At 62.8% G+C, this 53,254-nt stretch carries 59 protein-coding genes (2 of these 59 running past the window's edge); 33 read left to right on the plus strand and 26 right to left on the minus strand.

Going from position 1 to position 53,254, the window contains the following annotated elements:
• A protein-coding gene (locus ACIPZ5_RS05790) for an MFS transporter (RefSeq protein WP_313711007.1) crosses the window boundary here: on the plus strand, positions 1-282 show its end. It extends 1,338 nt beyond the left edge of the window; 282 of the gene's 1,620 nt are visible here — the last part of the coding sequence; its start codon lies beyond the left edge, outside the window; the stop codon is at positions 280-282.
• A gap of 298 nt (positions 283-580) precedes the next feature.
• Here ACIPZ5_RS05790 and ACIPZ5_RS05795 read toward each other — a convergent pair whose 3' ends face one another.
• From ACIPZ5_RS05795 to glyQ, 4 genes are all read right to left on the minus strand, one after another.
• Positions 581-1,351 (minus strand): 1-acyl-sn-glycerol-3-phosphate acyltransferase, encoded by a 771-nt coding sequence (locus ACIPZ5_RS05795; RefSeq protein WP_060507778.1) that lies wholly within the window; start codon positions 1,349-1,351, stop codon positions 581-583.
• A 64-nt stretch (positions 1,352-1,415) separates the two neighbouring features.
• Positions 1,416-1,943, minus strand: coding sequence for a D-glycero-beta-D-manno-heptose 1,7-bisphosphate 7-phosphatase (gene gmhB / locus ACIPZ5_RS05800; RefSeq protein ID WP_085676570.1), 528 nt, complete (start codon positions 1,941-1,943; stop codon positions 1,416-1,418).
• A gap of 3 nt (positions 1,944-1,946) precedes the next feature.
• Positions 1,947-3,998, minus strand: coding sequence for a glycine--tRNA ligase subunit beta (glyS, locus tag ACIPZ5_RS05805; protein WP_343594644.1), 2,052 nt, complete (start codon positions 3,996-3,998; stop codon positions 1,947-1,949).
• Entirely contained in the window at positions 3,995-4,942 is a 948-nt protein-coding gene (gene glyQ, locus ACIPZ5_RS05810) for a glycine--tRNA ligase subunit alpha (RefSeq protein ID WP_027592054.1), read from the minus strand. Before glyQ ends, glyS begins: the two co-directional genes overlap by 4 nt.
• Positions 4,943-5,025: 83 nt before the next feature.
• Here glyQ and ACIPZ5_RS05815 point away from each other — a divergent pair, with 83 nt between their 5' ends.
• The gene (locus ACIPZ5_RS05815; RefSeq protein ID WP_261942135.1) at positions 5,026-5,577 is read left to right on the plus strand and encodes a DNA-3-methyladenine glycosylase I; all 552 of its coding nucleotides are present in this window, start codon (positions 5,026-5,028) and stop codon (positions 5,575-5,577) included.
• Between the two features lie 40 nt (positions 5,578-5,617).
• Positions 5,618-6,505, plus strand: a complete 888-nt coding sequence (locus ACIPZ5_RS05820) for a lysophospholipid acyltransferase (protein WP_054884420.1) — start codon at positions 5,618-5,620, stop codon at positions 6,503-6,505.
• Between the two features lie 299 nt (positions 6,506-6,804).
• Here the strand turns inward: ACIPZ5_RS05820 and ACIPZ5_RS05825 are convergent, their stop codons facing one another.
• Genes ACIPZ5_RS05825 through def form a run of 5 tightly spaced genes read right to left on the minus strand, consistent with a single transcriptional unit; the run spans position 6,805 to position 11,328 of the window.
• Positions 6,805-7,113: a tetratricopeptide repeat protein gene (locus ACIPZ5_RS05825; RefSeq protein WP_400807207.1), complete on the minus strand. Its 309-nt coding sequence runs from the start codon at positions 7,111-7,113 to the stop codon at positions 6,805-6,807.
• Between the two features lie 11 nt (positions 7,114-7,124).
• Complete coding sequence (gene trkA, locus ACIPZ5_RS05830; RefSeq protein ID WP_261942137.1) at positions 7,125-8,498, minus strand: Trk system potassium transporter TrkA; 1,374 nt, start codon at positions 8,496-8,498, stop codon at positions 7,125-7,127.
• Between the two features lie 23 nt (positions 8,499-8,521).
• Positions 8,522-9,832 carry a 16S rRNA (cytosine(967)-C(5))-methyltransferase RsmB gene (gene rsmB, locus ACIPZ5_RS05835; protein WP_400807209.1) on the minus strand — a complete coding sequence of 437 codons (1,311 nt, stop codon included), beginning with the start codon at positions 9,830-9,832 and terminating at the stop codon, positions 8,522-8,524.
• The gene (gene fmt / locus ACIPZ5_RS05840; protein ID WP_400807211.1) at positions 9,829-10,761 is read right to left on the minus strand and encodes a methionyl-tRNA formyltransferase; all 933 of its coding nucleotides are present in this window, start codon (positions 10,759-10,761) and stop codon (positions 9,829-9,831) included. The genes rsmB and fmt overlap by 4 nt, the downstream gene beginning before the upstream one ends.
• Before the next feature lie 60 nt (positions 10,762-10,821).
• Entirely contained in the window at positions 10,822-11,328 is a 507-nt protein-coding gene (gene def, locus ACIPZ5_RS05845) for a peptide deformylase (protein WP_016712797.1), read from the minus strand.
• A 206-nt stretch (positions 11,329-11,534) separates the two neighbouring features.
• Between def and dprA the strand changes: the two genes are divergently transcribed.
• From dprA to ACIPZ5_RS05860, 3 genes are all read left to right on the plus strand, one after another.
• Complete coding sequence (gene dprA, locus ACIPZ5_RS05850; protein ID WP_400807214.1) at positions 11,535-12,632, plus strand: DNA-processing protein DprA; 1,098 nt, start codon at positions 11,535-11,537, stop codon at positions 12,630-12,632.
• A gap of 43 nt (positions 12,633-12,675) precedes the next feature.
• Complete coding sequence (locus ACIPZ5_RS05855) at positions 12,676-13,233, plus strand: L-threonylcarbamoyladenylate synthase (RefSeq protein ID WP_343594660.1); 558 nt, start codon at positions 12,676-12,678, stop codon at positions 13,231-13,233.
• A gap of 442 nt (positions 13,234-13,675) precedes the next feature.
• Positions 13,676-13,993, plus strand: coding sequence for a hypothetical protein (locus tag ACIPZ5_RS05860; protein ID WP_343594662.1), 318 nt, complete (start codon positions 13,676-13,678; stop codon positions 13,991-13,993).
• Between the two features lie 145 nt (positions 13,994-14,138).
• Here the strand turns inward: ACIPZ5_RS05860 and ACIPZ5_RS05865 are convergent, their stop codons facing one another.
• A complete protein-coding gene (locus tag ACIPZ5_RS05865) occupies positions 14,139-15,116 on the minus strand; it encodes an NADPH:quinone reductase (RefSeq protein WP_400807217.1) in 978 nt (325 codons plus the stop codon).
• Positions 15,117-15,377: 261 nt separating this feature from the next.
• Between ACIPZ5_RS05865 and ACIPZ5_RS05870 the strand changes: the two genes are divergently transcribed.
• The 3 genes from ACIPZ5_RS05870 (at position 15,378) to aroE (ending at position 17,632) form a co-directional block, all read left to right on the plus strand.
• The gene (locus ACIPZ5_RS05870; protein ID WP_343594666.1) at positions 15,378-15,614 is read left to right on the plus strand and encodes a hypothetical protein; all 237 of its coding nucleotides are present in this window, start codon (positions 15,378-15,380) and stop codon (positions 15,612-15,614) included.
• Between the two features lie 256 nt (positions 15,615-15,870).
• Positions 15,871-16,782, plus strand: coding sequence for an oxygen-dependent coproporphyrinogen oxidase (gene hemF / locus ACIPZ5_RS05875; RefSeq protein ID WP_110638928.1), 912 nt, complete (start codon positions 15,871-15,873; stop codon positions 16,780-16,782).
• Positions 16,783-16,807: 25 nt separating this feature from the next.
• Positions 16,808-17,632, plus strand: a complete 825-nt coding sequence (gene aroE, locus ACIPZ5_RS05880; protein WP_027917139.1) for a shikimate dehydrogenase — start codon at positions 16,808-16,810, stop codon at positions 17,630-17,632.
• A 130-nt stretch (positions 17,633-17,762) separates the two neighbouring features.
• On the opposite strand, the gene choX is transcribed toward aroE, so the two are convergent.
• Together choX and betC are read right to left on the minus strand one after the other, a co-directional pair.
• Positions 17,763-18,698 carry a choline ABC transporter substrate-binding protein gene (choX, locus tag ACIPZ5_RS05885; protein WP_400807220.1) on the minus strand — a complete coding sequence of 312 codons (936 nt, stop codon included), beginning with the start codon at positions 18,696-18,698 and terminating at the stop codon, positions 17,763-17,765.
• Between the two features lie 14 nt (positions 18,699-18,712).
• Positions 18,713-20,230, minus strand: coding sequence for a choline-sulfatase (betC, locus tag ACIPZ5_RS05890; RefSeq protein WP_400807223.1), 1,518 nt, complete (start codon positions 20,228-20,230; stop codon positions 18,713-18,715).
• Between the two features lie 108 nt (positions 20,231-20,338).
• On the opposite strand from betC, the gene ACIPZ5_RS05895 reads away from it, so the two are divergent.
• A complete protein-coding gene (locus ACIPZ5_RS05895; RefSeq protein WP_400807225.1) occupies positions 20,339-21,238 on the plus strand; it encodes a choline sulfate utilization transcriptional regulator in 900 nt (299 codons plus the stop codon).
• Positions 21,239-21,371: 133 nt separating this feature from the next.
• On the opposite strand, the gene ACIPZ5_RS05900 is transcribed toward ACIPZ5_RS05895, so the two are convergent.
• Positions 21,372-21,917, minus strand: coding sequence for an NAD(P)H-binding protein (locus tag ACIPZ5_RS05900; protein ID WP_400807228.1), 546 nt, complete (start codon positions 21,915-21,917; stop codon positions 21,372-21,374).
• Between the two features lie 55 nt (positions 21,918-21,972).
• On the opposite strand from ACIPZ5_RS05900, the gene ACIPZ5_RS05905 reads away from it, so the two are divergent.
• Entirely contained in the window at positions 21,973-22,305 is a 333-nt protein-coding gene (locus ACIPZ5_RS05905) for a DOPA 4,5-dioxygenase family protein (RefSeq protein WP_400807231.1), read from the plus strand.
• 111 nt (positions 22,306-22,416) lie between these two features.
• Here ACIPZ5_RS05905 and trpA read toward each other — a convergent pair whose 3' ends face one another.
• Both trpA and trpB read right to left on the minus strand, forming a co-directional pair.
• On the minus strand, positions 22,417-23,226 hold the full coding sequence (trpA, locus tag ACIPZ5_RS05910; RefSeq protein WP_400807232.1) for a tryptophan synthase subunit alpha: 810 nt from the start codon (positions 23,224-23,226) through the stop codon (positions 22,417-22,419).
• Entirely contained in the window at positions 23,223-24,440 is a 1,218-nt protein-coding gene (trpB, locus tag ACIPZ5_RS05915; RefSeq protein ID WP_400807235.1) for a tryptophan synthase subunit beta, read from the minus strand. The genes trpA and trpB overlap by 4 nt, the downstream gene beginning before the upstream one ends.
• A gap of 110 nt (positions 24,441-24,550) precedes the next feature.
• Here trpB and ACIPZ5_RS05920 point away from each other — a divergent pair, with 110 nt between their 5' ends.
• Positions 24,551-25,447 (plus strand): LysR family transcriptional regulator, encoded by an 897-nt coding sequence (locus tag ACIPZ5_RS05920; RefSeq protein ID WP_400807237.1) that lies wholly within the window; start codon positions 24,551-24,553, stop codon positions 25,445-25,447.
• Here the strand turns inward: ACIPZ5_RS05920 and ACIPZ5_RS05925 are convergent.
• Positions 25,444-25,767 (minus strand): YqjD family protein, encoded by a 324-nt coding sequence (locus tag ACIPZ5_RS05925; protein ID WP_261942149.1) that lies wholly within the window; start codon positions 25,765-25,767, stop codon positions 25,444-25,446. The two genes, ACIPZ5_RS05920 and ACIPZ5_RS05925, sit on opposite strands and share 4 nt — an antisense overlap.
• Positions 25,768-25,917: 150 nt before the next feature.
• Between ACIPZ5_RS05925 and ACIPZ5_RS05930 the strand changes: the two genes are divergently transcribed.
• Together ACIPZ5_RS05930 and ACIPZ5_RS05935 are read left to right on the plus strand one after the other, a co-directional pair.
• Positions 25,918-26,133, plus strand: a complete 216-nt coding sequence (locus tag ACIPZ5_RS05930) for a dodecin (protein WP_103448359.1) — start codon at positions 25,918-25,920, stop codon at positions 26,131-26,133.
• 105 nt (positions 26,134-26,238) lie between these two features.
• A complete protein-coding gene (locus ACIPZ5_RS05935) occupies positions 26,239-26,460 on the plus strand; it encodes a DUF1161 domain-containing protein (RefSeq protein ID WP_400807240.1) in 222 nt (73 codons plus the stop codon).
• 113 nt (positions 26,461-26,573) lie between these two features.
• Here the strand turns inward: ACIPZ5_RS05935 and ACIPZ5_RS05940 are convergent, their stop codons facing one another.
• Positions 26,574-27,578, minus strand: coding sequence for an LLM class flavin-dependent oxidoreductase (locus ACIPZ5_RS05940; RefSeq protein WP_400807243.1), 1,005 nt, complete (start codon positions 27,576-27,578; stop codon positions 26,574-26,576).
• Positions 27,579-27,732: 154 nt separating this feature from the next.
• On the opposite strand from ACIPZ5_RS05940, the gene ACIPZ5_RS05945 reads away from it, so the two are divergent.
• Positions 27,733-28,158 carry an OsmC family protein gene (locus tag ACIPZ5_RS05945; RefSeq protein ID WP_060507803.1) on the plus strand — a complete coding sequence of 142 codons (426 nt, stop codon included), beginning with the start codon at positions 27,733-27,735 and terminating at the stop codon, positions 28,156-28,158.
• Between the two features lie 73 nt (positions 28,159-28,231).
• Positions 28,232-28,465, plus strand: coding sequence for a DUF1161 domain-containing protein (locus tag ACIPZ5_RS05950; RefSeq protein WP_027917153.1), 234 nt, complete (start codon positions 28,232-28,234; stop codon positions 28,463-28,465).
• A 33-nt stretch (positions 28,466-28,498) separates the two neighbouring features.
• Here the strand turns inward: ACIPZ5_RS05950 and ACIPZ5_RS05955 are convergent, their stop codons facing one another.
• Both ACIPZ5_RS05955 and ACIPZ5_RS05960 read right to left on the minus strand, forming a co-directional pair.
• Entirely contained in the window at positions 28,499-28,912 is a 414-nt protein-coding gene (locus ACIPZ5_RS05955) for a hypothetical protein (protein WP_400807246.1), read from the minus strand.
• A gap of 55 nt (positions 28,913-28,967) precedes the next feature.
• Positions 28,968-29,381 (minus strand): hypothetical protein, encoded by a 414-nt coding sequence (locus ACIPZ5_RS05960; protein ID WP_261942153.1) that lies wholly within the window; start codon positions 29,379-29,381, stop codon positions 28,968-28,970.
• A gap of 67 nt (positions 29,382-29,448) precedes the next feature.
• On the opposite strand from ACIPZ5_RS05960, the gene ACIPZ5_RS05965 reads away from it, so the two are divergent.
• Positions 29,449-30,531: an aminopeptidase gene (locus ACIPZ5_RS05965; RefSeq protein WP_400807248.1), complete on the plus strand. Its 1,083-nt coding sequence runs from the start codon at positions 29,449-29,451 to the stop codon at positions 30,529-30,531.
• A 40-nt stretch (positions 30,532-30,571) separates the two neighbouring features.
• Here the strand turns inward: ACIPZ5_RS05965 and ACIPZ5_RS05970 are convergent, their stop codons facing one another.
• On the minus strand, positions 30,572-31,222 hold the full coding sequence (locus ACIPZ5_RS05970; protein ID WP_400807322.1) for an HAD family hydrolase: 651 nt from the start codon (positions 31,220-31,222) through the stop codon (positions 30,572-30,574).
• 20 nt (positions 31,223-31,242) lie between these two features.
• Positions 31,243-31,791, minus strand: a complete 549-nt coding sequence (locus ACIPZ5_RS05975) for a gamma carbonic anhydrase family protein (protein ID WP_313711037.1) — start codon at positions 31,789-31,791, stop codon at positions 31,243-31,245.
• A gap of 66 nt (positions 31,792-31,857) precedes the next feature.
• Here ACIPZ5_RS05975 and prlC point away from each other — a divergent pair, with 66 nt between their 5' ends.
• The 6 genes from prlC to ACIPZ5_RS06005 all read left to right on the plus strand — a co-directional run bounded on the left by prlC (position 31,858) and on the right by ACIPZ5_RS06005 (position 40,209).
• Positions 31,858-33,945, plus strand: a complete 2,088-nt coding sequence (gene prlC / locus ACIPZ5_RS05980) for an oligopeptidase A (protein WP_343594702.1) — start codon at positions 31,858-31,860, stop codon at positions 33,943-33,945.
• On the plus strand, positions 33,942-34,223 hold the full coding sequence (locus ACIPZ5_RS05985; RefSeq protein WP_085676601.1) for a YheV family putative zinc ribbon protein: 282 nt from the start codon (positions 33,942-33,944) through the stop codon (positions 34,221-34,223). The genes prlC and ACIPZ5_RS05985 overlap by 4 nt, the downstream gene beginning before the upstream one ends.
• A 136-nt stretch (positions 34,224-34,359) precedes the next feature.
• A complete protein-coding gene (locus ACIPZ5_RS05990; protein WP_400807252.1) occupies positions 34,360-36,354 on the plus strand; it encodes a M3 family metallopeptidase in 1,995 nt (664 codons plus the stop codon).
• Between the two features lie 66 nt (positions 36,355-36,420).
• Positions 36,421-37,479: a PA0069 family radical SAM protein gene (locus ACIPZ5_RS05995; protein WP_400807255.1), complete on the plus strand. Its 1,059-nt coding sequence runs from the start codon at positions 36,421-36,423 to the stop codon at positions 37,477-37,479.
• Between the two features lie 283 nt (positions 37,480-37,762).
• Positions 37,763-38,482 carry a carbonic anhydrase gene (locus ACIPZ5_RS06000; RefSeq protein ID WP_085676604.1) on the plus strand — a complete coding sequence of 240 codons (720 nt, stop codon included), beginning with the start codon at positions 37,763-37,765 and terminating at the stop codon, positions 38,480-38,482.
• Positions 38,483-38,673: 191 nt separating this feature from the next.
• Positions 38,674-40,209, plus strand: coding sequence for a SulP family inorganic anion transporter (locus ACIPZ5_RS06005; RefSeq protein WP_400807259.1), 1,536 nt, complete (start codon positions 38,674-38,676; stop codon positions 40,207-40,209).
• A gap of 113 nt (positions 40,210-40,322) precedes the next feature.
• Here ACIPZ5_RS06005 and ACIPZ5_RS06010 read toward each other — a convergent pair whose 3' ends face one another.
• Entirely contained in the window at positions 40,323-40,964 is a 642-nt protein-coding gene (locus tag ACIPZ5_RS06010) for a hypothetical protein (RefSeq protein WP_261942161.1), read from the minus strand.
• Positions 40,965-41,332: 368 nt separating this feature from the next.
• On the opposite strand from ACIPZ5_RS06010, the gene coxB reads away from it, so the two are divergent.
• The 4 genes from coxB to ACIPZ5_RS06030 are packed head-to-tail and all read left to right on the plus strand — an operon-like array spanning position 41,333 to position 45,574.
• Positions 41,333-42,460: a cytochrome c oxidase subunit II gene (coxB, locus tag ACIPZ5_RS06015; protein ID WP_400807262.1), complete on the plus strand. Its 1,128-nt coding sequence runs from the start codon at positions 41,333-41,335 to the stop codon at positions 42,458-42,460.
• A 43-nt stretch (positions 42,461-42,503) separates the two neighbouring features.
• The gene (ctaD, locus tag ACIPZ5_RS06020) at positions 42,504-44,093 is read left to right on the plus strand and encodes a cytochrome c oxidase subunit I (RefSeq protein WP_027917168.1); all 1,590 of its coding nucleotides are present in this window, start codon (positions 42,504-42,506) and stop codon (positions 44,091-44,093) included.
• Positions 44,094-44,103: 10 nt separating this feature from the next.
• Entirely contained in the window at positions 44,104-44,670 is a 567-nt protein-coding gene (locus ACIPZ5_RS06025; RefSeq protein ID WP_313711047.1) for a cytochrome c oxidase assembly protein, read from the plus strand.
• A gap of 16 nt (positions 44,671-44,686) precedes the next feature.
• Complete coding sequence (locus ACIPZ5_RS06030) at positions 44,687-45,574, plus strand: cytochrome c oxidase subunit 3 (protein WP_261942165.1); 888 nt, start codon at positions 44,687-44,689, stop codon at positions 45,572-45,574.
• A 30-nt stretch (positions 45,575-45,604) separates the two neighbouring features.
• On the opposite strand, the gene ACIPZ5_RS06035 is transcribed toward ACIPZ5_RS06030, so the two are convergent.
• Positions 45,605-45,808, minus strand: coding sequence for a twin transmembrane helix small protein (locus ACIPZ5_RS06035; RefSeq protein WP_054884381.1), 204 nt, complete (start codon positions 45,806-45,808; stop codon positions 45,605-45,607).
• A 50-nt stretch (positions 45,809-45,858) separates the two neighbouring features.
• Here ACIPZ5_RS06035 and ACIPZ5_RS06040 point away from each other — a divergent pair, with 50 nt between their 5' ends.
• The 5 genes from ACIPZ5_RS06040 to ACIPZ5_RS06060 are packed head-to-tail and all read left to right on the plus strand — an operon-like array spanning position 45,859 to position 49,742.
• The gene (locus ACIPZ5_RS06040; RefSeq protein ID WP_400807268.1) at positions 45,859-46,596 is read left to right on the plus strand and encodes an SURF1 family protein; all 738 of its coding nucleotides are present in this window, start codon (positions 45,859-45,861) and stop codon (positions 46,594-46,596) included.
• The gene (locus ACIPZ5_RS06045) at positions 46,565-47,146 is read left to right on the plus strand and encodes a hypothetical protein (RefSeq protein ID WP_313711050.1); all 582 of its coding nucleotides are present in this window, start codon (positions 46,565-46,567) and stop codon (positions 47,144-47,146) included. Before ACIPZ5_RS06040 ends, ACIPZ5_RS06045 begins: the two co-directional genes overlap by 32 nt.
• Before the next feature lie 9 nt (positions 47,147-47,155).
• The gene (locus ACIPZ5_RS06050) at positions 47,156-48,235 is read left to right on the plus strand and encodes a COX15/CtaA family protein (protein WP_343594722.1); all 1,080 of its coding nucleotides are present in this window, start codon (positions 47,156-47,158) and stop codon (positions 48,233-48,235) included.
• A complete protein-coding gene (cyoE, locus tag ACIPZ5_RS06055; protein WP_343594724.1) occupies positions 48,220-49,113 on the plus strand; it encodes a heme o synthase in 894 nt (297 codons plus the stop codon). Before ACIPZ5_RS06050 ends, cyoE begins: the two co-directional genes overlap by 16 nt.
• Entirely contained in the window at positions 49,110-49,742 is a 633-nt protein-coding gene (locus ACIPZ5_RS06060; RefSeq protein WP_085676613.1) for an SCO family protein, read from the plus strand. The genes cyoE and ACIPZ5_RS06060 overlap by 4 nt, the downstream gene beginning before the upstream one ends.
• 119 nt (positions 49,743-49,861) lie before the next feature.
• On the opposite strand, the gene ACIPZ5_RS06065 is transcribed toward ACIPZ5_RS06060, so the two are convergent.
• The 3 genes from ACIPZ5_RS06065 to ACIPZ5_RS06075 form a co-directional block, all read right to left on the minus strand.
• Complete coding sequence (locus ACIPZ5_RS06065; RefSeq protein ID WP_343594728.1) at positions 49,862-50,632, minus strand: MetQ/NlpA family ABC transporter substrate-binding protein; 771 nt, start codon at positions 50,630-50,632, stop codon at positions 49,862-49,864.
• Positions 50,633-50,696: 64 nt separating this feature from the next.
• Positions 50,697-51,368 carry a methionine ABC transporter permease gene (locus ACIPZ5_RS06070; protein WP_400807271.1) on the minus strand — a complete coding sequence of 224 codons (672 nt, stop codon included), beginning with the start codon at positions 51,366-51,368 and terminating at the stop codon, positions 50,697-50,699.
• Positions 51,368-52,375: a methionine ABC transporter ATP-binding protein gene (locus ACIPZ5_RS06075; protein ID WP_085676615.1), complete on the minus strand. Its 1,008-nt coding sequence runs from the start codon at positions 52,373-52,375 to the stop codon at positions 51,368-51,370. The genes ACIPZ5_RS06070 and ACIPZ5_RS06075 overlap by 1 nt, the downstream gene beginning before the upstream one ends.
• Positions 52,376-52,600: 225 nt before the next feature.
• Between ACIPZ5_RS06075 and katE the strand changes: the two genes are divergently transcribed.
• On the plus strand, positions 52,601-53,254 hold the 5' portion of the coding sequence (katE, locus tag ACIPZ5_RS06080; protein ID WP_400807274.1) for a catalase HPII. 1,476 nt of this gene lie beyond the right edge of the window; the window shows 654 of its 2,130 coding nt (coding positions 1-654); its start codon is at positions 52,601-52,603; its stop codon lies beyond the right edge, outside the window.

Here is a 53,254-nt window from a genome sequence, read left to right on the forward strand (position 1 = left end):
GTGGCGATGATCCTGATCGCGACCATGACCTACGGCCCGCTGGCAGCGGTGATGGTCGAGCTGTTCCCGACTCGCATCCGCTATACCTCGATGTCGCTGCCCTACCACATCGGCAACGGCTGGTTCGGCGGCTTCCTGCCAACCGTGTCGTTCGCGCTGGTGGTGTATACCGGGGATATCTTCTACGGCTTGTGGTACCCGGTGCTGGTGACCGGTATCAGCCTGGTGGTGGGGATCTTCTGCCTGAAAGAAACCAAGGACGTGGATATCGACAAGGTCTGAGGATCTGCGTCGGCCTCTTCGCGGGCTCACCGCCAACCTTGTGGGAGGGGCTCACCGCTCCCGCAGGGCTCTCCGCTAACCTTGTGGGAGCGGGCTTGCCCGCGAAAAGACCTACACCGATTACCACGTTCCACGCATAAAAAAACCGGCTGTAAAAGCCGGTTTTCTTATGCTCCAAAAAAACTTATGCACGTTTTTCAGAAAAACGTCATACATAGAAATAAACAGCTAATTCATAGACTTAGCGTCGATTCCAGGTATTTCAAGAACAAACTGTTCACAAGTTATCCACAGATGCTCAGGCCATCTGCTCCTGCGGTTTTTCATCCACTGGCGGCAGCGACCCCATGGCCCGCTGGGTCGCTTCGTTCCACGCTGCAGCGCGGTCATTGAGCTCGGCAATGGCCCGTGGCCCGGTACCCTCGGCATACATCGGCTTGCCGATCACCACCTCGATGGTGCCCGAGCGCTTGCCCCAGCCCGTCTTGGGCCAGAACTTGCCTGCGTTGTGGGCAATCGGCAGCACCGGCAGCCCGGCATTCACGGCCAGCGCGGTACCGCCTCGGGAGAATTTGCCCACGGTTCCGAACGGCACCCGGGTACCTTCCGGGAAGATCAGCACCCAGGTTTTCTGCTTGAGCAACTCGTCACCCTTGCTGGCCACCTGGCGCAGGGCTTCCTTGGGGTTGTCGCGGTTGATCGCGATCGGCCGCAGCATGGCCATGGCCCAACCAAAGAACGGCACATACAGCAGCTCGCGCTTGAGCACCTGGCTCAGCGGCGAGAAATACTGGGAAAGGAAGAAGGTTTCCCACGTGCTCTGGTGGTTGGACAGGATCACGCAGGGCTCGTCCGGCACGTTCTCGGCACCGGTGACCTTGTAGTTGATGCCAAGGATGGTGCGCACCAGGAACAGGGCGCAACGGCACCAGTACACGTTGATGAACGTGTAGCGCTTGGGGAACGACAAGAACGGCGCGACGAAGAAGCTCAGCGAGCACCACAGCAGCGAACTGGTGCCCAGCAGCAGGTAAAAAAGAAAGATTCTGATCGCCTGCAGGATCGACATAGTGGCAAGTACCGTTGCGGGGCGTGCCCGCCTGGGAAAAATGCGCCCGAAGGCGCATTGTTGTTTAAATAATTTCTCTGGCGATAGCTGCCAGATCGTCGAAAATCAGTGTAGTTTCCGGGACGCCTTTTTCCAGGGTCCGCTCACCCTTGCCGGTTTTCACCAACACGGGTTGTGCACCGACGGCCAGGGCGGCCTCCAGGTCACCTTTGCTGTCGCCAACGAACCAGACGCCTTCAAGGCCTACCTGGTAATGCTCGGCGATCGCCCGCAGCATGCCAGGCTTGGGCTTGCGGCAATCGCAGCCTTCATCCGGCCCGTGCGGGCAATACACGATGTGGCCCACCTCGCCGCCCTGCTCGGCCACCAGCGCGCGCAGGCGCGCGTGCATGGCCTCGAGGGTTGCCAGCGGGTAGTAGCCACGGGCGATGCCGGACTGGTTGGTGGCCACGGCCACCGTCCAGCCCGCCTTGCTCAACTGCGCGATGGCCTCGACCGAGCCAGGGATCGGGATCCACTCTTCCAGCGTCTTGATGTAGGCGTCGGAGTCGTAGTTGATCACCCCGTCACGATCGAGAATCAGCAGTTTCAAGGCTTACCCCAGCAGCGAAATGTCGGCCACGCCCAGGAACAGGCCGCGCAGGCGGCTGAGCAGGGCATAACGGTTGGCACGTACCTTGGCGTCTTCGGCGTTGACCATCACCGCCTCGAAGAAGGCGTCGACCGGGTCACGCAGGGCCGCCAGGCGCGCCAGCGATTCGCTGTACTGGCGAGCAGCTGCCATCGGTTGCACGGCCTGGTCGGCCTGCTGGATGGCCGAGTACAGGGAGAACTCGTTGGCGTTGTCGAAGTACTTCGGCTCGACCTGTTCGGCGATGGCGCCTTCGGCCTTGCTCAGCAGGTTCGATACACGCTTGTTCACTGCCGCCAGGGCTTCGGCTTCCGGCAGCTTGCGGAAGGCCTGCACGGCCTGCACGCGCTGGTCGAAGTCCAGGGCAGAAGCTGGTTTCAGGGCACGTACCGACAGGTAGGTGGCAACGTCGATGCCTTCGTCTTCGTAGCGTGCACGCAGGCGGTCGAAGATGAACTCCAGCACCTGCTCGGCCAGGCCAGCGGCCTTGACCTTGGCACCGAACTGCTTGACCGCGAACTCGACCGCAGCGCTCAGGTCCAGGTCCAGCTGCTTCTCGATCAGGATGCGCAGCACGCCCAGGGCGGCACGGCGCAGGGCGTACGGGTCCTTGCTGCCGGTAGGCAGCATGCCGATGCCGAAGATGCCGACCAGGGTGTCGAGCTTGTCGGCGATGGCCACGGCAGCACCGGTGAGGGTCTGCGGCAGCTCGGCGCCAGCACCGCGCGGCATGTACTGCTCGTTCAGGGCCAGGGCGACGTCTTCCGGCTCACCGTCGTTGAGCGCGTAGTAATAACCGGCAACACCCTGCATTTCAGGGAATTCGCCGACCATCTCGGTGGCCAGGTCGCACTTCGACAGCAGGCCGGCACGGCCAGCGCGCTGGGCGTTGCCGCCGATCAGCGGGGCGATGAACGCAGCCAGTTTGGAAACGCGCTCGGCCTTGTCGTAGACAGTGCCCAGCTGAGCCTGGAACACCACGTTCTTCAGGCGCTCGTTGAAGGTTTCCAGCGGCTGCTTCTTGTCCTGCTTGAAGAAGAACTCGGCGTCGGTCAGGCGCGGGCGCACGACTTTCTCGTTACCCAGCACGATCTGCTTGGGGTCACGGCTCTCGACGTTGGCCACGGTGATGAAGCGCGGCAGCAGCTTGCCTTCGCTGTCCAGCAGGCAGAAGTACTTCTGGTTGTCCTGCATGGTTGTGATCAGGGCTTCTTGCGGCACTTCGAGGAAACGCTCCTCGAACGAGCACACCAGCGGCACCGGCCACTCGACCAGGGCGGTCACTTCGTCCAGCAGTGCCGGCGGCACGATGGCGCTGCCTTCCTGCTGCATGGCCAGCTCGGCGGTACGCTTGCTGATCAGTTCGCGGCGCTCGGCGAAGTCGGCCAGCACGTAGGCTTTGCGCAGGTCTTCGACGTAGTTGGCCGGGGTGGTGATGACCACGTTTTCCGGGTGGTGGAAGCGGTGGCCACGGGATTCACGGCCGGCCTTCTGCGACAGGATGGTGCAGTCGACCACCTGGTCGCCCAGCAGCATCACCAGCCACTGGGTCGGGCGCACGAACTCTTCACGGCTGGCGGCCCAGCGCATGCGCTTGGGGATCGGCAGGTCGTTGAGCGAATCCTCGACGATGGTCGGCAGCAGGCTGGCGGTGGCCTTGCCCGGGATGTGCTGGGAGAAGCGCAGCTTGGCGCCGCTCTGGTCGATTTCCGACAGCTCAACACCGCATTTCTTGGCAAAGCCCAGGGCAGCCTGGGTCGGCTCGCCGTCTTTGAAAGCAGCCTGCATGGGCGGGCCGTCGATGTTGATGCTGCGGTCAGGCTGCTGCACGTCAAGCTGGCGGATCAGCACGGCCAGGCGGCGCGGCGCGGCGTAGACCTGCTTGCCGGTGTAGTTCAGGCCTGCGGCCTGCAGGCCTTTCTCGATGCCGGCCAGGAAGGCGTCGCCGAGACTTGCCAGGGCTTTCGGTGGCAGCTCTTCGGTGCCCAGTTCTACCAGGAAATCTTGAGCACTCATTGTGCAGCCTCCAGCTTCGCCAACACTTCGTCACGCAGTTCAGGGGTGGCCATCGGGAAGCCCAGGCGTGCGCGGGCTTGCAGATAGCTTTGCGCCACGTCCCGGGCCAGGGTACGTACGCGCAGGATGTAACGCTGGCGCTCGGTTACCGAGATGGCGCGGCGGGCGTCCAGCAGGTTGAAGGTGTGCGAGGCCTTCAGGACCATTTCATAGGTCGGCAGCGGCAGCTCCAGCTTGATCAGGCGGTTGGCTTCGCTTTCGTAGAAATCGAACAGTTCGAACAGCTTCTCGACGTTGGCGTGTTCGAAGTTGTAGGTCGACTGCTCCACCTCGTTCTGGTGGAACACGTCGCCGTAGGTGACCTTGCCGAACGGGCCGTCGGCCCACACCAGGTCGTAGACCGAGTCGACGCCCTGGATGTACATGGCCAGGCGCTCCAGGCCGTAGGTGATTTCACCGGTCACCGGGTAGCACTCGATGCCACCTACCTGCTGGAAGTAGGTGAACTGGGTGACTTCCATGCCGTTCAGCCAGATTTCCCAGCCCAGGCCCCAGGCGCCGAGGGTCGGCGATTCCCAGTTGTCTTCGACAAAGCGGATGTCGTGGACCAGCGGGTCGAGGCCGATGGCTTTCAGCGAGCCGAGGTACAGCTCCTGGAAATTGGCCGGGTTCGGCTTCAGGACCACCTGGAACTGGTAGTAGTGCTGCAGGCGGTTGGGGTTTTCGCCATACCGCCCGTCGGCAGGGCGACGGCTTGGCTGCACATAGGCGGCGTTCCAGGTTTCTGGACCCACGGCGCGCAGGAATGTAGCGGTGTGGAAAGTGCCGGCGCCTACTTCCATATCGTAGGGCTGAAGCACCACACAACCTTGAGCTGCCCAGTAATTTTGCAGGGCGAGGATCAGGTCTTGGAAGGTACGCACGGCTGGCGTAGGCTGGCTCACGAAATTCACCTGTATCTGGGGATGCGGATGTAAAGAGCGGGAGTATAACCTGATTCGCCTCGCCCTCTACTCATTGGAGCCTTATGCCACGCTGCTTTTGGTGTACCGACGATCCGTTGTACCAGGCCTACCACGACCAGGAATGGGGAACGCCCCAGCGTGACCCGGCGTTGCTGTTCGAGATGCTTTTGCTCGAAGGGTTCCAGGCCGGGCTTTCATGGATCACCGTTTTGCGTAAACGCGAGCGTTATCGCCAGGTGATGCACGGCTTCGATCCGGTGAAACTGGCTGCCATGAGCGACGAACGCATCGAGGAGCTCATGCTCGATGCCGGTATCATCCGCAATCGCCTCAAACTCAAGGCTGCCCGGCGCAACGCACAGGCCTGGCTGGCTGTGGATAACCCAGCCGAGTGGTTGTGGTCGTTCGTGGGGGGTGAGCCGAAGATCAATCACTTCCAGGGCCGCAGCGATGTGCCCGCTGTGACCGACGAAGCCAAGGCCATGAGCAAGGCCCTGCAGAAAGCCGGTTTCACCTTCGTCGGCCCGACCATCTGCTACGCCTTCATGCAGGCCACCGGCATGGTCATGGACCACACTACCGATTGCGATCGCTACGCCGCCTTGTTGCGCTGAGGGGTTACAATGCGCGCCTTGCTGAAATAAGGAATTGCCTGTGGAAAAGTTCAAGGGCGCCCTGATGGTCGGGGTGCTGCGTCTGTTTGCCAAGCTGCCCTGGGGCGCTGTGCAGCGCGTCGGCGCCGGTATCGGCTGGTTGATGTGGAAAATCCCCAATGGCTCGCGCAATGTCGTGCGCATCAACCTGGCCAAGTGCTTCCCGGAGATGGACCCGGTCGAGCGTGAGCAGCTGGTCGGCCGTGCACTGAAGGATATCGGCAAATCTTTTGTCGAAAGTGCCTGTGCCTGGATCTGGCCACCGCAGCGTTCGCTGGAGCTGGTCAAGGAAGTACACGGCCTGGAAGTGCTGGAGCAGGCCCTCGCCTCGGGCAAGGGCGTGGTCGGCATCACCAGCCACCTGGGCAACTGGGAAGTGCTCAACCACTTCTACTGCAACCAGTGCAAACCGATCATCTTCTACCGCCCGCCGAAGCTCAAGGCAGTGGATGACCTGCTGCGCGAGCAGCGCGTGCAGATGGGCAACCGCGTGGCGCCTTCGACCAAGGAAGGCATCCTGAGCGTGATCAAGGAAGTGCGTCGCGGCGGGCAGGTTGGCATTCCTGCCGACCCGGAGCCGGCCGAGTCGGCGGGTGTGTTCGTGCCATTCCTCGGGACCCAGGCGCTGACCAGCAAGTTCGTGCCGAACATGCTGGCCGGTGGCAAGGCGGTGGGCGTGTTCCTGCATGCGCTGCGGCTGCCGGACGGCTCGGGTTTCAAGGTGTTCCTGGAAGCTGCGCCGGAAGAGATGTACAGCACCGACGTGAACGTGTCGGCAGCGGCCATGAGCAAGGTGGTCGAGCGCTATGTGCGCGAGTACCCGAGCCAGTACATGTGGAGCATGAAGCGCTTCAAGAAGCGCCCGGCCGGCGAGCCGCGCTGGTATTGAGATTGTTGGGGGCGCTTCGCGCCCCTTTCGCTGGCAAGCCAGCTCCCACACCGACCGCATTGACCTGAGGTTATGCTTTAGCCTGAGGAATCCAGGGTTTGTACAGAATCCAAGACCCTGCCCGGTCCCTGTGGGCGCTGGCAAGCCAGCTCCCACACCGACCGCATTGACCTGAGGTTATCTTTAGCCTGAGGAAGCCAGGGTTTTTACAGAATCCAAGAGCCTGCTCGGTCCCTGTGGGAGCTGGCTTGTCGTGGCGACGAACCGCTGCGATGGGCTGCAAAGCAGCCCCGGCGATCTCAAGCCTTGTTCAGTTTTTTCAGGAACACGGCCATCTCTTTCTCGGCCTGCTTGTCGCCATGGGCCTGGGCCGCCACGATTCCGTCTTCCCAGGCCTTGCGCGCCGCAGCAAGGTCACCGACCAATTGATACGCCTTGCCCAGCAGCTTCCACGCCGCCGAGTACTTCGGGTCCTGTTCCACACACCGCGCCAGGTGCATCGCCGCCTGCGCGCCATTGCCCTCGTCGAGCCAGGCCTTGCCCAGGCCAAACCGCAGCAGCGGGTTATCCACACCCTTGGCCAGCATCTTCTCCAGCGATTCGCGCATGCCCTCTTCTCCTAGAAGAAACTCAAGCCGACGTGGAACAGCTTCTCCACATCGCGAATGTGCTTTTTATCCACAACGAACAGGATGACGTGGTCGCCCGACTCGATCACCGTGTCGTCGTGGGCGATCAGCACTTCCTCGTCGCGGATGATCGCGCCGATGGTGGTGCCCGGTGGCAAGGCAATGTGCTCGACGGCCTTGCCGACCACCTTGCTCGACTTCGAATCGCCGTGCGCCACCGCCTCGATGGCTTCGGCTGCGCCGCGGCGCAGCGAGTGCACACTGACGATATCGCCGCGCCGCACGTGCGCCAGCAAGGTACCGATGGTGGCCAGCTGCGGGCTGATGGCGATGTCGATTTCGCCGCCCTGAACCAGGTCGACATAGGCCGGGTTGTTGATGATGGTCATTACCTTGCCCGCGCCCAACCGCTTGGCCAGCAGCGACGACATGATGTTTGCTTCGTCGTCGTTGGTCAGGGCCAGGAAGATGTCGGCGTCGGCGATGTTCTCTTCGAGCATCAGGTCCTTGTCCGAGGCACTGCCCTGCAGCACCACAGTGCTTTCCAAGGTATCGGAGAGGTGCCTGCAGCGTGCCGCGCTCATCTCGATGATCTTCACCTGGTAGCGGCTCTCGATGGCTTCGGCCAGACGCTCGCCAATCTGCCCGCCCCCGGCGATGACAATGCGTTTGTTGGTCTCGTCGATGCGGCGCAGCTCGCCCATCACGGCGCGGATGTCCTTCTTTGCGGCGATGAAGAACACTTCGTCATCGGCTTCGATCACCGTGTCGCCCCGCGGAGTAATGGGCCGGTCGCGGCGGAAGATCGCCGCCACGCGGGTATCGACGTTGGGCATGTGCGCGCGGATCTGGCGCAGCTGCTGGCCCACCAGCGGGCCGCCGTAATAGGCCTTCACCGCCACCAGCTGGGCCTTGCCCTCGGCAAAGTCGATTACCTGCAGCGAGCCCGGGTGTTCGATCAGGCGCTTGATGTAGTTGGTCACCACCTGCTCGGGGCTGATCAGCACGTCGACCGGGATGTGGTCGTTGTCGAACAGCTCTTCGCGGGTCAGGTAGGCCGACTCGCGCACCCGGGCAATCTTGGTGGGGGTGTGGAACAGCGAATAGGCCACCTGGCAGGCGACCATGTTGGTCTCGTCACTGTTGGTTACCGCCACCAGCATGTCGGCGTCGTCGGCACCGGCCTGGCGCAGCACCGTCGGCAGCGAGCCACGGCCTTGCACGGTGCGGATGTCCAGGCGGTCGCCCAGGTCGCGCAGGCGGTCGCCATCGGTGTCGACCACGGTGATGTCGTTGGCTTCGCTGGCCAGGTGTTCCGCCAGCGTACCGCCCACCTGCCCTGCGCCGAGGATGATGATCTTCATCCGCTACTCCCTACCTTTTGTTCTTATCCGCGCGAGGCGGCGATCTTGATCAGCTTGGCATAGTAGAACCCGTCGTGGCCGCCTTCCTGGGCCAGCAACTGGCGGCCGTGGGGCTGGCGCAGGCCGGCTGCGGTGGAAAGGTCCAGCTCACGGGCGCCCGGGGTGCGGGCGAGGAAGGCGTCGATCACTTCGGTGTTCTCGGTCGGCAGGCTGGAGCAGGTGGCGTACAGCAGCATGCCGCCCACTTCCAGAGTTGGCCACAGGGCATCGAGCAGCTCGCCTTGCAGCGTGGCCAGGGCCGGGATGTCGTCGGCCTGACGGGTCAGCTTGATGTCCGGGTGGCGGCGGATCACGCCGGTGGCCGAGCACGGTGCGTCAAGCAGGATGCGCTGGAACGGCTTGCCGTCCCACCAGCTGGCAGTGTCGCGGGCATCGCAGGCGATCAGCTCGGCGTCCAGCTGCAGGCGGTCGAGGTTCTCGCGCACGCGGGTCATGCGCTTGGCTTCGAGGTCGATGGCCACTACATGGCCCAGGCCGGCTTCGGCTTCGAGCAGATGGCAGGTCTTGCCGCCCGGGGCGCAGCAAGCGTCGAGCACGCGCTGGCCGGGTGCCAGTTCCAGCAGGTCGGCGGACAGCTGCGCGGCTTCGTCCTGCACGCTCACCCAGCCTTCGGCAAAGCCTGGCAGGCCGCGCACGTCGCAGGCTTCGGCCAGCACGATGCCGTCACGGCTGTACTGGCAGGCGCTGGCGGCAACGCCCGCCTCGGCCAGCAGCGCCAGGTAGGCGTCACGGCTATGGTGGCGGCGGTTGACGCGCAAGATCATCGGCGGGTGGGCGTTGTTGGCAGCGCAGATGGCTTCCCACTGCTCCGGCCAGAAAGCTTTCAGCGACTTCTGCAGCCAGCGCGGGTGCGCGGTGCGCACCACCGGGTCGCGCTCCATGCCGGCCAGCAGTTCCTCGCCTTCACGTTGGGCGCGGCGCAATACGGCATTGAGCAGGCCCTTGGCCCAAGGCTTCTTCAGCTTGTCGGCACAGCCAACGGTCTCGCCGATGGCGGCGTGGGCCGGGATGCGGGTGTAGAAAAGCTGGTACAGGCCGACCAGCAGCAGCGCCTGCACATCGGCGTCGGCGGCCTTGAATGGCTTCTGCAGCAGCTGTGCGGCCAGCAGGTCGAGGCGGGGCTGCCAGCGCGCGGTGCCGAATGCCAGGTCCTGGGTCAGGCCGCGGTCGCGTTCTTCGACCTTGTCCAGCTGTGCCGGCAGTGAGCTGTTCAGCGAGGCCTTGCCGCTGAGGACAGCGGCAAGGGCGCGGGCGGCGGCGAGGCGCGGGTTCATTGGCCCAGTACCTTGCCGGCGGCGAATTTCTCGCGGCGGCTGTTGAACAGGTCGCTGAAGTTAAGCGCCTTGCCACCGGGCAATTGCAGGCGGGTCAGGCTCAGGGCCTGGTCACCGCAGGCGACTACCAGGCCATCCTTGCTGGCGGAGAGGATTTCACCCGGCGCGCCTCTGCCTGTGGACAAGTTGGCGGCCAGTACCTTGACGCTCTCGGCGTCGAGCGTGCTGTGGCACACCGGCCAAGGGTTGAAGGCGCGGATCAGGCGTTCCAGCTCGATGGCCGGGCGGCTCCAGTCGATGCGGGCTTCGTCCTTGTTCAGCTTGTGTGCGTAGGTGGCCAGGGCATCGTCCTGAACTTCACCTTGCAGCGAACCGTCAGCCAGACCGGCGATGGCCTGGACTACAGCAGGCGGGCCCATTTCGGCGAGGCGGTCGTGCAGGCTGCCGCCGGTGTCGTCGGCGCTGATCGGGGTGACCACTTTGAGCAGCATCGGCCCGGTATCCAGGCCGGCTTCCATGCGCATCACGGTCACGCCGCTCTCGGCATCGCCCGCTTCCACGGCGCGCTGGATCGGCGCCGCACCGCGCCAGCGAGGCAGCAGCGAGGCGTGGCTGTTGATGCAGCCCAGGCGCGGGATGTCGAGCACCACCTGCGGCAGGATCAGGCCGTAGGCGACCACTACCATCAGGTCTGGCTTGAGCGCAGCCAGTTCAGCCTGTGCTTCGGCATTGCGCAGGGTCGGTGGCTGGAACACCGGGATGTCATGGGCCACGGCCAGTGCCTTGACTGCACTGGGCATGAGCTTCTGGCCACGACCGGCAGGGCGGTCAGGCTGGGTGTAGACGGCCACGATCTCGTACGGGCTGTCGAGCAGGGCCTTGAGGTGTTCGGCGGCAAACTCTGGAGTGCCTGCAAAGACGATGCGCATGGAGTTCTCGCTTCAAAAAAGAAAAAGGCTTGCCGGAGCAAGCCTTCTGGAAGGTGGGGATCAGGCTTGCTGGCGGTGCTGCTTTTCCAGCTTCTTCTTGATCCGGTCGCGCTTGAGCTGCGACAGGTAGTCGACGAACAGCTTGCCGTTGAGGTGATCGAACTCGTGCTGCACGCACACAGCCAGCAGGCCTTCGCATTCCAGCTCATACGGCTTGCCGTCGCGGTCCTGGGCCTTGACCCGCACACGCAGCGGGCGGTCGACGTTCTCGTAGAAGCCCGGGACCGACAGGCAGCCTTCCTGGTACTGGCCCATGTCGTGGGTCAGTTCTTCGACAGTCGGGTTGATGAAGACGCGCGGTTCGCTGCGGTCTTCGCTGAGGTCCATGACCACCACCTGCAGGTGCACATTGACCTGGGTGGCGGCCAGGCCGATGCCGGGGGCTTCGTACATGGTTTCAAACATGTCGTCGATCAGCTGACGCAAGGCGTCGTCGAACACCGTCACCGGTTTGGCGATGGTGCGCAGGCGCGGGTCCGGGAATTCGAGAATGTTCAAGATGGCCATAAGGTCAGGCAGTCACTGTGCGGTCGGTTGAAAACTGAGCACACATAATAAAGGGAAACGGGGATTTCGGCACCTGGCAAGCTCGTCTAGGGTGTCTATGGGCGTAATAGCCCCCAATCAATGGACAGCTTTTCAAAGTGTTACTCACAGAGTTATCCACAGGTTGTGCCACGTAGATGGCCCTGTTTCGATCAAGGATGATCCCCATGCCCAGTTACCATTCGTCGCCTTGTCCACCTTCCGAACTGGAAGCGCGATTACGTCTGCACCGCCTGCCCGAGACGGGACTGCGACGCTTTCGTACCTTGTTGGAGGCCTTTGGCAGTGCTTCTTCCGCGCTCAGTGCGCCGGGCTCGGCCTGGCGTGCACTGGGCATTGGGCAGGCCAGCATCGATGCCCGGCGCAGCGCCGAAGTGCGCGACGGCGCGCTGGCCGCAATGGCCTGGCTAGAGGGCCCTGACCAGCATTTGCTGATGTGGGACGGCCCTGACTACCCGGCACTGCTGGGGGAAATCGACGATGCCCCACCGCTGCTTTTCGTTGCTGGCAACCCGACACTGCTTGACCGACCTCAGCTGGCCATTGTGGGCAGCAGGCGTGCCACACCTCCGGCACTCGACACGGCCAGGGCATTTTCCCGCTACCTGGCCCAGGCCGGTTTCACCATCACCAGCGGGCTCGCCCTGGGCATCGATGGTGCCGCTCATCGGGCGGCGCTGGAGGTCGGAGGGGGCACCGTAGGTGTGCTTGGCACAGGCTTGCAAAAACTTTATCCACAGCGCCACCGTGACCTTGCCCGGATGATGGTCGACCGAGGTGGCGCACTGGTGTCCGAGTATCCGCTCGATGCCGGGCCGCTGCCGGGTAACTTCCCGCGGCGCAACCGCATCATCAGCGGCCTGTCACTTGGGGTGCTGGTGGTCGAGGCCAGCCTTGCCAGCGGCTCGTTGATTACCGCCCGCCTGGCGGCTGAGCAGGGCCGCGAGGTGTACGCGATTCCCGGTTCGATCCACCATCCTGCGGCCAAGGGCTGCCATCAACTGATCCGCGATGGTGCATTGCTGGTGGAAAGCGTGGAGCAGATCCTGGAAAGCCTGCGCGGTTGGCAGAACTTGCCGCCCGCGATCGTGGAAAAACCGGCGCATCCGCTGCTTGCCCTGCTACATGCCGCACCACAGACTAGCGAGAACCTGGCCCACTTCAGCGACCGGCCGCTGGCCGAGGTGCTGGCGCAGCTGACGGAACTGGAGCTGGAAGGCCGGGTCAGCAATGTCGCCGGGCGTTGGTTTGCCCGCGCCGGCTAAGTACACTGCGCGCAAGCAAGGTTAAAAAGGCGGAGAGACACAAATGGTGAGCAGTTTTCGTGTGCAACAAGCCGCACGTGAGATCCGGGCGGGCGCAGTGATCGCCTACCCGACGGAAGCGGTCTGGGGCCTGGGCTGCGACCCGTGGAACGAGGACGCGGTGTATCGCCTGCTGGCGCTGAAGTCGCGGCCTGTGGATAAAGGCCTCATCCTGGTCGCCGACAACATCCGCCAGTTCGACTTTCTGTTCGAGGACTTTCCCGAGGACTGGATCGACCGCATGAGCGCCACCTGGCCGGGCCCGAACACCTGGTTGGTACCGCATCAGGACCTGTTGCCCGAGTGGGTGACCGGGCAGCATGACACTGTGGCGTTGCGGGTCAGCGACCATCCGGTGGTGCGTGAGCTGTGCGCGCTGGTGGGGCCGCTGATTTCCACCTCGTGCAACCCGGGCGGGCGCCCGGCGGCGAAGACCCGGTTGCGGGTGGAACAGTACTTCCATGGCCAGCTGGACCTGGTGCTCGGTGGGGCGCTGGGCGGGCGGAAGAATCCGAGTGTGATTCGCAATCTGGCGACCGGCGAGGTTGTTCGTCCAGGCTGATGTCGCTGGCGAGGGCTTTGCCCTCGATCGCCGGCAAGCCAGCTCCCACAGGTACGGCGCATGACTTGTAATCGGCGCGGTCGGAGTGGGAGCTGGCTTGCCGGCGATTGGGCCGCAAAGCGGCCCCAGAACGGTAACGATTTTTCTGAATTTGTCTCGAATGGCTGTCCGGATTGAGGATTGGGAAATATCCTACGACCTGCGTCCCCTGCCATCACCTTCTCAGCGGGAATCTCTGCCTCTAGGCTTCATCCGTCGCCGAATAACTCGGTGATCGGGTGTGGTAGCCCGGATGCATTTTTTCCATGACAGTCTATGGCGGCTGTGCGTGGGAGGCTTTCGAGCCTGCCTGGATTGGAAAATGCCCGGGTCTACCACCTCGCGTACAGCCGCCACCCTTCACGTGGTAGTGAGTGGTGGCGGCCTTGAGGAGCATTTTCCAATGATCAAGAAAATCGTCCCCGATCCACCCCTTCCCTGCACCTCCACCCGTTCCTTTGGTCGCTGCGACGCCGGCCACGAAGCCCTGTTCACGGTCAACCCGAACATTTCCGCTGAAGATGCCCTGGTTCACGTAGCGCTGTACCTGCGCTGCGCCTACGAAACCGGCTACAAGGCCCTCGATTACATGCGCGAAGAAGGTCGTGGCATGTTCTGGTCGAACCTGCACGCAATTGAAATGGCTGAGGGGGTGATTGAGGCGATTCTCGATGGTATCGAGACGACGCCATCATCGGCGAACCGGCCCTCGCAGGGTTAGCGCCCTATTCGAGGCTGATACGGTATCTGTGGGAGCGGGCTAGCCCGCGAACACCGGCGGAGCCGGTGCCATCCATCGCGGTGGCTGCTTCGCGGGCACGCCCGCTCCCACAGGGGGATCTACTGGCTTGAGAGCGGTGTTTGGCTTAAGGCAGCAGAACGGTAGAGCCGACAGTTCTGCGCGCCGACAACTCCGCCTGCGCTTTCGCCGCCTCACTCAATGGATACCGTTGCTGGATATCCACAACCAGCTTCCCGCTGCCAATCATCGCGAACAGGTCATCGGCCATGGCCTGGGTGTTCTCGGCATTGTTGGCATAGGTCGCCAGCGTCGGCCGGGTGACATACAGCGAACCCTTCTGCGACAGGATCCCCAGGTTCACCCCGCTCACCGCCCCCGAAGCATTGCCGAAGCTCACCATCAACCCACGCGGCTGCAGGCAGTCCAACGAGGTGAGCCAGGTGTCGGCACCGACACCGTCATACACCACCGGGCACTTCTTGCCATCGGTCAGTTCCAGCACCCGCTTGGCCACGTCCTCTCGGCTGTAGTCGATAGTCGCCCACGCCCCCAGCGCCTTGGCCCGCTCGGCCTTCTCGGCAGAGCTCACGGTGCCGATCAGCTTGGCGCCCAGGGCCTTGGCCCACTGGCACGCCAGGGAACCCACACCACCCGCTGCGGCGTGGAACAGGATCACCTCACCCGGTTTCACCTCATAGGTCTGTTTCAGCAGGTACTGCACGGTCAGCCCCTTGAGCATCACCGCTGCCGCCTGCTCGAAACTGATGTTGTCGGGCAGCTTGACCAGGTTGGATTCCGGCAGCGTATGCACCTCGCTGTAGGCGCCCAGGGGGCCGCCGGCATGGGCCACGCGATCGCCGACCTTGAGCCGGGTCACGCCCTCGCCCACGGCTTCGACCACGCCCGCCGCTTCGGTGCCCAGGCCAGAAGGCAGGGACGGCGGCGCGTACAGCCCACTGCGGAAGTAGGTGTCGATGAAGTTCAGGCCGATCGCATGGTTGCGCACGCGCACCTGCTGCGGCCCCGGTGGGGTGGGGTCGAACTCCACAAGCTGCAGCACTTCCGGGCCGCCATGCTGACTGAACTGGATACGCTTGGCCATCTCGCACTCCTGTTGTCGGGATCGGTAAAAGGCCTTCTATCGGACGCCTTTGCACAAGTGACGTCAACACCTGCGTCAGGATGCGTTTGATCAATCACCGATGAATGCCGTCTTTCTATACGTTCAAGGAACGGAAGCATGAATCGTCGCTGAAAACTGCGGTGGCACGAGCGTTTATATTTTTCAACTAGCAAATATGTGGGTTATGCGAACTATTGCATCAATGCACTATCAATCGGCACGTAACTAAGGAGGTGCAATATGCAATACCGTGTCTACTTTGTTGATCGTTCAGGTAAAATTGAGGAACTCCTGCTTCCTGAAGAGGATCGAAAAGCGCTGTTCATGGGTATGTCCATTGGGGATGCCTTGAATTACGATGGGTTCAAGCACGGTCGAGTATCTAGTAAGACCTGTTTCTACAGTGGTCCTGCCGATGCTCCCGTGTGCTCTTTATATTCACGGGAGGAGGCAGAATCTCACGCGAACTTGGAGTAATTTAAATAGTTGTTAATACCTGATCTTGCCATCGCTACGCTAATGTGAACGCCGTATTTTTCTCTGGTGTTTCAGGCGAACTGCGGCTGCTGACCAAGTGCAGTATAGGCTTTACTTGGTTAGCAGTGGAATTTGCAGCCGGCATGGGGTAGGGGAAGTCTTCGACGCCTTAGTTTGATCGCCGTCAACTGCGGCGCACAGGCCGGCGGTGGTATGCTACGCGGCGAATTCTTCCCTGCCCGTTCCTGGTGACCCGATGACTAGCCGCACCGAGGCCGTGAAAGCCTACCTGCTCGACCTGCAAGACCGCATCTGCTCTGCCCTCGAAGCCGAAGACGGTGGCGCCCGCTTCGTCGAGGACGCCTGGGTGCGCGAAGCCGGTGGCGGGGGCCGCACGCGGGTGATCGGTGATGGCAAGCTGATCGAGAAAGGCGGGGTCAACTTCTCCCACGTGTTCGGCGCCGGCCTGCCACCCTCGGCCAGCGCTCACCGCCCCGAACTGGCGGGCCGTGGTTTCGAGGCCTTGGGCGTGTCGCTGGTGATCCACCCGCACAACCCGCATGTGCCCACGTCCCACGCCAACGTTCGTTTCTTCATCGCCGAAAAGGAAGGTGAAGAAGCGGTCTGGTGGTTCGGCGGCGGCTTCGACCTGACTCCGTACTACGGCAATGAAGAAGACTGCATCCACTGGCACCGTGTGGCCGAGCAGGCCTGCGCGCCGTTCGGCGCCGACGTGTACCCGCGCTACAAGGCCTGGTGCGACCGCTACTTCCACCTCAAGCACCGCGGTGAGCCGCGTGGCATCGGCGGCCTGTTCTTTGATGACCTGAACGAGTGGGACTTCGACACCTGCTTCGCCTTCCTGCGTGCCATCGGCGATGCCTACGTCGAGGCTTACCTGCCGATTGTCCAGCGCCGCAAGAACACTCCCTTCACCCCGCAGCAGCGCGAGTTCCAGGAATATCGCCGCGGCCGCTACGTGGAGTTCAACCTGGTCTACGACCGTGGCACCCTGTTCGGCCTGCAGTCCGGTGGCCGCACCGAGTCGATCCTCATGTCGCTGCCACCGCAAGTGCGCTGGGGCTACGACTGGAAGGCCGCGCCCGGCAGCGAAGAAGCGCGCCTGACCGAATACTTCCTGCAGGACCGCGACTGGCTTGGCCAGTAAGCCTGTGGATAAACAAGGAATCGTCATGGACCAGTATGTTGTTTTCGGTAACCCTATCGGCCACAGCAAGTCGCCGTTGATCCACCGTCTGTTCGCCGAACAGACCGGCCAGGACCTGGAATACGCCACGCTGCTGGCGCCGCTGGACGAATTCAGCGATTGCGCGCGCGGCTTCTTCAAGCAAGGCAGTGGCGGCAATGTCACCGTACCGTTCAAGGAAGAAGCCTACCGCCTGTGCGACAGCCTGACGCCGCGTGCCCAGCGTGCGGGTGCGGTGAACACACTGAGCAAGCTGGCTGACGGCACGCTGCAGGGCGACAACACCGACGGTGCTGGCTTGGTGCGCGACCTGACGGTCAATGCCGGGGTCGAACTGGCCGGCAAGCGAATTCTCATCCTCGGGGCCGGTGGCGCCGTGCGCGGCGTGCTGGAGCCGATCCTGGCGCATCAGCCGCAGTCGCTGGTGATTGCCAACCGTACGCTGGAGAAGGCTGAGCAGCTGGCGCGGGAGTTCGATGAACTGGGGCCTGTGGTGGCCAGCGGGTTTGCCTGGTTGCAGGAGCCGGTGGACGTGATCATCAACGCCACTTCGGCGAGCCTGGCCGGCGAGTTGCCGCCGATTGCCGACAGCCTGGTCGAGGCGGGGCGCACGGTGTGCTACGACATGATGTATGGCAAGGAACCGACGCCGTTCTGTCAGTGGGCTGAGAAGCTGGGAGCGGCCAAGGTGCTGGATGGGCTGGGGATGCTGGCCGAGCAGGCGGCTGAAGCTTTCTTCATCTGGCGCGGGGTGCGCCCGGATACGGCACCGGTGTTGGCTGAACTGCGCCGGCAGCTCGCCCGGGGCTGATCTCTTCCGGGATTGCCACAGTACCTGTGGGAGCGGGCTTGCCCGCGAAGAAGCCACCGCGGAGCCTGGCACCGGCTCTGCCGGTGTTCGCGGGCAAGCCCGCTCCCACAAGATTTACACAAAGGGGTAGTCAGAGCTTGGCTTTGACAGCTTCCAGGGCATTGCCATCGGTTTTGGTGGTCACCCCCGCCAACCACCCCTCCAGCCGCTCGGGATGCTGCTTCACCCAAGCCTTGGCCGCTTCGTCAAAGCTGATCTTCTTATCCACAACCTCGGCCATGATGGTGTTTTCCATGTCCAGGGTAAAACTCAGGTTCCCCAGCAGCCTCGCCGCATTCGGGCAGGCTTGTGGATAACCCTTGCGAGTCAGGGTGAACACCTCGCCCTTGCTGCCGAACCACTTCTCGCCGCCAGTCAGGTAGTGCATTTTCAGCTTCACGTTCATCGGGTGCGGTGTCCAGCCGAGGAAGGTGATGAACTGTTGTTTCTTCACCGCCCGATCCACCTGCGCCAGCATCGCCTGCTCGCTGGACTCCACCAGCTTCCACTGCCCCAGGTTGAAGTCGTTCTTGTCGATGATTTCCTTCAGCGACAGGTTCGCTGGCGCGCCGGAGCCGATGCCGTAAAGCTTCTTGTCGAACTGGTCGGCGTGCTTTTGCAGGTCGGCGAAGTCTTTCACCCCCGCATTCCACACGTAGTCTGGTACCGCCAGGGTGAATTCGGTGCCTTCCAGGTTGCGCGACAGCTGCTGCACATCGCCATTGGCGATGAACTTGTCATGGAAACCCTGTTGCGCCGGCATCCAGTTGCCAAGAAAGGCATCGACCCTGCCGTCCTTGAGGCCGCCGTAGATGATCGGCACCGCCAGGCTGTCGATCTTCACCTGGTAGCCCAGGCTTTCCAGCAGCAGCCGGGCTACGGCGTTGGTCGAGGCGATGTCGCTCCAGCCGGGGTCGGCCATCTTCACGGTGCTGCATTGTGCGTCGCCGTCGGCGGCATGGGCCGTGGCGGTGGCTAGAGCCAGAGGCAGAGCCAGGGCGAATACGGCGGTGGAGAACTTGTGCATGGCGGCCTCTCTTCTCAAGCCATGGGTGCGGGCTGTGGATAACGTGCCTTGCGCTCGAGGTCGTCGAGATCGATGTGATTGCGCATGTACTGTTGGCTGGCGTCCACCAAGGGTTGGTGGTCCCAGCTTTTCAGCTCGCCGATGGCCAGCGCCTCGGCCACCAGGCGGCGGCGGCGCTGGCTGGCCAGAACGTGCTGGCGCAGGCTGGGGATGTCCCAGCGCTGCTGTGCTTCATCGACAAATGCCTGCAGCAGCGCCTGATGGTCCGGGCTGCCGGTGAGGTTCTCCCGCTCATGCGGGTCGCGGCTCAGGTCATAGAGTAGGCAGGGGTCGTCTTCGCTGTACACGAATTTGTACGGCCCCCGGCGGATCATCATCAGCGGGCCGACGGTGCCTTCGGCCATGTATTCGCCGATCACCTCGTCATGGCCGCCCTGCCCTTGCAGATGGCCGAGCAGTGAGCGGCCGTCCAGGTGCAGATGGTTATCCACAGCGCCACCGGCCAGTTCGACCAGGGTCGGCAGCAAGTCGCAGGTCGATACCGAGGCGCTGATTCGGCTTGCGGCGAAGCGTTGGGGCGCGTGTACCAGCAACGGGACACGAGCCGACATCTCGAACCAGTGCATCTTGTACCAGAGCCCTCGCTCGCCAAGCATGTCGCCGTGGTCACCGGAGAACACGATCACTGTGTCGTCGGCCAGGTTGCATTCTTCCAGGGTCTGCAGCAGCTGGCCGATGTTGTCATCGATATAGCTGCAGGCGCCGAAGTAGGCGCGACGGGCGTCGCGGATCTTGTCCACAGGCAGAGGCTTGTTCCACAGGTCGTAGACCTTGAGCAGGCGTTGCGAGTGGGGGTCGAGTTCGGTCTGGCTGAGTTCGGCGCGGGGCATGGGGATATCCACAGCCTGGTAGCGATCCCAGTAGCGTTTGGGGATGGTGTACGGGTCGTGTGGGTGAGTCATGGAGACGGTCAGGCAGAACGGCCGGCCATCGTTCTCGCGCACATGGTCGTAGAGGTACTGGCGCGCCTTGAACAGCACTTCTTCGTCGAAATCCAGCTGGTTGGTACGCACGCAAGGCCCGGCCTGCAGCACCGAAGACATGTTGTGGTACCAGCTCGGGCGCACGTCGGGTTCATCCCAGTTCACTGCCCAACCGTAGTCGGCCGGGTATATATCGCTGGTCAAGCGCTCCTCGTAGCCGTGCAACTGGTCCGGGCCGCAGAAGTGCATCTTGCCCGACAGTGCTGTGCGGTAGCCCAGGCGGCGCAGGTAGTGTGCATAAGTCGGCACGTCGGCGGGGAAATCGGCCGCGTTGTCGTAGGCGCCTATACGGCTTGGCAGCTGGCCGCTGACCAGGGTGAAGCGTGATGGTGCGCACAGGGGGCTGTTGCAATAGGCCGAGTCGAACACCACTGCCTGCTCGGCGAGGCGACTCAGGTGTGGCATGTGGATCGGCGAAGGGCCGTAGATCGGCAGCAAGGGCGCGGCCATCTGGTCGGCCATGATGAACAGGATATTCGGGCGCGTCATGGTGGCTTCCATCGTTGAGGATTATGCGAACCGCTTGCCTACCAAGATGCGACTGTGGATAACATGGGTAAAGCCCATGGCGGGCAATGCCTGGGATTAGCTGAGCTTATGTTTGACCACCTTGCCGAATTGTCGCTGGATGCCTTGCGTGTGTTCGAGGCGGCTGCCCGGCTGCGCGGCTTCACCGCAGCGGCATTGGCGCTGGGTACCACCCAGCCGGCAGTGAGCCAGCAGGTGAAGCGCCTGGAGGCACAGCTGGGTACACGTCTGTTCGATCGGATCTACCGCGGCATCGAGCTGACCGAGGCGGGCCAGCTGCTGTTCGAGCAAGTGCATCAAGGCCTGCAGGCCATGGACGACGGCATTGTCCTGGCCAGTGGGCGAGGCCAGCGTGAAGTGTTGCAGGTAGCCACCGACTTTGCTTTTGCGGCGTTCTGGTTGATGCCACGGCTGCAGCGCTTTCATGAGGCTTATCCACAGGTGGACGTGAGCCTGGTGACCGGCGAGCGCAGCCAGGGGATGCTGCGCCCAGATATTGATGTGGCGGTGCTGTTTGGCGATGGGCGCTTTCACCAGGGCGAAAGCCGCTGGTTGTTCGATGAGGAGGTTTTCCCGGTCTGCAGCCCGCGGCTGACTCATGGCAAACCCTTGTCAGCCGAGGCTTTGCAACGGTTGCCGCTGCTCCATTTGCGGGGTGAACAGGCCAGCCGCTGGTTTGACTGGGCGGGGGTGTTTCGCGGGTTTGGCGTGGCCAGCCCGCCGCCGCCGGGGCAGTTGCGGTTCGACAATTACACCTTGCTGATTCAGGCGGCAATTGCCGGACAGGGGGTGGCGATTGGCTGGGCGCACCTGGTGGATGGGCTGGTGGAACAAGGGTTGTTGTGCCGTCCGCTGCAGGGCAGTTTGCGCTCGGCGCGGGGGTATTACGCGGTGCTGCCGCCGCGCAAGCGGCGTGGGGCGTTGATCGAGCGGTTTGTGGACTGGCTGGAGCAAGAGCGCAGCCTGTGATATCCCCGGGGCCGCTTTGCGGCCCATCGCCGGCAAGCGCGGCTCCCACAGGTGAATCACCGGTTTCAAGAACAATGCAGTACCTGTGGGAACCGTGCTTGCCGGCGATGGGCTGCAAAGCAGCCCCGGCAATCTAGACCACGAAGTTCAAATGCTCGCCCCGATGCAGGTCCAGCTCCAGGATGTCCACCATACCCGCCGCCACACGTGCCAAGCCCTCACCCGCCAGCGTTGGCGGCATGTTGATCAACGTCCAGCGCAACGCACTGCGCTGCAGCCTGTCGACCACCTGATCAGCCCATTCACGCTCAAACTCGGCGTACTGGCCCGGCGCATCCAGCACGTCGAAATCGCCCACCAGCAACAGCCGGCGTATAGTCGTGCGGGCCAGCCCGGCCATCAGCGCTTCGCTCATCCGCGCCTGCGTTGCCAGATCTCCCTGCGCCAGCAAGGCAATCACCGCTGACCCGCCAGCCGCACCCTGCTCAGCCTGGTCGGCATTGCCCAACCCGCCTATCTTGAAGTGCAGGCCAGGGCGGGGCGCATGGCGGTTGAGGTCGTCGACCACCGCAATGACCTCGTGCTGGCGCGCCAGCAGCTCAACCATCAGGGCATTGCCCAGGCTGCTTTCAGCCCCGAACAAAACCAGTTTGAACACTGGGGTTTCGGCATTTTTCACCGCATCACTCCCTTTGCAAGTGGGGGTGAAGGTTGGACCGCAATCAGGAGTTATCGTGCAGAGGATCAAGGGTTACCATGCCCACGTTTACTATGACGCATTCACCCTCGAGCAGGCCCGCGAGCTGTGCGAGGAGGCGGCGCGGCTGTTTCCCGTGACCATGGGGCGCATGCACCAGAAACCAGTCGGGCCGCACCCGGACTGGAGCTGCCAGCTGGCCTTCGAGCCGGAATTCGTGGGAGTGGTGTTGCCGTGGTTGGCGCTGTATCGGAAAGGCTTGGTGGTGTTTCTGCATCCGCTGACCGGGGATGAGCTGGCAGATCACCGGGACCATGCGATCTGGATGGGGGCTGTGCGGCCTTTGAATCTGTCGATCTTCGGTGGATAGCCTATGCCGGCCTCTTCGCGGGTCAAGCCCGCTCCCACAGGTTGATTGCAATCTGTAAGACTGCAGTGAACCTGTGGGAGCGGGCTTGACCCGCGAAGCAGGCGATGCGGTTTAGCGGCGGGCGCCGCGCACGCCTTCAGCCAGTGCCGAGCACAGGCTCAATACATCGTTCACTGCCTGACCGGCATCCTTGGCCTGGGCGATCTTGTCGACCAGCGCCGAACCCACCACCACACCATCGGCCAAGCGCGCGATTGCGGCAGCCTGCTCCGGGGTACGAATGCCGAAACCAACGCTGATCGGCAGGTCGGTATGCCGACGCAGGCGGGCAATCGCTTCGGTCACGTGCTCGGTAGTCGCCGAGCCGGCACCGGTCACGCCTGCTACCGACACGTAGTAGACGAACCCGGAGCTGCGCTCCAGTACACGCGGCAGGCGCGCATCGTCGGTGGTCGGGGTGGTCAGGCGGATGAAGTCGATGCCTGCGGCTTGGGCCGGGGTGGCCAGCTCGGCGTCGTGCTCAGGTGGCAGGTCGACGATGATCAGGCCATCGACGCCGGCTTGCTTGGCTTCGGCGACAAACTTATCCACACCGAAGCGGTGGATCGGGTTGTAGTAACCCATCAGCACGATCGGCGTGGTGTGGTTATCCACACGGAACTCGCGAACCATTTGCAGGGTCTTGGCCAGGGTTTGGCCAGCTTCCAGGGCGCGCAGGGTGGCGAGCTGGATGGCCACGCCATCGGCCATCGGGTCGGTGAACGGCATGCCCAGCTCGATCACATCGGCGCCGGCTGCCGGCAGGCCCTTGAGGATCTGCAGGGAAGCGTCATAACCCGGGTCGCCAGCAGTGACGAAGGTGACCAGCGCGGAGCGGCCTTCGGCCTTCAGCTCGGCGAAGCGTTGTTCAAGACGGCTCATGCCTGTTTCTCCTGGGCTGCCATGTGGTTCATCACGGTTTGCATATCTTTGTCGCCGCGGCCGGACAGGCAGATCACCATCAGGTGGTCCTTGGGCAGGTTCGGTGCGCGTTTGATCGCTTCGGCCAGGGCGTGGGAGCTTTCCAGGGCCGGAATGATGCCTTCCAGGCGGCAGGTGGCGTGGAACGCATCCAGTGCTTCGTCGTCGGTGATGCTGACGTATTCGACGCGCTTCACTTCGTGCAGGTAGGCGTGCTCCGGGCCGATACCTGGGTAGTCAAGGCCGGCGGAAATCGAGTGGGCGTCGGTGATCTGGCCGTCTTCGTCCTGCAGCAGGTAAGTGCGGTTGCCGTGCAGCACGCCGGGTACACCACCATTCAGGCTGGCGGCGTGCTTGTCGGTGTGCACGCCGTGGCCGCCCGCTTCGACGCCGATGATCTGTACGCTTGGCTCTTCGAGGAACTCATGGAACAGGCCCATGGCGTTGGAGCCACCGCCAACGCAGGCGATCAGGCTGTCTGGCAGGCGGCCTTCCTGCTCTTGCAGCTGGGCGCGGGTTTCCTTGCCGATGATCGACTGGAAGTCGCGGACCATCGCCGGGTACGGATGCGGGCCGGCCACGGTGCCGATCAGGTAGAAGGTGTCGTCGACGTTGGTGACCCAGTCGCGCAGGGCCTCGTTCATGGCGTCTTTCAGCGTGCCAGTGCCCGCGGTGACCGGGACAATCTCGGCGCCCAGCAGCTTCATGCGGAATACGTTGGCCTGCTGGCGTTCGATGTCGGTGGCGCCCATGTAGATCACGCAAGGCAGGCCGAAGCGCGCAGCCACGGTGGCGGTGGCCACGCCGTGCATGCCGGCGCCGGTTTCGGCGATCAGGCGTTTCTTGCCCATGCGCTTGGCCAGCAACACCTGGCCAATGCAGTTGTTCACCTTGTGCGCGCCGGTGTGGTTGAGCTCTTCACGCTTGAAGAAGATCTTCGCGCCGCCACAGTGCTCGGTCAGGCGCTCGGCGAAATACAGCGGGTTTGGGCGGCCGATGTAGTCGCGTTGGAAGTAGGCCAGTTCTTCGAGGAACTTGGGGTCGGCCTTGGCCGCTTCGTATTCGCGGGCCAGGTCCAGCACCAGCGGCATCAGGGTTTCGGCCACGTAGCGGCCGCCGAACGAGCCGAACAGGCCGTTGGCGTCGGGGCCGGGACGGTATTGGGACTGGGTCATGGGGCGCTCCAGGGCGTAATGAATGAGTGATGGGCTTTACTCTAACCACGGCAAGCCCGGCTGAAAACCGATAAGATTGCGCAAACTTGTCAGAAAAACTCACAGGTAACATGGCCCACGACCTCCCTCCCCTCAACGCCCTGCGGGCCTTCGAGGCCACTGCCAGGCTCAACAGCGTCAGCCAGGCGGCCGAAGCGCTGCACGTCACCCATGGTGCCGTCAGCCGGCAGATCAAGGTGCTTGAAGAGCACCTGAGTGTGGCTCTGTTCGTCAAGGACGGGCGTGGCATCAAACTCACAGATGCCGGGATGCGCCTGCGTGACGCCAGTGGTGAGGCGTTCGACCGCCTGCGCAGTGTGTGCGCCGAGTTGAGCCGGGATGTGAGCGAGGCGCCATTCGTGCTGGGGTGTTCCGGCAGCCTGCTGGCGCGCTGGTTCATCCCCCGCCTGGGGCGATTGAAGGCAGACCTGCCCGAGCTGCGCCTGCACTTGTCGGCGGGTGAAGGCGACCTTGACCCGCGCAGGCCCGGGCTGGATGCGTTGCTGGTGTATGCCGAACCGCCATGGCCTGCGGACATGCAAGTGCACGTGCTGGCGCAGGAGCGCATCGGCCCGGTGCTGAGCCCGCACTTCGCCGGCTTCGACCGCTTGCAGGCGGCACCTGCCAAGGCCCTGCTGGACGAAGCCCTGCTGCATACCACCTCACGCCCGCAGGCCTGGCCAACCTGGGCGGCAGAACAAGGACTGGAGGTGAACGCATTGCAGTATGGCCAGGCCTTCGAGCATCTGTATTACTTGCTGGAGGCTGCGGTTGCCGGCCTGGGGGTGGCGATCGCCCCGCAACCACTGGTTGCCGACGACCTGCGAGCGGGACGCTTGAGTGCGCCGTGGGGCTTTTCACCGACCCCTGCCGCGCTGGCGCTGTGGGTGCCGCGGCGCGCCGCAGATGGGCGCGCCGAGCAACTGGCGCAATGGCTACGCGCCGAGCTGGCCAGGCAAAGCGCTTAGCTGCGCTTGCACAGCAGGTACGCCGCCAGCAGGCCCAGTGCGCCAATGGCAACGCCAGCAGTGGTGTACGGGTGCTCCTGGGCGTAGTCGCGGGTGGCGATGCCGGTCTGGCGGGTGCGCTCTTTGACTTCCTCATAGGCATCGCTGATAAGGCTGCGCGAATGGCGCAGCGCGCTTTCGGCGTTGCTGCGCATCGCCTTTACTGACTTCTGGGTTTCCTCGGAGGCATCGTGCTTCAGGTTCTCCAGGCTTTTCAGCAGGCTTTCGATCTCCGCTTCCATGCTTTCCAGGGACGTTTTACGCAGCGAGTTGCGGTGCATGTTGACTCTCCTTTGCAGTATGGACTGTAAGGATTGCGACTCTCGGGCTGCGGGAAAGTGCGATCGAACTTTACTGAACGGCGATGGCTCGCAGGTAAACCAGGCCTGCGCTGCTAGGCTCAATCTGACCGTCACCCAAGGAGAGCGCTCATGACCGATCATCACACCTACAAGAAGATCGAGCTGGTGGGTTCGTCCCACACCAGCATCGAAGAGGCGATCAACAATGCCTTGGCCGAAGCCGGCAAGAGCATCAAGCACCTGGAATGGTTCGAAGTGGTCGATACCCGTGGCCATATCCGCGACAACAAGGCGGCGCACTTTCAGGTTACGTTGAAGGTTGGTTTCCGCATCGCCAACAGCTGAAACATTCCCGGGCTGGAATAGCCCGGCGTGATGGCGTTATAACTCCGGAGGGCGCCTTGGCGGCGCCCTTTTGGTCTTTTCTCATCTGTACAAGGAATGCGATCGATGAAGAAACTGGTGCTGGCGGTGGGCTTGATGGTGCTGACGGGCGGTGCGATGGCGGCCGGGAAACCGTGCGAAGAGCTCAAGGCGGAGATCGCAGCGAAGCTGGATGCCAAGGGTGTGAAGGGCTACAAGCTGGAGATCGTCAACAAAGGCGAACCGGCTGGCAAGGTTATCGGTACTTGTGAGGCAGGTCGCAAGGAAATTGTCTACCGCCGTGGCTGATGCGTTGCATTCTTCGCGGGTGAATCGGGCGCCGAACCGCCGCTCCCACAAGTACTGCACAGCCCTCGAAGGCGACGCTATGCCTGTGGGAGCGGGTTTACCCGCGAAGAAGGTCACTCGGCCTTGAGGGCCTGCGCCATCAGCTCATATGACCGAATCCGGTCTGCATGTTCATACAAATCGCAGGTAAAGATCAGCTCATCCGCTCCGGTCTGCGCCAGCAGTACCTCCACCTTGGCCCTGACCTTCTGCGGGCTGCCGATCATCGCCAGGCCCAGGAAACTCCCAACGGCATCGCGTTCATGGGGTAGCCACAGGCCGTCCATGCTCGGTACAGGGGGCTTTTGCATCAGGCTCTGGCCGCGAATCAACGCCAGGATGCGCTGGTACACCGAGGTGGCCAGGTATTCAGCCTTTTCGTCGGTTTCCGCCACCACCATCGGAATCCCCAGCATCACATAGGGCTTGTCCAGCGTGGTCGACGGCTTGAAATGGTCGCGATAGATGCGGATTGCCTCATGCATGAGGCGCGGCGCGAAATGCGAGGCAAAGGCGTACGGCATGCCGCGCATACCGGCCAGCTGGGCGCTGAACAGGCTTGAGCCGAGCAGCCACAGGGGGACGTTGGTGTCGTGGCCGGGAACGGCGATCACTTTTTGATCATCGGTACGTGGGCCCAGGTAGCGCGACAGCTCCTCGACATCATCCGGGAAATCGTCGGCGCTGCCTGCGCGGTCGCGGCGCAGGGCGTAGGCGGTCATCTGGTCAGAGCCTGGCGCACGGCCCAGACCCAGGTCGATACGTCCGGGGTACAGGCTGGCCAATGTGCCGAACTGCTCTGCGATCACCAACGGCGCATGGTTGGGCAGCATGATGCCGCCGGAACCGACGCGAATGGTCGAAGTACCACCTGCCAGATAGCCGATCAGTACCGAAGTGGCCGAGCTGGCGATACCGTCCATGTTGTGGTGTTCAGCCACCCAGAAGCGGTTATAGCCAAACCGCTCGACATGCCGGGCCAGGTCCAGCGAATTGTGCAGCGATTGCGCCGGGCCTTTATCGGCGCGCACCGGCACCAGGTCGAGGGTGGATATCTTCAGGTCACGCAACTGCGTCATTGGAGCCTCCGCAAGAGTGGTTGGCCCGGAGGCCTTGTTGACTCTGTATGGGCACATTCGCCGTATTCAATGCTCATTAGGCGATTGCTCTGAACTTGCCGTAGGACTATGACCTCGTAAACGTAGGTAAGTAACCCTATGACCAGGAGGCATCATGAAAAAGACAGCATCGGCGATCTGGCAAGGTGGCCTGAAGGATGGCAAAGGCCTGCTTTCCACCGAAAGCGGCGCACTCAAACAGAACCCCTATGGCTTCAACACCCGTTTCGAGGGCTCGCCGGGGACCAACCCGGAAGAGTTGATCGGTGCGGCCCATGCCGGTTGTTTCTCGATGGCGCTGTCGATGATGCTCGGTGAGGCAGGACTCACCGCGGACCGCATCGATACCATTGCCGAAGTCACCTTGGACAAGCAACCCGACGGCTTTGCCATCACCGCCGTGCACCTGATCCTCAAGGCCAAGGTGCCGGGGGCCAGCGAGGCGCAGTTCCTCGAAATCGCCAACAAGGCCAAGGCCGGTTGCCCGGTGTCGAAGGTGCTCAACGCCAAGATAAGCCTGGACGCTGCATTGGTGGGCTAGACGGCGCAACGGCGACGCTTTGCTGTAGTCTAAACAGCGTCGGCAGCGCAGCTGCCATTTCAGGAGCCGTTCCATGATTCGCGTAGCAATCGCCGTGCTGGCTTCGCTTGTGGCCACTTCTGCATTGGCGGCGGTGAAACCGTGCGAAGAACTCAAGGCTGAGATCGAAGCCAAGATCCAGGCCCAGGGTGTGACGTCCTATACCCTGGAAATCGTGCCCAACAGTGAGGTCAAGGATCAGAACATGATCGTCGGCACCTGTGATGGCGGGACGAAGAAGATCATCTACCAGAAAAACGATCGTTGAATGACTGGGGCCGCATTGCGGCCCCAGTGCTTGTTACGGAATGCAGAACACGTCGCTCGGCTCGTTGACCACCACATTGCGGCTGGCGTCGTACAGCAGCACCTGCGGGTCCATGACCGGCGCCCGCGCCTCCAGGCGATAGCGTTCGCCAGCCTTGAAGTCATCGAAGCGCACGGTCAGGTAACAGGTGCGTTCCTTGGGGCTGGTGAGCATGCCGCCGGCATAGATTTCGTAATCGAACCGCACCACCAGTTCATGCTTGCCAGGAGTTATCTGGAAGTAGCGGCCATCCTCCAGGCGCTGGCCATCCAGGCGGTCGGCCATCAGTATGCGCCCTGGGGTGACGGTGTAGAGATCGACCCACGCCTTGCTGGGGTCGACAGGTGGCAAGGGGCTGGCGCAAGCCCCCAGTGCACTGAGGGCGATCAGCATCATGGGCTGGCGCATGGCAAAACTCCCACTCGCGATACACGGGTTACAAGCATAGCGCCGTTTGTGCGGTTCAGGTGCGTTGGCAACCGGCTGGCAGGCCCTGACTGAGTAGTTTCTGCTGGTGGTCGTAGAGTTTGATCCAAGGGCGGAAGCCAATGCTGCCGGCTTGCAGCTGGTAGCGCTGGCCGGCGCTGAAGTCCTTGAAGGTCAGCTTGACCTGGCAATCACGCCACAGTGGCGCGTCGACCGGGCCGATGTTGCTCGGCGTCACCGGAAACTGGTAGCGCACGGTCAGTTCGTGGCTGCCGGGCTGCACTTCGAAGTAGCGGCTGTCGGCCCAGTCGCGCTCATCCACCTGTTTCGCGTCCAGCGACGTTTCGCCGTAGGGGGTAAGGTCTACCCAGGCCAGGTTCGGGTCCGGGTCCGGCAGGGTCGAACAGGCAGAAACCAGCAGCATTGAGCCGATGACCAACAGTGCACGCATGGCGAAACTCCCCCTTGGCGAGATAGTCTTGAAGCGCATCGGCCATGAGCGAGATGGATAGCCCCAGATGGATCTCTTTGTTCTTTTCAAGCGCTCAGGCCCTGGGCCACTCGACCGCCTTTTCAGGCCTTTGGTTCCGCTGCTGGGTGCCTTTCTGCTGAACGGTTGCAGCACTGTGGGGTATTACTCCCAGTTGGCCGAGGGGCAATGGCAGCTGTTGCGGGCACGCCAACCTGTGGACAAAGTGATCGCCGACCCGGCCAGCAGCCCGCAGTTACGCATCCGCCTCACCCATGCCGAAGAAGCGCGGGTGTTTGCCAGCGACCAGCTCAAGTTGCCTGACAATCGCAGCTACCGGCTCTACGCCGATCTGCAACGCCCCTATGTGGTGTGGAACGTGTTCGCCACACCGGAGCTTTCACTGCAACCAGTGACACACTGCTTCCCTGTCGCTGGCTGCGTCGCCTACCGCGGCTATTACCGCCAGGGTGCTGCGCGTGGTGCTGCGGCGTTGATGCGCCAGCAGGGCCGGGACGTTTACGTGAGCGGTGTTGAAGCCTACTCGACATTGGGCTGGTTCGATGACCCGATCCTCTCGTCGATGGTCGGTTGGGGGGATGAGCGGCTGGCCACGCTGATCTTCCATGAGCTGGCCCATCAGCGTTTCTATGTTCAGGACGACACCGAGTTCAACGAGTCATTTGCCACCTTCGTCGAGCAGGAGGGCACGCGGCAATGGCGCGCAGCGCGTGGGCTTGCAGCGATCGATGCGGAGCAGTCGCAGCGCAGCGACCAGTTCACCCGGTTGGTGCTGGCCAGCCGCGAGCGGTTGCAGGCGATCTATGCCGGGCCGCTGGACGATGCGCACAAGCGGGTGGCCAAGCAGGCAGAGTTCGAGCGTTTGCGGCGTGAATACAAGCAGGTGCGGGACAGCCAGTGGCACGGGGACAAACGCTATGACGCCTGGATCTATGCGCCATTGAGCAATGCCAAGCTGTTGCCGTTCGGGCTATATGACCAGTGGGTACCGGCGTTTGCGGCCCTGTTCCGGGAGGTGAATGGGGACTGGGCGCGGTTTTATGAACGGGTCGAGCAGCTTGGCAGATTGCCAGCTGCTGACAGGAAGGCGGCGTTGCAGCGGTTGATGTGAACCTGGGGGATCTTGGGGCTGCAAAGCAGCCCCATGGCCCTCAGGCCTGGATAAAGGCCTGATGCATATCGGCCACGGTCGCGAAGTGGAAGGCTGGCGCCTCGGCCTGCAACTCTTCCTGGCTGCCAAACCCGTACCCCACCGCCACCGCCTGCAAGCCATTGCTGTGGGCACCGATCAGGTCATGCTTGCGGTCGCCGATCATCAGCGTCTGCGCCGGATCCAGCCCTTCCGCGTCCAGCAGGTGGCGGATCAGCTCGACCTTGTTGGTCCGCGTGCCATCCAGCTCGCTACCGTAAATCACCTTGAAGTGGTGATCGAAAGCAAAGTGCCGGGCAATTTCCCGGGCGAATTCCCAGGGTTTTGAGGTGGCGATGTACAGCGTGCGGCCCTGGCCATTGAGTGCTTCGAGCAGCGCTGGCACCCCTTCGAACACCAGGTTTTCATACAGGCCGGTGACACGGAAGCGTTCCCGGTAGAAGTTCACCGCTTGCCACGCCTTGGCCTCATCGAAGCTGTAGAACTGCATGAAGGCCTGCAGCAGAGGTGGGCCGATGAAGTGTTCGAGGCGGGTCAGGTCGGGCTCGTCGATGCCCAGCTTGGCCAGGGCGTACTGGATCGAGCGGGTGATGCCCAGGCGCGGGTCGGTCAAGGTACCGTCGAGGTCGAAGAGGATGTTCTGCTGGTGCATGTTCGTCTCGGTAGTCGGGTTCATTGCGCTTGGTCGTAGCCTTCGGCCAGGTGCTGGTCCTTGAGCTTGACGTAGTTGCCGGCGCTGTAAGGGAAGAAGGCGTGCTCCTGTTCGCTGAGCAGCCTGACCTGTTTCACCGGGCTGCCCATGTACAGGTAGCCACTGACCAGGCGTTTGCCGGGCGGCACCAGGCTGCCGGCACCGATGATCACTTCGTCTTCGACAATGGCGCCATCCATGATGGTGCTGCCCATGCCGACCAGGATGCGGTTGCCCAGGGTGCAGCCATGCAGCATGACCTTGTGGCCGATGGTCACCTCGTCACCGATGATCAGCGGAAAACCGTCGGGGTTGAAGGGCCCTGCGTGGGTGATGTGCAGCACGCTGCCGTCCTGCACGCTGGTGCGTGCGCCGATGCGGATGCGGTGCATGTCGCCGCGGATCACCGTCAGTGGCCAGACAGAGCTGTCTTCACCGATTTCAACATCGCCCAGGACCACCGCCGAACGGTCGACGAAAGCCCGAAGTCCCACTTTCGGAGTGTGTTGCTGGAAGCTGCGGATGGCCATGATAGCGTCTCTCATCTGTGCCGATAGGCAGGCTGCCTGCTGCGGTCGGCGTCGATTGTAATTAAGATGGGGCAGTGTTTCTCCTGCCAAGGTATCCGAACCGTGAGTGCGAACAACCCGCTTCTGCAGTCCTACGATCTGCCGCCCTTCTCGCAAATCCGTGCCGAACACGTGTTGCCGGCGATCGAAACGATCCTGGCCGACAACCGTAAAGCCATTGCCGAGATCCTCGAACAGCAGGGCAACAACCCTACCTGGGCTGGCCTGGTGCTGGCCATGGACGAACTGAACGACCGACTGGGCGCCGCCTGGAGCCCGGTCAGCCACCTCAATGCGGTGTGCAACAGCCAGGAACTGCGGGAGGCTTACGAGTCCTGCCTGCCAGCGCTGAGCGCCTACTCTACCGAACTGGGCCAGAACCGTGCGCTGTTCGACGCCTACCAGGCGCTGGTCAACAGCCCGGAGGCTGCCAGCTTCGACGTGGCGCAGAAGACTATCCTCGACCACGCCCTGCGTGACTTCCGCCTGTCGGGCATCGACCTGCCGGCCGACCAGCAGCAGCGTTATGCCGAAGTGCAGAGCAAGCTGAGCGAGTTGGGCAGCCGTTTTTCCAACCAGCTGCTCGACGCCACCCAGGCCTGGACCAAGCACGTCACCGACGAAGCCGCGCTGGCCGGCCTGACCGATTCGGCCAAGGCGCAGATGGCCGCTGCCGCCCAGGCCAAGGGCCTTGACGGCTGGCTGATCACCCTGGAATTCCCCAGCTACTACGCGGTGATGACCTACGCCAGCGATCGCGCCCTGCGCGAAGAGCTGTACGCCGCCTACTGCACCCGTGCCTCGGACCAGGGCCCGAATGCCGGCCAGTTCGACAACGGCCCGGTGATGCAGCAGATCCTCGACCTGCGCCAGGAACTGGCCGGGCTGCTGGGTTACAAGAATTACGCCGAGCTGAGCCTGGCGACCAAGATGGCCGAGTCCAGCGACCAGGTGCTGAGCTTCCTGCGTGACCTGGCCAAGCGCTCCAAGCCGTTTGCCGCCCAGGACCTGGAGCAGCTCAAGGCCTACGCCGCCGAGCAAGGCTGCCCTGAGTTGGCCAGCTGGGACGCCGGTTATTTCGGCGAGAAGCTGCGCGAGCAGCGTTACAGCGTGTCGCAGGAAACCCTGCGCGCCTACTTCCCGATCGACAAGGTACTCAGCGGCCTGTTCAGCATCGTCCAGCGCCTTTACGGCATCGAGATCGCCGAACTCAAGGGCTTCGACAGCTGGCACCCGGACGTACGCCTGTTCGAGATCAAGGAAAACGGCCAGCACGTCGGCCGCTTCTTCTTCGACCTCTACGCCCGCGCCAACAAGCGTGGCGGTGCCTGGATGGACGGCGCCCGCGACCGTCGGCGCACGGCTGGTGGCGAGCTGCAGAGCCCGGTCGCCAACCTGGTGTGCAACTTCACCCCGGCCGCACCTGGCAAGCCTGCGCTGCTGACCCACGATGAAGTCACCACGCTGTTCCACGAGTTCGGCCACGGTCTGCACCACATGCTGACCCGCATCGAGCACGCCGGTGTTTCCGGCATCAACGGTGTGGCCTGGGACGCGGTCGAACTGCCGAGCCAGTTCATGGAAAACTGGTGCTGGGAGCCGGAAGGCCTGGCGCTGATCTCCGGCCATTACGAAACCGGTGCAGCCTTGCCCCAGGACCTGCTGGACAAGATGCTGGCGGCGAAGAACTTCCAGTCCGGCATGATGATGGTGCGTCAGCTGGAGTTCTCGCTGTTCGACTTCGAGTTGCACGCCAGCCACGGCGATGGCCGCAGTGTGCTGCAGGTGCTCGAAGGTGTGCGTGACGAGGTGTCGGTGATGCGCCCGCCAGCGTACAACCGCTTCCCCAACAGCTTCGCGCACATCTTCGCTGGCGGTTATGCGGCGGGCTACTACAGCTACAAGTGGGCTGAAGTGCTGTCGGCCGACGCCTTCTCGCGCTTCGAGGAAGAGGGCGTGCTGAATGCCGAGACCGGCCGTGCGTTCCGCGAAGCGATCCTGGCCCGCGGCGGCTCGCGTGAACCCATGGAGCTGTTCGTGGACTTCCGTGGGCGTGAGCCTTCCATTGATGCATTGCTGCGCCACAGTGGCCTGACCGAGGACGCTGCGGCATGACCGAGGTAGCTGTGAACAAGACCAAGAAACGCTTCATCGCCGGGGCGGTGTGCCCGGCGTGCAGCGAGCCCGACAAGCTGATGATGTGGAGCGAAGACGACGTGCCGCATCGCGAGTGCGTGGCCTGTGGCTTCACCGACACCCTCAACGAGCAGGGCCTGTCGGTGCCCAAGGAGCTCGGTACGCGGGTTAACCAGCTGGCGCCGAAGGCGGCGCCGGCCAAGGTCCAGACCGTGCAGTTCTTCCCTAACCCGAAGCTGAAGAAACCGGCTGAATGAAGCCGTCTTGCCTGCCTGGGCCATGTGCCCAGGCAGGCATCCCCATGCTGCTCGCCGGTAGTAGATACTCAGGCCATTTCCCACTCGCCAGCCATGCATGCTCGCTTGCTCCTCGACATGAGCAAGGTGAAGTACCGTGGACAACCCTCTCCTGCAAAGCAGCCAAATTCCGGTCGACTATCCATCGATTACCCTCGAAAACATGGCTGACGCCTTCGATTACGTGCTAGAGGCGCATGAGCAAGGCATTGCGCGGATCATCGAGCGGCAGCAGGCCCTTCCTACCTGGGACGACCTGGTGCTGGCGGTAGATGGCCTGGACGCACAGCTACTGGCAGTGCTCTACGCTTGTTTGCCACTTGTGGGCAAGGGCGCTGACTGGGGGCAGGCATTCGGCAGCTATTTCGACAAGACGGTAACGCGCTTCGACCAGAAGTTCTGCAACAGCCGGCTGCAGGTCTTGTATGAGCGCTTGTCGAACACGGCCAACGGCGTGAATCTGGATGCCGCCAAGCGTGCCACCCTGCGCTGGCACCTCGGCAAGTTTGCTATAAGCGGCGCCGCGCTGGCAGAACAGGACAAACCCCGTCTTGCCCAGTTGCAGGCTCAGATTGGCGCGCTGCGGGCAACCTTTCTGGCCAATATAGGCCGGCCTGGGCTGCTGATTGCAAACGAGGCGCAGTTGCAGGGGTTGCCGCAAAGGCTGCGCGAGGAGCTGGCGGCACAGGCTAAAGCGGCTGGGGAACAGGGCTGGCTCATTGCTTGTGAAACCGCAGTCACCGAGGCAGTTCTAAACCAGGCGCAGCATCGCCCGCTACGCGAAAGGGTTTATCGCGCCTTTCACCTGCGCGGTGTAAGTAGCGACGCGGAACTGGATAACGGTACCCACCTGCAGCGGTTGGCGCAGCTGCTGGACGAGAAAGCCCGTTTGTTGGGCTACGCCAGTCACCTCGACCTCAGCCTGCTTGCCAAGAGCGCCGGCTCGGCCAGTCAGGTACGCGAATTTCTGTATGCACTGGCAAAGGATCTGCGCCCTGCGCTGGAGCAATGGCGTGCGGGTCTTCAACGACAGGCAGTGGTTCAACACCTGCAACAGGTCGAACCCTGGGATGTTGGCTATCTACAGAACCGTGGCGGCGAGGTGCAGGCTGACACCGAGTTCCGCGAGCACTTCCCGCTGAAAACCGTAGTGGCGGCCCTGGTGGACCTGGCGCAGCGACTCTTTGCCCTTGAGCTGCGGCCCGTGGCACTGGCGACGTGGGACGCTAGCGTGCAGACCTTCGAGGTTTGGCAGGATCACGCTCGTGTTGGTTTCTTCTACCTGGATGCAGTTCAGCATGCCGGCAAGCAGGCCGATGCGGTGTATACCAACTATGTCCGTAACCGCCGGGTGGATGCCGAGGGTATCTATCACGCAGCGGTGGTGGTGGTGAACAGTGATATTCCAGCTGCACTGGCGGGCGCCGAGCCGCTATTGGACCACCTGTCGCTGCGCAAGCTGTATCACGAGTTCGGTCACGCCTTGCATCACCTGTTGGTACGCACCGGCAACCATGTCATGTCCAACGTGACCGAGCTGGGTACCGATGGTGTGGAGCTTTTCGGCAAGTTGTTCGAGCGTTGGGTGTGGAATGCACGCTACCTGGCCTCCATTGCCACGCCGCGCCCGGATGGCAGCGGCATGAGCCAGTCCGAGGCTGAACGCTACCTGGTGCAGTATCGCCAAGCCGATATAGGCGACACCGGCCGTGAGCTGAGCCTGGCACTTTTCGATCTGGACCTGCATGACACGCCGTTGGACGGCAGAAGCCTGGCTCAGCGCCTGGCCGATGCGCGCGAGCGTTGTGGGTATTGGCCGTTGGCTGATTTCGAACGGCCCGCCCATGCGTTCGATCACCTGGTCACTGGTTACGATGCAGGTTTTTATGCCTACCTATGGGCCGATGTTCATGCATTCGACCTGTTTACCCGCTTCGAAGCCAATGGCTTGCTGGACCGTGCCACAGGCAAGGCATTGCAAGAGGCGCTGTTCGAGCCGGGTGCGTCACGCCCGCTGAGGGAGGGGCTGGAAACTTTCCTCGGGCGCTCGCCCAACCAGCAAGCCTATTTGCGCTGGCACGCCGTGTCCTGACCGGAGGGGCTGGTCATATCGCAGGGATGCAGATACTGTATATGAATACAGTATCAGGGGTTGGCGATGATACCTCCAGCAGCGTTAAAGGGCCGTGGTACGGCTCACAATCCGCATAACCGCTTCGCACCCAACCATTCGGTGGCGGAGGACGACGGCTGGTACCAGGAGGTGCCCCAGACCCAGGGTACCGAGGTGCGCATCGAGACGGCGAAATCGGTCATCAGCCGCAACACTTCCCCCGACCTCCCCTTCGACCGTTCGATCAATCCCTACCGAGGTTGCGAGCATGGTTGCATCTACTGCTATGCCCGCCCTTCGCATGCCTACTGGGATCTGTCTCCAGGTTTGGATTTCGAGACCAAGCTGATTGCCAAGACCAACGCAGCCGAAGTGCTTGCGCAACAGCTGAGCAAGCCGGGCTACGTCTGTGCACCCATCAACCTGGGCTCCAACACCGACCCTTACCAGCCGATCGAGCGGGAGCAGCAACTGACAAGGCGGATACTGGAAGTGCTGCTGCGGTTTCGGCACCCGGTGACCATCGTCACCAAGGGCGCGCTGGTATTGCGCGACCTCGACCTGCTGGCCGAAATGGCCAGCCAGCGTCTGGCCCGGGTGATGATCAGCCTCACTACCCTGGACGATGACCTCAAGCGGGTGCTTGAGCCGCGCGCGGCGTCACCCAGTGCCAGGTTGCGGGCCATTCGCGTATTGCGCGAGGCCGGTGTGCCGGTGGGTGTGCTGTGTTCACCGATGATCCCGATGATCAACGACAGCGAGCTGGAACGTTTGCTGGAGGCTGCCAAGGAAGCGGGCGCGCAGAGCGCTGCCTACATGATGCTGCGCCTGCCTTTGGAAGTGGCGCCATTATTCGAACAGTGGCTACAGGACCATTACCCGCAGCGGGCCACCCATGTGCTCAGCCTGATTCGCCAGAGCCGGGGTGGCGAGTTGTATGACAGCCGCTTTGGTGCGCGAATGCGTGGCGAAGGAATTTTTGCCGAGTTGTTGGCGCAGCGTTTTGCCAAGGCCATGAAGCGCCTGGATTTTGCCGGGCGCGAGGCGCAGTCTCTGGACTGCTCGGCGTTCTGCCCGCCGGGTGGGCAGATGGCATTGTTCTGATGACAGTGGCCATCCCCAGCTCAGCTAATCCGAGATGATAATTATGCTAATGGCTCTTGGCAGTTGATGCTTTTTTGCTATTATTCAATTCCCGCCTATCCGATCTGGAACACCCGTTCTAGAGCCTTCGAATTAAGTTTCAGTTAAGTTTTCCCCGCTAGCGTAGGAATCCAGTCAGCGAAGACTGTGATCTATCGCTCTCGCGCGTCATCTAAATCTGCGCATAGCCAGAATCTTTCACCGGTAAAATGGATTTACCTACACACCGTCAAGAGGATGAATCATGCCCGTCAAGGACCCATCCAAGGTCATTCCGCAAGCCCCCGCGGAGAGCGCCGATGCCGCCCTGAAGCACATCGTCGACGGCTTCCTGCGCTTTCACCATGACGTCTTCCCCGAGCAGCAAGAGCTGTTCAAGAAGCTCGCCACCGCGCAAACCCCGCGCGCCATGTTCATCACCTGTGCCGACTCGCGCATTGTTCCCGAACTGATTACCCAGAGCTCGCCGGGCGACCTGTTCGTGACCCGTAACGTCGGTAACGTGGTACCCCCTTACGGCCAGATGAACGGCGGCGTGTCCAGCGCCATCGAGTACGCCGTGTCGGCATTGAAGGTGCACCACATCATCATCTGCGGTCACTCTGACTGTGGCGCCATGCGTGCGGTGCTCAACCCGCAGTCGTTGACCAAGATGCCAACGGTTTCCGCCTGGCTGCGCCATGCGGAAGTGGCTCGTACCGTGGTCGAGAACAACTGTTCCTGCGGCAGCGAGCACGAAACCATGCAAGTGCTGACCAAGGAAAACGTGATCGCCCAGTTGCATCACCTGCGTACGCACCCGTCGGTGGCGTCGCGCCTCGCCGCGGGTGAGCTGTACATCCACGGCTGGGTCTACGACATCGAAACCAGCAAGATCGAAGCCTACGACGCCGCCAGCGACAGCTTCCTGCCCCTGGCTGCTGGCGAGCCGATCCCGAGCGCCACTCCGAGAGGCCGCTACTAAGCGACCCGTCCAACGCTGAACCTTGAATAGCCGGCTGCACCCATCGCGGGTGTGGCGCGGCCTTCGGCTGCCTTGAAAATGCCCTGACTGCCCTGCCGGCGATTTCGCTGGCGGCCTGCGCCTGCGCGTTCGTCAGGGACCAAACGTGCCCACGGCCAGAGGAATGGCCGTGCGACAGAGAAAGGAGAACGATGGTGAACATGACACAGTTGAAAGCGGCCCTGCCGCGTGAGTTGCTGGCGTCGGTGGTGGTGTTCCTGGTCGCCCTGCCGTTGTGCATGGGCATTGCGATCGCGTCGGGCATGCCGCCGGCCAAGGGCCTGATCACCGGCATCATCGGCGGTATCGTGGTCGGCTTCCTGGCGGGTTCGCCGCTGCAGGTCAGTGGCCCGGCAGCTGGCCTGGCGGTACTGGTGTTCGAGCTGGTACGCCAGCACGGCATGGCGATGCTCGGGCCGATTCTGCTGCTCGCCGGCATCCTGCAGTTGCTGGCCGGGCGTTTGCGCCTGGGTTGCTGGTTCCGGGTCACGGCGCCGGCAGTGGTTTACGGCATGCTCGCCGGTATCGGTGTGCTGATCGTGCTGTCCCAGGTGCACGTGATGTTCGACACGGCGCCACAGCCGTCGGGTATGCAGAACCTGCTGGAATTCCCGTCTACCGTGGCCGCGGCCCTGCCGCTTGAAAATGCAGGTTCTGGCTGGATGGCTGGCGCGCTGGGCTTGGGCACCATTGCCATCATGTGGGGTTGGGAACGCCTGCGGCCACAGAAGCTGCGCTTCGTGCCGGGCGCCTTGTTGGGCGTAGCGGCGATGACCGCCATTGCGATGTGGCTGGCGTTACCGGTGAACCGGGTGCAGGTTCCGGCGGACCTTTCCGAAGCGATCGACTGGATCCGCCCCGACGATTTGATGAAACTGGCCGACCCGACCCTGCTGGTGGCGGCATTTGCCCTGGCCTTCATCGCCAGTGCCGAGACGCTGCTGTCAGCGGCTGCCGTGGACCGTATGCACAGTGGCCAGCGTTCGGATTTTGACCGTGAACTGTCGGCGCAGGGCATCGGCAACATGCTCTGTGGTGTGCTGGGTGCATTACCGATGACCGGGGTGATCGTGCGCAGTTCGGCCAACGTTCAGGCTGGCGCGCAAACCCGTGCTTCGGCAATTCTGCATGGCCTGTGGTTACTGGCGTTCGTGGTGGTGCTGAGCAGCGTGCTGCAGCAAATTCCAGTGGCGAGCCTGGCCGGGGTGCTGGTGTTCACCGGCGTGAAACTGGTGGATTTCAAGGCGTTTCGAGGGTTGGGCCGTTATGGGCGGATGCCGATGTTCACCTACGCGGCTACCGCGCTGGCGATCATCTTTACCGACCTGCTGACCGGCGTGCTGTTAGGCTTTGCCCTGACCTTGCTGAAGCTGGCGTTCAAGGCGGCGCGGCTGAAGATCAACCTGGTGAGCCTGGAGAAAAACGGCCATATGGAGCTGCGGCTCAGTGGCGCGGCGACTTTCCTGAAGGTGCCGGCGTTGACCCAGGTGCTCGATACCGTGCCGGCGGGGACGACTTTGCATGTGCCGTTGGGCAACCTGAGCTATATCGACCATTCGTGCCTGGAACTGCTTGAGGACTGGCACCGCAGCAACGCGGCCAATGGTGCGCGGCTGGTGATCGAGCAGCGGCGCTTGAAGCGGCGGATCGAGGGGAGGCTGCGCACCACGGCTGGCGTGGGGGCCTGAGCTGAAGGGTTGTGTTGCCTGGCCGGGCCTCTTCGCGGGTGAACCCGCTCCTGCAGGAATCGCGTCGTACCTGTGGGAGCGGGTCTGCCCGCGAAAGGGCCAGGGCAGGAACATCAGGCCGGCTGGCCCAGCTCCACACCCAGCTGGCGCGACAGGCACGGCCAACGCTTCCATGCCTCGCCTGTCTCGGGGCTGGTGAGGGTGTCGCGATAGGCTTCCACCGACTCTGCGGCAAAGCTTTCATCGTTCAGCATCTCATCCACCGAGTGGTGCACCACTTCATCCAGCTGGTTGGCGAAGGTTTCGCCAATCAACTGGTGCGCGATCAGGTTGGCCACCGTGGTGTCGACCGGGATAAGCGGTTGCTGGAAGTGGCGGATGTACAGGTCGTTGACCTCCTCCACCAGGCGGTGCGCCAGGTAGGCCTCATCCAGCAGGCAATCGAGCCCCACATGCCCCTGCATCACACTCGGCGGCTGCAGGAAGTAGGCCTCGGCAATTTTCAGCACAGGTTTGATCTGCGATTCGATACCGGCTTCGCGGGCGACCTCGTGGGCGGCTTCCAGCAGCTCTGGAACTTGATCGATATAAGCGCTGACGAAGCGCGCCAAAGTACCCTGGGCGTCCTGCTCAGGCAGTTGGATCGAGGGGTGCAGGTGGGGCAGTTGCAGCTCGAGACGCTCTTTCAGTTGGCCGGTGCGGCCTTCGTGATCGTGGGCTTGGCTAATCTGCTCGCGTACAGCAGCGATGTTCATGACAACTCCAGGGACAAGACGTTTCAAACGGAAGACACTAAATTAGCTCGGTATACAGAATACCTAAGACGCATTTGTTATAAACCGCGCAAACGTGTGCGCAGTTCGGCATATCGCGGTGCCATTATTTTGCCATAACCCATCAAGCTCGGGCCTTTGCAGCGTTTTACCGATTTCGTGAAGTTCATTTCACCGGTGCCGTTGCGTGCCGTTGGTCGCTGTCTATACTCCCGTTGAACGTGATTCGTTGATGAGGCCCGACTGCTTTTGCAGGGGCTCGGTCGTCGAAGCCAGGCAGTCTTGACCGCCGTTCCCTCTTGCCGCAGGCCACGCCTCCGGGACTACAAGAACGAGAAGGGGAACCCGCAATGATGCGACATCCACATGTCTGGATGGGCCTCCTGTTGTGGTCGGTTTTTGGTCAGGCCAACGCCGCCTGGACCGTGAACATGCACCCGGGGGCGACGGAAGTCTCCAACGCCGTGTTCGACCTGCACATGACGATCTTCTGGATCTGCGTGATCATCGGCATCGTGGTATTCGGTGCGATGTTCTGGTCCATGGTCATCCATCGCCGTTCCACCGGCCAGCAGCCAGCGCATTTCCACGAGCACACCTGGGTGGAAATCCTCTGGACCATCGTCCCCTTCCTGATTCTGGTGGCCATGGCCATTCCGGCCACCAAGACCCTGATCGACATCTACGACGCCAGTGAATCGGACATCGACATCCAGGTCACCGGCTACCAGTGGAAGTGGCATTACAAGTACCTTGGCCAGGATGTGGAGTTCTTCAGCAACCTGGCCACCCCTGCTGATCAGATCCACAACAAGGCGCCCAAGGACGAGCACTACCTGCTTGAGGTCGACCAGCCGCTGGTGCTGCCGGTAGGTGCCAAGGTGCGCTTCCTGGTGACCGCCGCCGATGTCATCCATTCCTGGTGGGTGCCGGCCTTCGCGGTCAAGCGAGACGCCATCCCCGGCTTCGTCAACGAAGCCTGGACCCGTATCGAGAAACCCGGCATCTACCGCGGCCAGTGCACCGAACTGTGCGGCAAGGACCACGGCTTCATGCCAGTGGTGGTCGAGGTCAAGTCCAAGGCCGATTACGACACCTGGCTCGGCGAACGCAAGGCCGAGGCGGCCAAGCTCAAGGAACTGACCAGCAAGGACTGGACCCTCGAAGAGCTGGTCGAGCGTGGCGACAAGGTCTACCACACCACCTGCGTGGCCTGTCACCAGGCCGAAGGCCAGGGCTTGCCGCCAATGTTCCCGGCGCTCAAGGGGTCGAAAGTGGCCACCGGGCCGAAGGAAGAACATCTGGGCGTGGTGTTCCACGGTCGCCCAGGCACGGCAATGGCCGCATTCGGCAGGCAGCTCTCGGAAGTCGACATCGCCGCCGTGGTCACCTACGAGCGCAACGCCTGGGGCAACAACAAGGGCGACATGGTCACGCCGAAGGACGTGCTGGCGCTCAAGCAGGCAGAAGCCAAGTGAACCGGGTTTTGCGCGGCAATCAGCGGATTGCAGGAGACAGGACATGAGTGCAGTGATCGACGACCACGCCCACGGCCATGACCACGCCCACGGCCCGGCCAAGGGCCTGATGCGCTGGGTGCTGACCACCAACCACAAGGACATCGGCACGATGTACCTGTGGTTCGCCTTCATGATGTTCCTGCTTGGCGGCTCGTTCGCCATGGTGATCCGCGCCGAGCTGTTCCAGCCTGGGCTGCAGATCGTGGAGCCGGCGTTCTTTAACCAGATGACCACCATGCACGGCCTGATCATGGTGTTCGGCGCAGTGATGCCGGCCTTCGTCGGCCTGGCCAACTGGATGATCCCGCTGATGATCGGCGCGCCCGACATGGCCCTGCCGCGGATGAACAACTTCAGCTTCTGGCTGTTGCCGGCAGCCTTCCTGCTGCTGGTCTCGACCCTGTTCAGCCCGGGCGGCGGGCCTAACTTCGGCTGGACCTTCTATGCCCCGCTGTCGACCACCTATGCGCCGGCCAGCGTCACTTTCTTCATCTTCGCCATCCACCTGATGGGCATCAGCTCGATCATGGGTGCGATCAACGTGATCGCCACCATCCTCAACCTGCGCGCCCCGGGCATGACCCTGATGAAGATGCCGCTGTTCGTCTGGACCTGGCTGATCACCGCGTTCCTGCTGATCGCGGTGATGCCGGTCCTGGCGGGGGTGGTGACCATGATGCTGATGGACATCCACTTCGGCACCAGCTTCTTCAGCGCCGCCGGTGGCGGAGACCCGGTGTTGTTCCAGCATGTGTTCTGGTTCTTCGGCCACCCCGAGGTGTACATCATGATCCTGCCGGCCTTTGGCGCGGTCAGCTCGATCATTCCGGCGTTCTCGCGCAAGCCGCTGTTTGGTTACACCTCGATGGTGTACGCCACCGGTGCCATTGCCTTCCTGTCGTTCATCGTCTGGGCCCACCACATGTTCGTGGTCGGCATCCCGGTGGTCGGCGAGCTGTTCTTCATGTACGCCACCATGCTCATCGCCGTGCCCACCGGGGTCAAGGTGTTCAACTGGGTCAGCACCATGTGGGAAGGCTCGCTCAGTTTCGAGACGCCGATGCTGTTCGCCATCGCCTTCGTCATCCTGTTCACCATCGGTGGCTTCTCCGGGCTGATGCTGGCCATCGCCCCAGCGGACTTCCAGTACCACGACACCTACTTCGTGGTGGCGCATTTCCACTATGTGCTGGTGCCCGGGGCGATCTTCGGTATCTTTGCCTCGGCCTACTACTGGCTGCCGAAATGGACCGGCCACATGTATGACGAAACCCTCGGCAAGCTGCACTTCTGGCTGTCGTTCGTCGGCATGAACATGGCCTTCTTCCCCATGCACTTCGTGGGTTTGGCCGGGATGCCGCGGCGTATTCCCGACTACAACCTGCAGTTCGCCGACTTCAACATGGTGTCGTCGATCGGCGCCTTCCTGTTCGGCACCACGCAGCTGTTCTTCCTGTTCATCGTCATCAAGTGCATCCGTGGCGGCGCGCCAGCGCCTGCCAAGCCGTGGGATGGTGCCGAGGGGCTTGAGTGGTCTATCCCCTCGCCTGCGCCCTACCACACCTTCCAGACCCCACCGGAAGTGAAATAGGAGCGCTGCCATGAATGGCCTGTCGCTCAAACGGCTGGTAACGCGCCTGCTGATGCTGACGGTGGTGATGTTTGCCTTTGGTTTCGCCCTGGTGCCGATTTATGACGTGATGTGCAAGGCGTTCGGCATCAACGGCAAGACTGGCGGGCAGTACGAGGGTAGCCAGGTCAGCGACCCATCGCGCTCGGTGAGGGTGCAGTTCATGTCGACCAACGCTGGCGACATGGTCTGGGACTTCTACTCCACCGCCGACCAGCTCGAGGTCAACCCGGGAGCGGTGAACCAGATGATCTTCATCGCCCACAACCCGACCGACCGGCCGATGAGTGCGCAAGCGATTCCCAGCATCACCCCGGCCGAGGCCGCGGCGTATTTCCACAAGACCGAGTGCTTCTGCTTTACCCAGCAGGTGCTGCAGCCCGGCGAACGCATCGAGATGCCGGTGCGCTTCATCGTCGACCGCGACCTGCCGGCCAGCGTGAAGCACCTTACACTGGCCTACACCTTGTTCGACATCACTGCGCGTCATCCGCCGGTCGCCCATGCCGCGGTGCAGAACGCCCAGGGCGCCCGCTAAGGGAAGGAGATCGGCAATGGCAAGTCACGAGCACTACTACGTACCGGCGCAGAGCAAGTGGCCGATCATCGCCACCATCGGCATGTTCATCACGGTGTTCGGCCTAGGCACCTGGTTCAACGACCTCAAGGCCGGCCACCCGTCGTCACACGGGCCGCTGATCTTCTTCGTCGGTGCGCTGTTCCTGGCCTACATGCTGTTCGGCTGGTTCGGTTCGGTAGTCCGCGAGAGCCGCGCCGGCTTGTACAGCCCGCAGCTGGACCGTTCGTTCCGTTGGGGCATGAGCTGGTTCATCTTCTCGGAAGTGATGTTCTTCCTGGCCTTCTTCGGCGCCCTGTTCTACGTGCGCGTGCTGGCCGGGCCCTGGCTGGGTGGCGAGGGGCACAAGGGTATCGCCCATATGCTGTGGCCAAGTTTCGAGTTCGCCTGGCCGTTGCTGCACACCCCGGACCCGAAACTGTTCCCGCCGCCCAAGGAAGTGATCAACCCGTGGCACCTGCCGCTGATCAACACCATCCTGCTGGTCAGTTCCAGCGTGACCATCACCATCGCGCACCATGCCTTGCGCCGTGACCACCGTGGCCCGCTGAAATTCTGGATGGCGCTGACCATCCTGCTGGGTATCAGCTTCATCTCGCTGCAGGCCTACGAATACCACGAGGCCTACACCAAGCTGGGGCTGACCCTGGGATCGGGCATCTATGGCGCGACGTTCTTCATGCTCACCGGCTTCCACGGGGCCCACGTGACCTTGGGCACGATCATCCTGATTGTGATGTTCGTGCGCATCCTGCGTGGGCACTTCAACCCCGACAAACACTTCGGTTTCGAGGCGGCGAGCTGGTACTGGCACTTCGTCGATGTGGTGTGGGTGGGGCTGTTCATCTTCGTGTATGTGCTCTGAAGCCCGCTCTCACAGGTTTAAAGGATGATTTCAAAAGGGGGCGTGGGACACCAGCTGGCCACTGATGAAGCCCCAGGCGACCAGGCCGACGGTCAGGGCCGCCAGGGTCACCCGCACGGTCAGGGCCTTGAGCAGGCGGGTCGAGTTTTCATCGTCCTTGACCAGGAACACCAGGCCACTGAACAGGCTGGCGACCGTGGCCAACAGCATCAGGACAATCGCGGCCTTGAGCATGGCGCTTCTCCGGGGGATGCGGTGATGTGGATAAGTATAGCGAGGCGCCCGTGAGGCCGTTTCGCCCTGGCTGGATACCGACCCTGGTGGTGCTCGCGCTGCTGCCGGGGCTGATAGCGCTTGGCTGCTGGCAGCTCGGCCGGGCTGAAGAGAAGCGCGCGCTGCTGGCGACCTATGCCGAGCGTGAGGTCGAGGCCCCGCTGGCTACCACGCAGCTGCTGCAGACGCAGGACGCTGCCTTCCGCCGGGTGCATCTGTACGGCCGGTTTGACGCCGAGCACAGCCTGCTGCTGGACAACCGCATGCGTGACGGCCGGGCCGGTGTCGAGCTGTTGCAACCCTTCCATGACCAGGCCAGCGGCCTGTGGCTGCTGGTCAACCGTGGCTGGCTGGCGTGGCCAGACCGTCGCGTGCCGGTGCATTTCGACACGCCCGACCAAGCCCTGGCGCTGAACGCGTCGGTGTATGTGGCGCCGGGCAGCACCTTCCAACTGCACCCCGACCCGGTCGGAGGGCAATGGCCGCACCTGCTTACCGCGGTCGACGCTGCGCACGTGTGGCAGCAGCTGGATCGCGAAGGCTTTGCCCATGAATTACGCCTGGAGCCCGGTCCGGCGGCTTATCGGCTGGACTGGCCAATAGTTGCCATGGGCCCGGAAAAACACCTCGGCTACGCGGTGCAGTGGTTCGCACTGGCCACTGGGCTGGTGCTGCTCTACCTCTATTTCGGCTGGCACAACAACAAGGAGAAACAGCATGGCCACCGCCACTCCACTGGACCTGCCTGATCGTAGCAAACCCAGAGCCCGCGGGCGTTTGCAGCTGATGCTGATCTTGCTGGTGGTGCTCGGGCCGATGATCCTGGCCACCTGCATGTACAAGCTCCAGTTCTGGGTGCCGGAGGGCCGCAGCTACCACGGCACGATGATCGGCAACGGCGAGAGCCGCGCCGATATCGGCATCGCTGCCGAGGACCAACGCTGGCAACTGCTGGTCAGCGCCCCGGCAGCCTGCGCCGAGGATTGCCAGCGCCTGGTGTACCTGGTGCGGCAGATCCAGGTCGGCCTGGGCCGCGACGCCAGCCGTGCCAGTCACGCCTTGGCCACCGCCCAGCCGTTGGCCAGCGACTACCAGGCGCAGCTGGAGCGTGAATATCCGCAGCTGCAACGCTATCCGCTGGATGCCCAGCGCTACCTGCAGAAGGTTGGCGAACCCGGCCCGCAACTGTGGATTGTCGACCCGCATGGCAACCTGGTGCTGCGCTACGACGCCAAGGTCAACGGCAAGCACGTGCTCGACGACCTGCGTCACCTGCTCAAGCTGTCCAACATCGGCTAGGAGCCTGCCATGGCCAGACCCGGATTCCGCTTAGCTGTGTTCGCCACCCTGCTGGCACTGCTGGTCGTCCTGCTCGGTGCCTACACCCGCCTGACCCACGCCGGGCTCGGCTGCCCTGACTGGCCTGGCTGCTATGGCTTCATCAGCGTGCCCAAGAGCGAAGCGCAGCTGGCCCATGCCGAACTGCACTTCCCTGACCACCCGGTGGAAGAAGCCAAGGGCTGGGCCGAGATGGTCCACCGCTACTTCGCCGGCACCCTGGCCGTGGTGATCGCCCTGCTCGCCTTGCAGGCACTGCGCCGGCATGCCCGCGATGGCCAGCCTTATCGCCTACCCTTGCTGTTGCTGGGCGTGGTGCTGGCGCAGGCGGCGTTTGGCATGTGGACTGTTACCCTCAAGCTGTGGCCGCAAGTGGTCACCGCGCACCTGCTGGGCGGCTTCACCACCTTGAGCCTGCTGTTCCTGCTGTCCCTGCGTCTATCCCGCGCCTTTGCGCCCTTGCCGAAATTGCCGCTCAGCCTACGGCGGATCGCTGCGCTGGCGTTGCTGGTGGTGATCGGCCAGATCGCCCTGGGTGGCTGGGTCAGTGCCAACTATGCGGCGGTCGCCTGCATCGACCTGCCCACCTGCCATGGCCAATGGTGGCCGGCGGCAGACTTCAGCAACGGCTTCCACCTCACTCAGCACGTTGGCCCCAACTACCTGGGGGGGCAGCTCGACAGCGATGCGCGCACGGCCATCCATATCAGCCATCGCCTGGGCGCGCTGCTGGTGACCTGTGTACTGCTGATGCTCAGCTGGAAGTTGCACCGCTGTGGCCTCACTGGTCTGTCGCGGGTGGTGTTGCTGGCGCTGGCCGTGCAGATCGGCCTGGGCATCAGCAATGTGCTGTTCCACCTGCCATTGGCCGTGGCGGTGGCGCATAACGCCGGCGGGGCGCTGCTGCTGCTGAGCATGGTGCTGGTGAACTATCGCATCCGCGTGGTCGACAAGGTGCGTGTCGGGGTTGGCCATGGCTGGCGCCTGCGGCCCGTGGCCGGGGTGAGCATCAGCCATCACATGAGGAACGATTCGTGGCGACGCTTCTGAGCGCACGGCGTGCCGGCTGGCGCGATTACCTGGAGCTGACCAAGCCCAAGGTGGTGGTGCTGATGCTGATCACGTCGCTGGCGGGGATGTTCCTGGCGACTCGTGCCGGGGTCGGCTGGAGCGTGCTGCTGTTCGGCAACCTGGGTATTGCCCTGTGCGCGGGCAGCGCGGCCGTGGTCAACCATGTGGTGGACCGGCGCATCGACGCCCTGATGGCACGTACCCATAAACGCCCGTTGGCCCAGGGCCGGGTCGAGCCGTTGCCGGCCTTGCTGTTCGCCCTGGCCCTGGCGCTGCTCGGCATGGCCTTGCTGCTGGTGTTCACCAACGCCCTCACCGCCTGGCTGACCCTGGCCTCCTTGCTCGGTTACGCGGTGCTCTATACCGGCTTTCTCAAGCGTGCCACGCCGCAGAACATCGTCATTGGCGGCCTGGCTGGCGCCGCTCCGCCGTTGCTGGGCTGGGTTGCAGTGAGCGGCCATGTCAGCGCCGAGCCTCTGCTGCTGGTACTGATCATCTTCGCCTGGACGCCACCGCATTTCTGGGCGCTGGCCATCCACCGCAAGGAAGAGTACGCCAAAGCCGATATCCCGATGCTGCCGGTCACCCATGGCGAGCGTTACACCAAGCTGCATATCCTGCTGTACAGCCTGATATTGCTGGCGGTGAGCCTGCTGCCGTTTGCCATCCACATGAGCGGCCCGTTGTACCTGGCCTGCGCCCTGGCGCTGGGCCTGCGCTTCCTGCAATGGGCCTGGGTGTTGTACCGTGGCAGCCGGCCGCACGCGGCGATTGGCACCTTCAAGTACTCCATCGGCTACCTGTTCGCGCTGTTCATCGCATTGCTCGTTGACCACTACCTGTTGCTGAATCTATGACCCGAACCCAGAAAACCGTATTTATCCTCGTCGCCCTGGTCGCGCTGATCCTGGGCCTTACCGTCAACAAGGTGCTCAATGGCCGTGGCCAGCTCAACCCCACCGAGCTGATCGACGCTGGCATCATTCTGTTGCCGCAGAGCCGCACGGTGGCTGACGTGACCATGACCAACCAGGATGGCCAGCCAGTGCAGCTGGATGACCTGAAGGGCAAATGGTCGCTGCTGTTCTTCGGCTACACCTACTGCCCGGACATCTGCCCGACCACCTTGGCCCAGTTGCGCCAGGTGAAGAGTGAGCTGCCCAAGGAGGCCGTGGACCGGCTGCAGGTGGTATTGGTGAGCGTGGACCCGAACCGCGACACGCCGAACCAGCTGAAGCAGTACCTGGGCTATTTCGACAAGGATTTCGTCGGGGTGGCGGGGTCGATCGAAGATACCCAGAAGCTGGCCAATGCCTTGAGCATTCCGTTCATTCCGGCGGATACCAGCAAGCCGGGGTATACCGTTGATCACAGCGGCAACCTGGCGATCGTCGGGCCGGATGGGCGCCAGCGTGGATTCATTCGTGCGCCGTTCAACAACCAGAAGCTGGTGGCGCAACTGCCCGGGCTGGTTAAACGGGATTGATGGGGCTTTAAAAGCTTCGCGGGCAAGCCCGCTCCCACAGTGATATCGACAAGCCTGAGGCTAGCGGTAATCCTGTGGGAGCGGGCTTGCCCGCGAAGAATCCAGCGCGATGTGACGGCTTAGAAGGCCGGAACCACAGCGCCCTTGTACTTCTCGACGATGAACTGCTTCACCTCAGGCGAGTGCAGGGCAGCCGCCAGTTTCTTCATGTCTTCCGAATCCTTGTTGTCCGGGCGGGCAACCAGGATGTTCACGTACGGCGAGTCGCTGCCTTCGATGGCCAGCGCGTCCTTCTCCGGGTTCAGCTTGGCTTCCAACGCGTAGTTGGTGTTGATCAGGGCGGCATCGACCTGGGTCAGCACGCGCGGGATGGTGGCCGCTTCCAGCTCACGGAATTTCACGCTTTTCGGGTTTTCGGCAACGTCCTTCACGGTAGACAGGATGTTGGTGTTGTCCTTGAGCTTGATCACGCCGGCCTTGTCCAGCAGCAGCAGGGCACGGCCGCCGTTGGTGGCGTCGTTGGGGATGACCACGGTGGCGCCGGAGGACAGCTCGTCGAGCTTCTTGATCTTGGTCGAATACACGCCCAGCGGCTCGATGTGCACACCGGCAACGCTGACCAGGTGGGTGCCCTTGGCCTTGTTGAACTCATCCAGGTACGGCTGGTGCTGGAAGAAGTTGGCATCCAGACGCTTTTCCGCCACTTGCACGTTCGGCTGGATGTAGTCGGTGAACTCCTTCACCTTGAGGTTGACGCCCTCTTTCGCCAGTTGCGGTTTGACGAAGTTGAGGATCTCGGCGTGCGGCACCGGGGTGGCGGCGACGGACAGATCACCGGCATGGGCCGAGAAGGCCGCGACGGCGGCAGCGACAGCAAGCAGCTTCTTCATGAATCACTCCTTGTGAGGGCCGCGACGGCCCCCGAACGGGTCGGCCGGGCCGACCCCATTGGGGTTACTTACGGGAAAAATGCACGACCAGTTTGTCGCCCACGCTCTGCAGGACTTGAACCAGCAGCAGCAACAGCACCACGGTGACCACCATCACGTCGGTCTGGAAACGCTGGTAACCGAAGCGGATGGCTAGGTCGCCAAGGCCTCCAGCGCCGACCACACCGGCCATGGCGGTGTACGACACCAGGGTGATGGCGGTGACGGTAATGGCCGCGAAGATGCCCGGGCGGGCCTCCGGCAGCAGCGCGCTGGTGATGATCTGGCGGGTGGTGGCGCCCATCGACTGGGTGGCCTCGATGATGCCGCGGTCCACCTCGCGCAGGGCGGTTTCCACCAGGCGCGCGAAGAACGGCGTGGCACCCACCACCAACGGCGGGATGGCGCCAGCGACACCCAGCGAGGTGCCGGTGATCAACACGGTGAACGGGATCATCACGATCAGCAGGATGATGAACGGCAGCGAGCGCAGGATGTTGACCACCAGCGACAGCAGTGCGTACACGCCCTTCTGCTCGAACATCTGCTTCGGCCCGCAGAGGAACAGCAGTACCCCCAGCGGCAGGCCGAGCAGCACGGTGAAGAACAGCGAGCCGAACAGCATGATCATGGTATCGACGGTGGCCAGCCAGATCTCGGCCCAGTCGACATTGGCGAAGAAATTCAGGGCGTCCATCAACGCAGTACCTCCATATGTACATCAGCTGCCTTGAAGCGGGCGAATGCCGCTTCCATGTCTCCGCCGATCAGGGCGAGGGTGAGCTGGCCATAGGGGACATCCTTGATGCGGTCGATACGCCCGGCGAGGATGCTGTAGTCCACACCGGTTTCGCGGGCCACGGTACCCAGCAGCGGCGCGTAGGTGGCGTCGCCCTGGAAGGTCAGGCGCACGATACGGCCTGGCACGTGGGCGAAGTCGTCGCGCTGCTCGCCTTCGTCGACCTGCTCGTCTTCCTGAACGAAACGCTTGGTGGTCGGGTGCTGCGGGTGCAGGAACACCTCGGCCACCGAGCCTTGCTCGACGATCTGGCCGGCATCCATCACCGCCACGCGGTCGCAGACACGGCGGATCACGTCCATTTCGTGGGTGATCAGCACGATGGTCAGCTTCAGCTCACGGTTGATCTCGGCCAGCAGTTGCAGCACCGAAGCGGTGGTCTGCGGGTCGAGGGCGCTGGTGGCTTCGTCGCACAGCAGGATCTTCGGGTTGGTCGACAGCGCGCGGGCGATGCCGACGCGCTGCTTCTGCCCGCCAGAAAGCTGGGCCGGGTACTTCTTCGCGTGGTCCTGCAGGCCGACGCGGGCCAGCAGCTCGGTGACACGCTGATCGATCTCGCTGCGCGACAGCTCGCCGGCCAGGGTCAGCGGCAGGGCAACGTTGTCGGCGACGGTCTTGGACGCCAGCAGGTTGAAGTGCTGGAAGATCATGCCGACCTGTTGACGGAAGCCGCGCAGCTGGCTGGCGTTGAACGCGGTGACGTCTTCGCCGTCGACGATGATCGTGCCGCCGGAAGGCTCTTCGAGGCGGTTGATCAGGCGCAGCATGGTGCTTTTACCGGCGCCGGAATGGCCGATCAGGCCGAACACCTGGCCATTTTCAATGGTCAGGCTGGTCGGATTCAGTGCGGGGATTTCCCTACCGGCGACGCGGTAGGTCTTGTGTACCTGTTGGAACTCGATCACGTAGCGAACCTTGTGGGGCGCATGAAATTTGGGTCAGCGGTTAGCTGGGGTCGCGCATTTTAGCCTTTTCCCATAGCTGTTCTTAGCATTTATTTCGTAATGCACCAATCCTTCGGGCATATCGCGACAACCGGTAATTCTGATTGAACGCTCGGCAAAGCCCTCCAGTCACTACTTGAACAAGCCCGTCAGGGGCACGCCTGAAGACTGATAAGGAGAGCCGTGATGCCCAGCAAGAAACCGGATTCGCCGAAACAGAGCCAGCTCGCCGGTACCGACACCCCCGACCGGGCCAACTCCAACAGCAAACTGCAGGCTTTGGAGGCGGCTCGCAGCGATGCCACCGGCCAGGCCCTGCGGACCAACCAGGGCGTGCGCATCGCCGACAACCAGAACACGCTCAAGGCCGGCCCGCGCGGACCGTCGCTGCTCGAAGACTTCATCATGCGCGAGAAGATCACCCACTTTGACCACGAGCGCATCCCTGAACGTATCGTTCATGCTCGCGGCACCGGCGCGCATGGCTTCTTCCAGAGCTACGGCAATCACGCCGAGCTGACCAAGGCGGGCTTCCTGCAGGACCCGGAGAAGATCACCCCGGTGTTCGTGCGGTTTTCCACCGTGCAAGGCCCGCGCGGGTCGGGTGACACGGTGCGCGACGTGCGTGGGTTCGCCGTGAAGTTCTATACGGATGAAGGCAATTTCGACCTGGTGGGTAACAACATGCCAGTCTTCTTCATTCAGGACGCGATCAAATTCCCGGATTTCGTGCACGCAGTGAAACCGGAGCCGCATAATGAAATCCCCACCGGTGGTTCGGCCCACGACACCTTCTGGGATTTTGTCTCGCTGGTGCCTGAATCCGCCCACATGGTCATC

Origin of the sequence: Pseudomonas sp. NPDC089428, from assembly GCF_044749325.1 — a bacterium.
Classification (GTDB): Bacteria; Pseudomonadota; Gammaproteobacteria; order Pseudomonadales; family Pseudomonadaceae; genus Aquipseudomonas.

What these genes read in the sequence shown, in the direction of transcription:
- glyS (WP_343594644.1), bottom strand. Translation starts at nt 3,998, where the DNA reads ATGAGTGCTCAAGATTTCCTGGTAGAACTGGGCACCGAAGAGCTGCCA.
- fmt (WP_400807211.1), bottom strand. Translation starts at nt 10,761, where the DNA reads ATGCGCATCGTCTTTGCAGGCACTCCAGAGTTTGCCGCCGAACACCTC.
- ACIPZ5_RS05950 (WP_027917153.1), top strand. Translation starts at nt 28,232, where the DNA reads ATGATTCGCGTAGCAATCGCCGTGCTGGCTTCGCTTGTGGCCACTTCT.
- ACIPZ5_RS05920 (WP_400807237.1), top strand. Translation starts at nt 24,551, where the DNA reads ATGGCCCACGACCTCCCTCCCCTCAACGCCCTGCGGGCCTTCGAGGCC.
- ACIPZ5_RS05855 (WP_343594660.1), top strand. Translation starts at nt 12,676, where the DNA reads ATGGTGAGCAGTTTTCGTGTGCAACAAGCCGCACGTGAGATCCGGGCG.
- ACIPZ5_RS05865 (WP_400807217.1), bottom strand. Translation starts at nt 15,116, where the DNA reads ATGGCCAAGCGTATCCAGTTCAGTCAGCATGGCGGCCCGGAAGTGCTG.
- ACIPZ5_RS05965 (WP_400807248.1), top strand. Translation starts at nt 29,449, where the DNA reads ATGGATCTCTTTGTTCTTTTCAAGCGCTCAGGCCCTGGGCCACTCGAC.
- coxB (WP_400807262.1), top strand. Translation starts at nt 41,333, where the DNA reads ATGATGCGACATCCACATGTCTGGATGGGCCTCCTGTTGTGGTCGGTT.
- ACIPZ5_RS05940 (WP_400807243.1), bottom strand. Translation starts at nt 27,578, where the DNA reads ATGACGCAGTTGCGTGACCTGAAGATATCCACCCTCGACCTGGTGCCG.
- ACIPZ5_RS05975 (WP_313711037.1), bottom strand. Translation starts at nt 31,791, where the DNA reads ATGGCCATCCGCAGCTTCCAGCAACACACTCCGAAAGTGGGACTTCGG.
- hemF (WP_110638928.1), top strand. Translation starts at nt 15,871, where the DNA reads ATGACTAGCCGCACCGAGGCCGTGAAAGCCTACCTGCTCGACCTGCAA.
- ACIPZ5_RS05895 (WP_400807225.1), top strand. Translation starts at nt 20,339, where the DNA reads ATGTTTGACCACCTTGCCGAATTGTCGCTGGATGCCTTGCGTGTGTTC.
- ACIPZ5_RS05960 (WP_261942153.1), bottom strand. Translation starts at nt 29,381, where the DNA reads ATGCGTGCACTGTTGGTCATCGGCTCAATGCTGCTGGTTTCTGCCTGT.
- betC (WP_400807223.1), bottom strand. Translation starts at nt 20,230, where the DNA reads ATGACGCGCCCGAATATCCTGTTCATCATGGCCGACCAGATGGCCGCG.
- choX (WP_400807220.1), bottom strand. Translation starts at nt 18,698, where the DNA reads ATGCACAAGTTCTCCACCGCCGTATTCGCCCTGGCTCTGCCTCTGGCT.
- ACIPZ5_RS05930 (WP_103448359.1), top strand. Translation starts at nt 25,918, where the DNA reads ATGACCGATCATCACACCTACAAGAAGATCGAGCTGGTGGGTTCGTCC.
- ACIPZ5_RS06070 (WP_400807271.1), bottom strand. Translation starts at nt 51,368, where the DNA reads ATGGACGCCCTGAATTTCTTCGCCAATGTCGACTGGGCCGAGATCTGG.
- ACIPZ5_RS06045 (WP_313711050.1), top strand. Translation starts at nt 46,565, where the DNA reads ATGGCCACCGCCACTCCACTGGACCTGCCTGATCGTAGCAAACCCAGA.
- ACIPZ5_RS05870 (WP_343594666.1), top strand. Translation starts at nt 15,378, where the DNA reads ATGCAATACCGTGTCTACTTTGTTGATCGTTCAGGTAAAATTGAGGAA.
- ACIPZ5_RS06025 (WP_313711047.1), top strand. Translation starts at nt 44,104, where the DNA reads ATGAATGGCCTGTCGCTCAAACGGCTGGTAACGCGCCTGCTGATGCTG.
- ACIPZ5_RS05985 (WP_085676601.1), top strand. Translation starts at nt 33,942, where the DNA reads ATGACCGAGGTAGCTGTGAACAAGACCAAGAAACGCTTCATCGCCGGG.
- def (WP_016712797.1), bottom strand. Translation starts at nt 11,328, where the DNA reads ATGGCCATCTTGAACATTCTCGAATTCCCGGACCCGCGCCTGCGCACC.
- ACIPZ5_RS05945 (WP_060507803.1), top strand. Translation starts at nt 27,733, where the DNA reads ATGAAAAAGACAGCATCGGCGATCTGGCAAGGTGGCCTGAAGGATGGC.
- ACIPZ5_RS06060 (WP_085676613.1), top strand. Translation starts at nt 49,110, where the DNA reads ATGACCCGAACCCAGAAAACCGTATTTATCCTCGTCGCCCTGGTCGCG.
- ACIPZ5_RS06030 (WP_261942165.1), top strand. Translation starts at nt 44,687, where the DNA reads ATGGCAAGTCACGAGCACTACTACGTACCGGCGCAGAGCAAGTGGCCG.
- rsmB (WP_400807209.1), bottom strand. Translation starts at nt 9,832, where the DNA reads ATGAACCCGCGCCTCGCCGCCGCCCGCGCCCTTGCCGCTGTCCTCAGC.
- trpA (WP_400807232.1), bottom strand. Translation starts at nt 23,226, where the DNA reads ATGAGCCGTCTTGAACAACGCTTCGCCGAGCTGAAGGCCGAAGGCCGC.
- ACIPZ5_RS05955 (WP_400807246.1), bottom strand. Translation starts at nt 28,912, where the DNA reads ATGCGCCAGCCCATGATGCTGATCGCCCTCAGTGCACTGGGGGCTTGC.
- ACIPZ5_RS05935 (WP_400807240.1), top strand. Translation starts at nt 26,239, where the DNA reads ATGAAGAAACTGGTGCTGGCGGTGGGCTTGATGGTGCTGACGGGCGGT.
- ACIPZ5_RS05795 (WP_060507778.1), bottom strand. Translation starts at nt 1,351, where the DNA reads ATGTCGATCCTGCAGGCGATCAGAATCTTTCTTTTTTACCTGCTGCTG.
- ACIPZ5_RS06010 (WP_261942161.1), bottom strand. Translation starts at nt 40,964, where the DNA reads ATGAACATCGCTGCTGTACGCGAGCAGATTAGCCAAGCCCACGATCAC.
- ACIPZ5_RS05970 (WP_400807322.1), bottom strand. Translation starts at nt 31,222, where the DNA reads ATGCACCAGCAGAACATCCTCTTCGACCTCGACGGTACCTTGACCGAC.
- ACIPZ5_RS06005 (WP_400807259.1), top strand. Translation starts at nt 38,674, where the DNA reads ATGGTGAACATGACACAGTTGAAAGCGGCCCTGCCGCGTGAGTTGCTG.
- ACIPZ5_RS06000 (WP_085676604.1), top strand. Translation starts at nt 37,763, where the DNA reads ATGCCCGTCAAGGACCCATCCAAGGTCATTCCGCAAGCCCCCGCGGAG.
- ACIPZ5_RS05925 (WP_261942149.1), bottom strand. Translation starts at nt 25,767, where the DNA reads ATGCACCGCAACTCGCTGCGTAAAACGTCCCTGGAAAGCATGGAAGCG.
- prlC (WP_343594702.1), top strand. Translation starts at nt 31,858, where the DNA reads ATGGGGCAGTGTTTCTCCTGCCAAGGTATCCGAACCGTGAGTGCGAAC.
- ctaD (WP_027917168.1), top strand. Translation starts at nt 42,504, where the DNA reads ATGAGTGCAGTGATCGACGACCACGCCCACGGCCATGACCACGCCCAC.
- ACIPZ5_RS06050 (WP_343594722.1), top strand. Translation starts at nt 47,156, where the DNA reads ATGGCCAGACCCGGATTCCGCTTAGCTGTGTTCGCCACCCTGCTGGCA.
- ACIPZ5_RS05995 (WP_400807255.1), top strand. Translation starts at nt 36,421, where the DNA reads ATGATACCTCCAGCAGCGTTAAAGGGCCGTGGTACGGCTCACAATCCG.
- ACIPZ5_RS05825 (WP_400807207.1), bottom strand. Translation starts at nt 7,113, where the DNA reads ATGCGCGAATCGCTGGAGAAGATGCTGGCCAAGGGTGTGGATAACCCG.
- ACIPZ5_RS06065 (WP_343594728.1), bottom strand. Translation starts at nt 50,632, where the DNA reads ATGAAGAAGCTGCTTGCTGTCGCTGCCGCCGTCGCGGCCTTCTCGGCC.
- aroE (WP_027917139.1), top strand. Translation starts at nt 16,808, where the DNA reads ATGGACCAGTATGTTGTTTTCGGTAACCCTATCGGCCACAGCAAGTCG.
- trkA (WP_261942137.1), bottom strand. Translation starts at nt 8,498, where the DNA reads ATGAAGATCATCATCCTCGGCGCAGGGCAGGTGGGCGGTACGCTGGCG.
- trpB (WP_400807235.1), bottom strand. Translation starts at nt 24,440, where the DNA reads ATGACCCAGTCCCAATACCGTCCCGGCCCCGACGCCAACGGCCTGTTC.
- ACIPZ5_RS05860 (WP_343594662.1), top strand. Translation starts at nt 13,676, where the DNA reads ATGATCAAGAAAATCGTCCCCGATCCACCCCTTCCCTGCACCTCCACC.
- dprA (WP_400807214.1), top strand. Translation starts at nt 11,535, where the DNA reads ATGCCCAGTTACCATTCGTCGCCTTGTCCACCTTCCGAACTGGAAGCG.
- ACIPZ5_RS05815 (WP_261942135.1), top strand. Translation starts at nt 5,026, where the DNA reads ATGCCACGCTGCTTTTGGTGTACCGACGATCCGTTGTACCAGGCCTAC.
- ACIPZ5_RS06035 (WP_054884381.1), bottom strand. Translation starts at nt 45,808, where the DNA reads ATGCTCAAGGCCGCGATTGTCCTGATGCTGTTGGCCACGGTCGCCAGC.